Source organism: Bacillus sp. R86525 (genome assembly GCF_042466195.1).
Classification (GTDB): Bacteria; Bacillota; Bacilli; order Bacillales; family Bacillaceae_G; genus Bacillus_A; species Bacillus_A nitratireducens.
The window spans coordinates 55,001-112,671 of the sequence record NZ_JAXHPX010000007.1; the positions used below are offsets into that span (position 1 = coordinate 55,001).

A 57,671-nucleotide genomic window follows, 5' to 3' on the forward strand; every position below is an offset into this window, starting at 1 on the left:
TTTGCCATGTCTTTTTGCATCTTTTGCATTTGTTTCATCATGTTATTCATATTTCCCATTCCGCCACGCATCATAATTAATTCCTCCTAATTATTATTACTCTTTTATTTCGATAAGTTCTTGCCCTACTAATTTTACAGCTTCTTCTATAAGAGGGTCTTCTTTTTGTTCTGGGCTTTCTTCAGAATCCCCGCCTTCGCGTTGTAAAAAGTCTTCGCGAATTTTACCCCATTCACTTTTCGGGATAGCAATCATGTTTAACCTTTTACTTAGCAATTCAAAAAGAGTCTGTTCCAATGTATCCATCGCTTCTCGATTTTCACTTGCCATTTTACAATGGATTTCATATTGAAATGCTAACACATAGGTATCATCTGAAGCTGCTACTGGCTCACTATTTTCTAATAAAACAGCAAATGCTACTTTGTTATATGACTTGAGTCTTCCTAACAACTCACCCCATACAGCTTTTAACCGTTCTAAATCTTGACGCTTTGCTTGCTTTAACACTTCATTCACGCGTCCGACAGGAATTTTCATACTTCCTGTTCGTACTGGTTTTGGTGTCGCACGCGTCTCTCTTACTTCCTGCTGTACACCAGCTGGCACACCATTCTTTTTAACTTGCTCTAACTCTTTCTCCAATTGCTGCATCCTGTTCATAATTGCTTGCAAACGATCTGTACCATTTGCCTGCATCATAAACTGCTGACACAATTGCACCATGACAACTTCTAAGAAAATCCGTGGATGATTTGTCCACTTCATCTCCTGCTGTCCCTTACTAAGGGTATGAATAATTTCATAGATTACTTCCGGTTGCATTTCTTCACTTAATGTACGGAATTGATCATCTACAATTACCCGTTCCAACATATGTTCTAATTGTGGTGAAGTTTGATATAAAAGCATATCACGATAGTAGTAAATGAAATCCTCCATAAAGCGAACTGGATCTTTCCCCTTACTCATCATTTCATCTATAATACGTAACGCTCTTGATACATCATTTTCACGTATACATTCTACTAAGTTACCTAAGTATTGTTGAGAAACAGAACCCGTTACAGCTAAAACATCTTCACTCGTCACAGTCTCATCACTATAAGAAATCGCTTGGTCAATCAGACTTAATGCATCACGCATACCACCTTCAGCAGCACGTGCGACGATTTGTAACGCTTCATCTTCTACTTGTGTACCTTCATTTGTCACAACCGTAGATAATCTCTCAACGATATCATTTACTGATATTTTTCGAAATTCAAAGCGTTGACAACGTGAAATGATTGTCGGTGGAATCTTATGTGGCTCTGTTGTCGCCAAAATAAAGATAACATGTCCTGGCGGCTCTTCTAACGTTTTTAAAAGCGCGTTAAAGGCACCCATAGAAAGCATGTGGACTTCATCGATAATGTATGCTTTATATTTCACAGCACTTGGAGCATATTTTACTTTATCTCTTATATCTCGAATTTCATCTACACCGTTATTTGAAGCCGCATCAATTTCTAATACATCTGAAATAGATCCTTGTGTAATCCCTAAACAAGAAGGACATTCATTACAAGGTTCAGCTACCGGAGCATGTTCACAGTTAATTGCTTTTGCAAATACTTTTGCAATTGTCGTTTTCCCTGTTCCCCTTGGACCAGAAAATATATAAGCATGTGAAACTTTCTCTTGAAGAAGGGCATTTTGCAACGTTTTTGTTACGTGCTTTTGACCGACTACATCTCCAAACTTTTGCGGTCTCCATGTTCGGTATAACGCTTGGTATGACACGAAAATACGGCCTCCCTCAAAGGTTATTATCTCATTTATTATAACCCATTCTGTTTATAGATTCCAAAAGTTATTTTCTATACAAAAAACCCACCTTTGTATTAAGGTGAGTTTTGTATACATATATAACTGCCGTGCACCTTCTGTCGATTACGTACCATAAGCGTTACTCAAGCAGTTAGCTCGGTTCAGGCACTCCTGCGGCACACGAGAAGACCCGCTTATTGCTGCTTCCTTCCGGACCTGACAAGGTTCACGGGGTCCCGTTGCGCAGGACCCAAACGTCAACACCACTTACTTAAGGCAGACCTTACAGCAACATAACCTCGAGAAGGGATTCGGCCTCGCTAGAGCGGATTGCGAGTATAGGGCACCGCTACCTCCCCGCTTAGCACGGCAAAGTTAAAACCAATATTCGGTTGCCTTCAATAAGGCATTATCAGTATAACTTGTTTTTTTACAAAATGCAAATACGTTAGTTCGTATTACTTTTCTCTAATTTTTTCGCTTCTTTTCTTTTCTTACGAAGCTCCCTAAAAAAATTCGTTAACAACGTACCACATTCTTCTTCTAGTACACCAGCCACCACTTCGCATTGATGATTAAAGCGCTCATCGGTTAACAGATTCATTAATGTACCAGCACATCCACCTTTCGGATCGCTCGCACCATATACAACCCTTTTTACGCGTGATAATACAATCCCACCTGCACACATTGGACAAGGTTCTAATGTTACATATAACGTTGCATCTTCTAAGCGCCATGTCCCTAATTTTTTACAAGCTTCATCTATAGCTAAAAGCTCGGCGTGAGCTATAGATCTCTGCTCAGTTTCTCTCAAGTTATGCGCGACACTAATCACTTTATCGTCTAGCACAATAACAGCACCGATTGGTACCTCTTGTATCGCCTCTGCCTTCTTCGCTTCCTCTATTGCTAATTGCATAAAATAAATATCTCGATCCATAATATAGTCCTTTCACAAAAAATAAAATACACTTTTTCATTTCTTACAGGTGGGATAACTTTTATAAATTCAATCCAACCTAAAGAAGAAAGAGAGGGAATTACATATGAAAAATACCGCCTTACTCATTATCGATATGATTAATGATTTTCAATTCTCCCACGGGCCCATCCTGGCACAAAAATGTGAAACCATAAAGAATCCTATTCTACAATTAAAAGAAACAATGAAGTCCTTAGGTTACCCCGTAATTTATGTCAATGACCATTATCAACTTTGGAGATCTGATATTGATCAACTTATTACTCATTGTACAAATGAGTATAGTAAAAATATTATTGAGGCCATCGCTCCGCATACTGACGATTACATTTTTATTAAACCACATTACTCTGCTTTTTATGAAACACCTTTAAATTCTTTATTAGGTTATTTAAAAATCGAAAATCTTATCTTAACAGGAATTGCCGGGAACATATGCATCCTTTTTACAGCTAATGACGCTCATATGAGAAATTATACACTTTATGTACCACAGGATTGCATTGCTTCTAACAATGAGCAAGATAATGAACATGCTTTAAAAATAATGGAGAACACATTAAAGGCAAATATTGTATCATCATCCCAAATAAAATTTAGTTAATACATATCTATTTTCTAACTTTTTATATCAAATTAGTCCGCTCGCTCCCCTCTTGTGCTACAATAATTCTGTTTTGTGTTTTTAGTAGTCACGGTAAATCACTGATTGAAAGGAGGAAACAGCGTGACCGGAGTACCATTTATCACGGTTGAAGGACCAATTGGTGTTGGAAAAACTTCACTTGCGAAGGAAATTTCAACTCACATGCAACTCCACTTACTAAAAGAGATTGTTGATGAAAATCCTTTTTTAGGAAAATTCTACGAAGACATCGACGAATGGAGTTTTCAAACAGAGATGTTCTTTCTTTGTAATAGATACAAACAACTCGAGGATATTAACATAAAGTATTTGGATCAAAGGAAGCCTGTAATAGCAGATTATCATATATTCAAAAATTTAATTTTTGCATCCCGTACATTAAAAGATTCTCAATATGATAAGTACATGCAAATTTATCGTATCCTTACTCAAGATATGCCTGTACCAAATGTCATCGTTTATTTAACAGCCAGCCTAGAAACATTACAAAAACGAATTGCGATGCGCGGAAGAGAATTCGAAAAAAATATGGATCCAAATTATTTACTACAGCTTACAAAAGATTACGAAACAGCAATGGATGCTTTCAAAAAGGACCATCCAGATATTCCAGTATTGAAGTTTAACGGAGACGATATGGATTTTGTGAAAAATCCTGATGATTTAAATGTCATCTTATCCGCTCTTCAAAATACTCTCTTGAAGGAGTCGAAATAATAATGAATTTAAGGCAAAAATATGATATACCAAATGATGCAGTTATCACTATTGCTGGAACAGTAGGTGTCGGTAAATCAACTATGACAACTGCATTAGCTAACGATTTAGGTTATCGTACATCTTTCGAAAAAGTAGATTCCAATCCATATTTGGACAAGTTCTATGCTGATTTCACACGCTGGAGCTTTCACCTACAAGTATATTTTTTAGCAGAACGATTTAAAGAACAAAAAAGAATTTTTGAATATGGTGGCGGTTTTGTCCAAGACCGTTCTATTTATGAGGACACTGGTATTTTTGCAAAGATGCATCACGAAAAGGGTACAATGACAGAAACTGATTATGAAACATACAAAGGTTTATTTGATGCTATGGTCATGACTCCTTACTTCCCACATCCAGACTTATTAATTTATTTAGAAGGTTCTTTCGATGATATTGTCGACCGTATCCAAGAACGAGGACGTCCAATGGAACAACAAACACCAATTGAGTATTGGAAAGAGATGCATGGACGTTACGAAAATTGGATTAATGACTTTAATTCATGCCCTGTTTTACGACTAAACATTAATGAATACGATATTTTAAAAGATGGCGATTCAATCGAACCAATCATTAAAAAAATCGGCCATTTTTTAAAGCAAACACGTAAACTTGTAAAATAAAAAACCCGTGCATATGCACGGGTTTTCCTATTAAATTACTTCTTCTTTGTTGGAGCAATAATTTCACTCTCAGGTTTTCCAGCGTTAATACGCTGACGAACAGTACTTGTACTAATATCGTATGTTTCAGCAATTTCTTTAACAGTCATTTCTTTTCCGTTAATCACCGCTGTTAACACTTTACCTGTACGTTTTGGAGCTGCTTCTTTCTTCACAGCTGGTTTTTCAACCTTTTTTGGTGCCTCTACTTTACTCGCAACTTGTTTTACATCACAAGTACAACCACAAAGTTTACGGAATGTATCATCGCTTATAATGCGTGACACGTTTGCACCACTGTTTAAAATTCTATTGTTCTTACAGACAGGACATTGTACATAATATAAAGTTTTTCCATCTAAAGGAAACGTTTGTATAATAAGATCCATGTTGACTCCTTTCATATCTATGAAGATAATCATCGGAATATGAGTGTGTAATAAGGATAAAATCGCCTTACACCATACTTTATGATTGATTTTAAAATAAAAACTCGTTACGTGTTGGTAACGAGTTCTCCAATCTCCACTTATATGCGCTGTTGTCAATTATATCTGGAGGAGGTAGAGGGATTCGAACCCCCGCGCGACTCTCGCCGCCTGTCGGTTTTCAAGACCGATCCCTTCAGCCAGACTTGGGTATACCTCCATATTGACATCAAATATAATATCAAAAGAAAAACAGTTAGTCAACCCTACTAAAATAAATTATGAGGAAAGGAAAATTTTACTTTCCCTCTCCTACATTATAGTAATGACAGCGCTCATAATTACCAATCACTCATACCGATGAATATTTAAATTTACTTAATAACTGTTTTTCCTCCCATATAAGGGCGAAGAACTTCTGGAATTATAATTGTACCATCTTCTTGCTGGTAGTTCTCTAAAATAGCTGCAACTGTACGTCCAATTGCAAGACCAGATCCATTTAATGTATGAACATGTTCTGGTTTTCCGTTTGGCTCACGACGGAAACGGATATTTGCACGTCTCGCTTGGAAAGCCTCGAAATTACTACAAGAAGAAATTTCACGATATGTGCCATAGCTTGGAATCCATACTTCAATATCGTATTTCTTCGCTGCTGTAAAGCCTAAATCACCTGTACACATGCTCATAACGCGATATGGCAACTCTAATAATTGTAACACGCGTTCTGCATCATTTGTTAATTTTTCTAACTCTTCGTAAGAATCTTCTGGTTTCACGAACTTTACAAGCTCAACTTTATTAAATTGATGTTGGCGAATTAAACCACGTGTATCGCGACCAGCAGAACCTGCTTCAGAACGGAAGCAAGAGCTAAATGCAGCATATCGTATCGGTAATTGCTCTTTACTTAAAATCTCATCACGATGCATATTCGTTACAGGTACTTCAGCTGTAGGGATTAAGAAATAATCTTCGCTTTCAATACGGAATGCATCTTCTTCAAACTTTGGAAGTTGCCCTGTTCCTGTCATACTTGCACGGTTTACCATATAAGGAGGTAATACTTCCTCATATCCATGCTCGTCAGTATGAAGATCAAGCATGAAACTAATTAAAGCACGCTCTAATCTTGCACCAGCACCTTTGTAAAATACAAATCGGCTTCCTGTTACTTTCCCAGCACGTTCAAAATCTAAAATCCCTAAATCTGTAGCAAGATCCCAATGTGGTTTTGGCTCAAAAGTAAATTCTTTTACTTCTCCCCAATTACGTGCTACTACGTTATCATCTTCTGTTTCACCTACTGGAGCAGACTCATGAGGGATATTTGGGATAGATAGCATTAATCTCTCTAAATCTTCCTCAACTGTACGAAGCTCATTATCAAAATCCTTTACTTTTTCCCCAACTTCACGCATTTCTAGAATTAGAGCTTCCGCATCTTTCTTTTCACGCTTTAATACTGAAATTTGTTGAGATACTTCGTTACGTTTACTTTTTAGTTCTTCTGTTTGAACAAGTAGCTCTCTTCTTCTCGTATCAAGTTCCTCAAAGCGACCAAAATCTGTTAAATCTTCGCCTCTATGCTGTAATTTTGCTTTTACTTCTTCAAAATTCGTACGTAAAAATTTAATATCAAGCATTATATACTCCTCCTTTTATTTTATAAAACACAAAAAACTCCCGTCCCTATACAAAGGGACGGGAGTTAACCCGCGTTGCCACCCTAGTTGAAAGCATTACCGCTTTCCTCTCAAGTAGAAATAACGGCTCTTCACCGGGAATGCTTACTAATCCAAAGATATTCCACATTCCATTCCAGGATGGATTCACAAACTGTTTCTATCGATTTCCACCAACCATCGACTCTCTATAAGAAACAACATCTGTTACTACTTCCTATCAACACGCTTATTTTATAAAATTGTTACCATCAATTTACTATAATCTTATACAAGTTGCAAGTTACTTATACAACTTTTTTCATTTTCGCTTCTTTTACCATTTCGACAAAGTATGCTGTTACACGATGATCGTCCGTTAATTCCGGATGGAAAGAAGCAGCTAAAAACGGCCCTTGCCTTACCGCTACCATTCGATCGCCATGCTTAGAAAGTACCTCCACATCATCAGCTACATTTACAACATACGGAGCACGGATAAATACACCAACAAAGTCTTCCCCCACACCTTTCATTGAAAGCGCGGCTTCAAAGCTATCTTTTTGACGTCCGAACGCATTGCGCTCGACTGTAATATCCATAGCACCAATATGTGCTTCTTCATAGCCAATCAGTGTTTTCGCAAGAAGAATCATTCCTGCACATGTACCAAACATTGGTTTACCAGACTTCGCAAATGTACGAAGAGGCTCCATGAAAGCATACTTATCAATAAGACGGCGCATTGTTGTACTTTCACCGCCTGGTAAAATAAGACCATCAATCTCTTCAAGTTGTTCTATACGCTTTACAACCACAGCTTCTGCACCACTTGCTTCAACTGATTTTACATGCTCACGAACTGCACCTTGAAGACCTAGTACACCGATTTTCACCATTTTAAAGAATCTCCTTTAATTACCATCCACGCTCTTGCATGCGTTGTTCTGGTAATAACGTTGAAATTTCGATACCCTTCATTGCATTACCTAATCCTTTAGAAAGGCTTGCAATTAGTTCGTAATCTTCATAATGAGTCGTTGCTTCAACGATTGCACGTGCAAATTTCTCTGGGTTCTCTGATTTGAAGATACCAGATCCAACGAATACACCATCAGCACCAAGTTGCATCATTAACGCTGCATCTGCTGGTGTTGCTACACCACCTGCTGCAAAGTTTACAACTGGTAAACGACCAAGGCGTTTAATTTCAAGTAGCACTTCATAAGGAGCACCAGTATTTTTTGCATATGTCATTAACTCATCTTCACGTAGACTTGCAACTTGACGGATTTCTGCATTGACTTGGCGCATATGACGCACTGCCTCCACAATGTTTCCTGTTCCCGGCTCACCTTTTGTACGAAGCATAGATGCACCTTCTGCAATGCGACGTGCAGCTTCTCCGATATCACGGCAACCACATACAAACGGAACTGTGTAATCACGTTTATTTAAATGGTATACTTCATCAGCAGGAGTTAATACTTCACTCTCATCGATATAGTCTACCCCTAATGATTCTAATACACGTGCTTCTACAAGGTGACCGATACGGCATTTTGCCATAACCGGAATTGACACAGCACCCATAACTTCTTCAACAATTGTTGGATCTGCCATACGAGAAACGCCACCTGCTGCACGAATATCTGCAGGTACACGCTCTAATGCCATAACAGCAACTGCGCCTGCCTCTTCTGCAATCCTTGCTTGCTCAGCGTTAATTACGTCCATAATAACGCCGCCTTTTTGCATTTCTGCCATTCCACGTTTTACACGTTCTGTCCCTGTTACATTTGTCATGTACAAAAACCCCCCTAGGTGAATTGCTTTCCCCGTTAAAGAAGAAAATTAAGAATACTCTTACATTCTACCACTAACTATCTGATGCTTGTCTACTACTTTTTCATAAAGTCGGTATGAAAAACAGGAATAAAAAAAAGCTCCTACAATGAGGAGCTTTTAAAACCAACCTTTTACTGTATCAACAGCACTATTCCACATACCACCAAAGAAAGCACCAATTCCGCGCATAGAACGTGTAAACCAGCCTGCTTCTTCTACTTCAGATTTTGTTACAAGGTCTACTTGTAATGATTTTCCTGTTAAAAATCCAGGGTCATTACTATCTTTAGACGTTATAACCATTTGGCCAAGTGCAACTCCCTTTTTCATAGGTGCTTCTTGTCCCTTATTTCCTTCTTTAAATTCCATTTTATAAACATCTTTACTTCCCTTTGGTACCGGAAGTGAAACAGCTTGCTTCGCTTGAACTGCTACATCTTTATCTTTCGCATTTTCAACTCTTACTGTTTCTTTTCCTTTGACTGAAGAACCTTTTTCATACATTTTCTTCATTTCAAAGTTAGCAAAGCCATAATCATATAATTTCTTCGTCTCATCAAATCTTGCCGTATGAGAATTTGTTTTAATAACTACAGAAATGAAACGCATACCATTTCTCTCGACCGTACCAGTGAAACAATCTCCTGCTTCTGGAGTTGATCCTGTTTTCAGGCCATCTACGCCTTCATATTCCTTAATTAAACCTTTTGACATCCAGTTCCAGTTCGACATTTTAAAATTCTCTTTTTCTGGACGGAAGAACTTTACCGGAATCTTTGCTGTATCTAATACTTTTGGATAATCTTTAAGTAGATGTTGTGCTAAAGTTGCAACATCCTTCGCAGACATTTTATTTTCTTCATCCGGCGTTGTACCTTCAGGGTGCATTCCTTTTAAATCTTTGTTCGTTAAACCCGTAGAATTAACAAATTTATAATTTTTCAATCCTAGTTCTTTCGCTTTATCATTCATCATTTTTACGAAATCTACTTCTTTACCAGCAACTGCTTCTGCTAATGCAATTGTTGCACCATTTGCAGAAAAGATTGCCATTGCCTCGTATAATTCTTTTACTGTATAAAGGCCACCATTTTCTAATGCAACATTTGATAATGAAGCATCTTGTGAAATCTTATATGCATATTCAGAAACCTTAATTTTCTGATCCCACTTAAGTTTTCCTTTATCCACTGCTTCATGAACTAAATATTCACTCATCATCTTTGTCATACTAGCAATTGATAATAATTCATCTGCATTCTTTTGATATACAATTTTCCCAGAATTCGCTTCAACTAAAATCGCTGCACCTGCTTCAATGTTTAAAGCAGCTCCTGTTTCTGCTGATGCATTGCTATATGGCAACAACATGCTACAAGCTAGTGTAAGCATTGTTACTAACGCAATGAATCTTTTGCAAAACATACCTTTCACTTTTGCTACCCCCAATATCTATGTACTCACATAACCGTTATTCTAACATAATCAAAAAAAAATAGACAGAGATATCAAATCTCCGTCTATTTACATATAAGACATTATAATGAGTAGTTTGGAGCCTCTTTTGTAATCTGCACATGGTGAGGATGGCTTTCACGTAAACCAGCACCCGACATACGAATGAATTGCGCATTCTCACGTAAGAATTCTAAATCTTGTGCTCCGCAGTATCCCATACCTGCACGTAATCCACCAACTAATTGATGAACTGTATCTGCTAAAGGTCCTTTATATGGTACTCGTCCTTCAATACCTTCTGGAACAAGTTTTTTGTTTCCTTCTTGGAAGTAACGATCTTTACTTCCTTTTTCCATTGCTCCAACAGAACCCATTCCACGGTATACTTTAAATTGGCGACCTTGGTAAATTTCAGTTTCTCCAGGGCTTTCAGCTACACCAGCAAACATACTACCTAACATAACAACGTGTGCTCCTGCCGCTAAAGCTTTAACCATATCACCAGAGTACTTAACACCGCCATCTGCAATAACCGGAATGCCGTGTTTACGAGCTTCAGTCGCACAATCATAAACTGCTGTTAATTGTGGTACACCAACGCCAGCTACAACGCGTGTTGTACAAATAGAACCTGGTCCGATACCAACTTTAACAACGTTTGCACCAGCTTCAATTAATGCTTTTGTTGCTTCAGCTGTAGCAACATTTCCAGCGATAATGTTTAATGATGGATATTTCGCACGAACTTCTTTTACTTTTTCAATAACACCGTGAGAGTGTCCATGAGCTGTATCAAGTACAATTGCATCTACGCTTGCTTTTACTAATGCGTCAATACGAAGCATAGCATCTGCTGTTACACCAACTGCTGCTCCAACTAATAAGCGTCCTTGCTTATCTTTTGCAGAGTTTGGAAATTCAATTACTTTTTCAATATCTTTTATTGTAATAAGCCCTTGTAATACACCGTTATTATCAACAAGAGGGAGCTTTTCAATTTTATACTTTTGTAGGATCTTTTCAGCTTCTTCCAGTGTAGTACCAACTGGAGCTGTAATTAACTGTTCTTTTGTCATTACGTCAGAAATTTTGATTGAGTAGTCTTGGATGAAACGCATATCACGGTTTGTAATAATACCAACTAATTTTCGCTCATCTAAATTATTTACAACTGGCACACCTGAGATACGATATTTTCCCATAAGATGTTCTGCATCGTATACTTGATGTTCTGGAGTTAAAAAGAAAGGATCTGAAATAACGCCGCTTTCAGAGCGTTTTACCTTATCAACCTGCTCTGCCTGTTGTTCAATAGACATATTCTTATGAATGATTCCTAAACCACCTTGGCGAGCCATTGCAATGGCCATATCAGCTTCTGTTACTGTATCCATTCCTGCACTAATTAACGGGATGTTTAGCTGTAAGCTTTCAGATAAAACTGTTTTAACACTTACTTCTCTTGGTAATATATCTGACCTTGCTGGTACAAGTAATACATCATCAAAAGTCAAACCTTCTTTAACAAATTTAGATTCCCACATAATTGTTCCCCCCATGATACCAGAAATTATTATTAGTAGCTTATCAATTGGTTAAAATACTGTCAAGGACGTATATATATGTTAGAATTTTTAGACAATAAAAGGAGCGTAATATATGCATCATACACCTTGTGCTTGGCAGCAATTAAGTTTCTTCTTTTCATCTCAAAATGTACAACATTATCTTGCCCGTTGTTATGAAAAATCCTCGATTCAAGATGCCGAAAAAAAAAGTTTTGAAAATTGTTATCCATTTATTTATTACTTAGAACACGGTAAAAATTATTATGAATTATATAAGACAGCTCCATTTTCCATTCAGCCAATGTTGTTATTTTATGGAATAGGTCAACTTTTTAAAGCCTGTTTATTAACCATTAATCCAAAATATCCAGAATCAACAACTGTTTTGGCACACGGGGTGACGACCCGTAAGCGAAAAAAACAGGGATATCAATTTTTAGAAGATGAAGTGAAAATACAGAAAAATGGACTATTTACTCATGCCGCAGAACAGCTGTTTCACATGAAACACTTGGAAACAGAAAAGTTTAACATGTTAGAGTTACTGGGGAAAATTCCTGAGTTACAACACTTATTTCGTTATAGTCAAAAAGGAACAACATTATACAAAATCAATTCAACAAATAAAAATGAGCTCTCCTTCCCAGTCAATATACTAGATCGACTACATATGACTAAAGAGAGATTTTCTCGTTATATCGAAACAACTTGTAAACACTTATCAATACAACACATACCTGAAAAAAATAATGAATCGAATATGTTTTTTTCAGCGCCTATTCAATCATGGAATCCTATGTATAGTACTCCTTTATACTATGAACAGCTTTCTAACACTTATTATTTACCACTTACGACTGACCCTAGAAATCCTAAACCCGTATTACCCGAACTTCTCGTTCATTATTTATTGCTCTATAATTTAAGCATGATTTCTAGGTATGAAACGGATTGGTGGTACGACTTACTTGGAAGCTATGGCTCTGAAGACTACCCATTTATTTATCAATTTCTTAATATTTCTGCTCAAAAAATCCCTTACTATATTTCAGCGTTTTTACTAGCAGAACCGGGCCTATTTCATGGGAAATAAAAAAAACACAAGTCAAAAGACTTGTGTTTTTAGTTGCTTGGCGACGTCCTACTCTCACAGGGACAAGGTCCCAACTACCATCGGCGCTAGAGAGCTTAACTTCCGTGTTCGGTATGGGAACGGGTGTGACCTCTCTGCCATCATCACCAAACTATGAAGGCATATTCCTTCAAAACTAGATAACATTGCTACATATTATATGGTTAAGTCCTCGATCTATTAGTATTCGTCAGCTCCACATGTCACCATGCTTCCACCTCGAACCTATCAACCTGATCATCTTTCAGGGATCTTACTAGCTTACGCTATGGGAAATCTCATCTTGAGGGGGGCTTCATGCTTAGATGCTTTCAGCACTTATCCCTTCCGCACATAGCTACCCAGCTATGCCCTTGGCAGAACAACTGGTACACCAGCGGTGCGTCCATCCCGGTCCTCTCGTACTAAGGACAGCTCCTCTCAAATTTCCTACGCCCACGACGGATAGGGACCGAACTGTCTCACGACGTTCTGAACCCAGCTCGCGTACCGCTTTAATGGGCGAACAGCCCAACCCTTGGGACCGACTACAGCCCCAGGATGCGATGAGCCGACATCGAGGTGCCAAACCTCCCCGTCGATGTGGACTCTTGGGGGAGATAAGCCTGTTATCCCCGGGGTAGCTTTTATCCGTTGAGCGATGGCCCTTCCATGCGGAACCACCGGATCACTAAGCCCGACTTTCGTCCCTGCTCGACTTGTAGGTCTCGCAGTCAAGCTCCCTTATGCCTTTGCACTCTACGAATGATTTCCAACCATTCTGAGGGAACCTTTGGGCGCCTCCGTTACACTTTAGGAGGCGACCGCCCCAGTCAAACTGCCCACCTGACACTGTCTCCCGGGTCGATAAGACCCGTAGGTTAGAATTTCAATACAGTCAGGGCGGTATCCCACCAGCGCCTCCACCGAAGCTAGCGCTCCGGTTTCAATGGCTCCCGCCTATCCTGTACAAACTGTACCAAAATTCAATATCAGGCTACAGTAAAGCTCCACGGGGTCTTTCCGTCCTGTCGCGGGTAACCTGCATCTTCACAGGTACTATAATTTCACCGAGTCTCTGGTTGAGACAGTGCCCAAATCGTTACACCTTTCGTGCGGGTCGGAACTTACCCGACAAGGAATTTCGCTACCTTAGGACCGTTATAGTTACGGCCGCCGTTTACTGGGGCTTCAGTTCAGAGCTTCGCTTACGCTAACCCCTCTCCTTAACCTTCCAGCACCGGGCAGGTGTCAGCCCCTATACTTCGCCTTACGGCTTCGCAGAGACCTGTGTTTTTGCTAAACAGTCGCTTGGGCCTATTCACTGCGGCTTTCCGTTAAGAAAGCACCCCTTCTCCCGAAGTTACGGGGTCATTTTGCCGAGTTCCTTAACCAGAGTTCTCTCGCACACCTTAGGATTCTCTCCTCGCCTACCTGTGTCGGTTTGCGGTACAGGCACCTTTTATCTCGCTAGAAGCTTTTCTTGGCAGCGGGGAATCAAAGACTTCGCTCCATAAGGAGCTTCCCCATCACAGCTCAGCCTTCACGATAAGCGGATTTGCCTACTTATCAGCCTAACTGCTTGGACGTGCACAACCAATCGCACGCTTCTTCTATCCTTCTGCGTCCCTCCATTGCTCAAACGATAAAGAGGTGGTACAGGAATATCAACCTGTTGTCCATCGCCTACGCCTGTCGGCCTCGGCTTAGGTCCTGACTAACCCTGAGCGGACGAGCCTTCCTCAGGAAACCTTAGGCATTCGGTGGACGGGATTCTCACCCGTCTTTCGCTACTCATACCGGCATTCTCACTTCTAAGCGCTCCACCAGTCCTTCCGGTCTGACTTCACTGCACTTAGAACGCTCCCCTACCACTGATACCATTGGTATCAATTCGCAGCTTCGGTGGTGTATTTAGCCCCGGTACATTTTCGGCGCAGAGTCACTCGACTAGTGAGCTATTACGCACTCTTTAAATGGTGGCTGCTTCTAAGCCAACATCCTAGTTGTCTAAGCAACTCCACATCCTTTTCCACTTAATACACACTTTGGGACCTTAGCTGGCGATCTGGGCTGTTTCCCTCTTGACTACGGATCTTATCACTCGCAGTCTGACTCCTAAGGATAAGTCATTGGCATTCGGAGTTTGACTGAATTCGGTAATCCGATGAGGACCCCTAGTTCAATCAGTGCTCTACCTCCAAGACTCTTACACTTAAGGCTAGCCCTAAAGCTATTTCGGGGAGAACCAGCTATCTCCAGGTTCGATTGGAATTTCTCCGCTACCCACACCTCATCCCCGCACTTTTCAACGTGCGTGGGTTCGGGCCTCCATTCAGTGTTACCTGAACTTCACCCTGGACATGGGTAGATCACCTGGTTTCGGGTCTACGACCACGTACTAAACGCCCTATTCAGACTCGCTTTCGCTGCGGCTCCGTCTCTTCAACTTAACCTCGCACGGGATCGTAACTCGCCGGTTCATTCTACAAAAGGCACGCCATCACCCATTAACGGGCTCTGACTATTTGTAGGCACACGGTTTCAGGATCTCTTTCACTCCCCTTCCGGGGTGCTTTTCACCTTTCCCTCACGGTACTGGTTCACTATCGATCACTAGGGAGTATTTAGCCTTGGGAGATGGTCCTCCCAGATTCCGACGGAATTTCACGTGTTCCGCCGTACTCAGGATACATTCAAGAGAGAACGAAGTTTCGACTACGGGGTTGTTACCCTCTACGACGGACCTTTCCAGGTCGCTTCGTCTACCTCGTTCCTTTGTAACTCCGTATAGAATGTCCTACAACCCCAAGAGGCAAGCCTCTTGGTTTGGGCTAGATTCCGTTTCGCTCGCCGCTACTCAGGAAATCGCATTTGCTTTCTCTTCCTCCAGGTACTTAGATGTTTCAGTTCCCTGGGTCTGTCTTCCATACCCTATGTATTCAGGTAAGGATACCATACCATTACGTATAGTGGGTTTCCCCATTCGGAAATCTTCGGATCAAAGCTTACTTACAGCTCCCCGAAGCATATCGGCGTTAGTCCCGTCCTTCATCGACTCCTAGTGTCAAGGCATCCACCGTGCGCCCTTTCTAACTTAACCAAACTAAAATTAAAAAATATGAGCTACACTGTTATCTAGTTTTCAAAGAACATACCATTTGCTATATAAAATAGCTTTTTGGTGGAGCCTAGCGGGATCGAACCGCTGACCTCCTGCGTGCAAGGCAGGCGCTCTCCCAGCTGAGCTAAGGCCCCAAAAGTTGTATGGTGGGCCTAAATGGACTCGAACCATCGACCTCACGCTTATCAGGCGTGCGCTCTAACCAGCTGAGCTATAGGCCCATACAAATTGCAGGATTTATTTATATCATATCCTCATTTAAGAGTCAATACTTAATTGAACTCTCAAAACTAAACGAAAACGAAACACGGAAACTTATATTGATGAACAGTGTTCATCAATTCTCCATAGAAAGGAGGTGATCCAGCCGCACCTTCCGATACGGCTACCTTGTTACGACTTCACCCCAATCATCTGTCCCACCTTAGGCGGCTGGCTCCATAAAGGTTACCCCACCGACTTCGGGTGTTACAAACTCTCGTGGTGTGACGGGCGGTGTGTACAAGGCCCGGGAACGTATTCACCGCGGCATGCTGATCCGCGATTACTAGCGATTCCAGCTTCATGTAGGCGAGTTGCAGCCTACAATCCGAACTGAGAACGGTTTTATGAGATTAGCTCCACCTCGCGGTCTTGCAGCTCTTTGTACCGTCCATTGTAGCACGTGTGTAGCCCAGGTCATAAGGGGCATGATGATTTGACGTCATCCCCACCTTCCTCCGGTTTGTCACCGGCAGTCACCTTAGAGTGCCCAACTTAATGATGGCAACTAAGATCAAGGGTTGCGCTCGTTGCGGGACTTAACCCAACATCTCACGACACGAGCTGACGACAACCATGCACCACCTGTCACTCTGCTCCCGAAGGAGAAGCCCTATCTCTAGGGTTTTCAGAGGATGTCAAGACCTGGTAAGGTTCTTCGCGTTGCTTCGAATTAAACCACATGCTCCACCGCTTGTGCGGGCCCCCGTCAATTCCTTTGAGTTTCAGCCTTGCGGCCGTACTCCCCAGGCGGAGTGCTTAATGCGTTAACTTCAGCACTAAAGGGCGGAAACCCTCTAACACTTAGCACTCATCGTTTACGGCGTGGACTACCAGGGTATCTAATCCTGTTTGCTCCCCACGCTTTCGCGCCTCAGTGTCAGTTACAGACCAGAAAGTCGCCTTCGCCACTGGTGTTCCTCCATATCTCTACGCATTTCACCGCTACACATGGAATTCCACTTTCCTCTTCTGCACTCAAGTCTCCCAGTTTCCAATGACCCTCCACGGTTGAGCCGTGGGCTTTCACATCAGACTTAAGAAACCACCTGCGCGCGCTTTACGCCCAATAATTCCGGATAACGCTTGCCACCTACGTATTACCGCGGCTGCTGGCACGTAGTTAGCCGTGGCTTTCTGGTTAGGTACCGTCAAGGTGCCAGCTTATTCAACTGGCACTTGTTCTTCCCTAACAACAGAGTTTTACGACCCGAAAGCCTTCATCACTCACGCGGCGTTGCTCCGTCAGACTTTCGTCCATTGCGGAAGATTCCCTACTGCTGCCTCCCGTAGGAGTCTGGGCCGTGTCTCAGTCCCAGTGTGGCCGATCACCCTCTCAGGTCGGCTACGCATCGTTGCCTTGGTGAGCCGTTACCTCACCAACTAGCTAATGCGACGCGGGTCCATCCATAAGTGACAGCCGAAGCCGCCTTTCAATTTCGAACCATGCAGTTCAAAATATTATCCGGTATTAGCCCCGGTTTCCCGGAGTTATCCCAGTCTTATGGGCAGGTTACCCACGTGTTACTCACCCGTCCGCCGCTAACTTCTTGAGAGCAAGCTCTCAATCCATTCGCTCGACTTGCATGTATTAGGCACGCCGCCAGCGTTCATCCTGAGCCAGGATCAAACTCTCCAATAAAGTTAGTTTGTCTAGCATCTAAAAATAAAAATTGACGTTTCACGTTGTTTGTTTCGTTTAGTTTTCAAAGTTCAACATCGCGTTTCAGCGACTTTCATAATATATCATAGTATATTATTTTCGTCAACAAGTTTTTTAAGATAATTTGTATCTCTCATTTGCTGACTCTGCCTATTATATAGACTTCTCTATCACTATGCAAGTATTATTATAAAAAAATAAGAGGGGGAAAAATCCCCCTCTTATTCTTCATAAGAAACCTCTTCATTAGATTCCTCTTCTTCATCTTTTTGTGCTTTTGCTACTGTCGCTACCTCTTGTTCATCCTCTAAACGAATTAGACGGACACCTTGTGTATTACGTCCCATTTGAGAGATTTGATCAACTGGCATACGAATAATAATGCCTGCCGCTGTAATTAGCATGATGTCTTCTTCACCTGTTACAGACTTAACTGCTACTAATTTACCGTTCTTATCTGTAATGTTACAAGTCTTCAGACCTTTACCACCACGACTTTGCAGACGGTATTCATCAATCGGTGTACGCTTTCCGTAACCATTTTTCGTTACAATTAGAACATTTACATCCTCTTCGACAATTTCCATGCCTACAACTTGATCTTCATCACCTAATGTAATTGCTTTTACACCAGCCGCATTACGTCCCATGGAACGCACATCTTGCTCATTGAAACGAATTAACATACCGTTGCTTGTTCCAACGATAATATCCTTATCACCAGATGTTAAGCGTACAGAGATTAATTCATCCTCTTCACGAAGAGAAATCGCAATTAAGCCATTCGTACGTATATTTGCAAATGATGAAAGTGGTGTTCTTTTAGAGATACCTTGTTTTGTTGTAAAGAATAAGAACTGATCATCACCAAATTCACGAATTGGAATAATGGCGTTAATCCACTCCCCTTTATCTACACCTAATAGGTTAATAATCGGTATACCTTTTGCTGTACGGCTATACTCTGGGATTTCATATCCTTTCGTACGGTATACTTTACCCTTATTAGTGAAGAATAAAATATGATCATGTGTAGAAGTAGTCAATAGATGCTCTACGAAATCATCATCATTCGTTCCCATTCCTTGTACACCACGCCCACCACGGTTCTGCGTTTTGTACGTAGAAGCTGGTAACCTCTTAATATAACCGTTATGAGTTAACGTAATTGCAATGTTTTGCTCTGGAATCAAATCTTCATCTTCAATAAATTCCATACCGCCAATTGTAATTTCCGTTCGTCTCTTATCATTGAAGCGCTCTTTTACTTCCGTTAATTCTTCACGAATAATCTCAAGAACTTTCTCTTCATCTGCTAAGATCGCTTGTAATTCAGCGATTAACTTCATTAACTCTTGATATTCTTGCTCAATTTTTTCACGCTCTAATCCTGTTAAACGTTGCAGACGCATATCTAAAATTGCTTGTGCTTGTTTCTCACTTAAACCGAAACGTTCCATTAAGCCTTGCTTTGCAATATCTGCTGTTTTCGAACCACGGATTAACGTAATAACTTCATCAAGATGATCTAGAGCAATTCGTAATCCTTCTAAAATATGAGCACGCGCCTCTGCTTTTTCTAATTCATAAGCAGTACGTCGACGAATTACTACCTTCTGATGCTCCAAGTAATGATATAAATTTTGTTTTAAATTCAATACTTGTGGCTCTCCATTTACAAGAGACAACATATTAATACCGAAACTTGTTTGAAGTGCTGTATGTTTATATAGATTATTTAATAGTACATTGGCATTGGCATCACGACGTACTTCCATAACAATACGCATACCGTTTCGATCTGACTCATCACGCAAATCCGTAATACCTTCAATTTTCTTATCACGAACTAATTCTGCAATTTTTTCAATTAATCTCGCCTTATTAACTTGATAAGGTAGTTCAGTTACGAGAATAGATTGTTTACCATTTGACTTCTCTTCAATTTCAACTTTAGCTCGAAGCATAATAGAGCCTCTACCTGTTTCATACGCTCTTCGAATCCCGCTTCGGCCCAAAATTAAACCTGCTGTTGGAAAATCTGGTCCCGGAATAAACTCCATTAATTCCGCAATAGTAATTTCAGGATTATGGCTTAGTGCCAATACGCCATCAATTACTTCACCAAGTTGATGCGGCGGAATGTTTGTTGCCATACCAACTGCAATACCCGTCGTACCATTCACTAATAAATTAGGGAAACGCGCTGGCAATACAATTGGCTCTCTTTCAGAACCATCATAGTTATCTTGATAATCAATCGTATTTTTTGAAATATCACGTATTAATTCCATAGAAATCTTAGACATTCTTGCTTCTGTATAACGCATCGCTGCTGCCGAATCACCATCAACAGAACCAAAGTTACCATGCCCATCAACAAGCATATAACGTTGACTAAAATCTTGCGCCATACGTACCATCGTCTCGTAAACAGCTGAATCACCATGAGGGTGATACTTACCAATTACTTCACCGACAATACGTGCTGATTTCTTATACGCTTTATCAGCTGTAATTCCTAAATCATTCATCGCATATAAAACCCTACGATGCACAGGTTTTAATCCATCACGAACATCTGGTAATGCACGAGATACGATAACACTCATTGCGTAATCTAAAAATGAGGTACGCATTTCATGACTAATATTAATTTCTCGAATTCGTGCTTGTTGTTGATTGTCTGACATCAACGAGCACCTCCTCTTACATTTCCGTTACACATACATTGATTTATATGTAGAAGACAGGAATACTTAGATTCCTGTCATTACTCATTTAAATATCAAGGTTTTTCACGTATTTTGCATTTTCTTGGATAAAGTTACGACGTGGCTCTACTTTATCTCCCATTAAAATTTCAAATGTTTCATCTGCTTCAATTGCATCTTGAAGAGAAACTTGAAGTAATGAACGTACTTCCGGGTCCATTGTCGTCTCCCATAACTGAGTTGGATTCATTTCCCCTAGACCTTTATAACGCTGAATCCCTGGCTTAGGTTGGGCTGGTAATTCCGCTAAGATTTTTTCAAGTTCCTTATCGTTATAAGCATATTGAATTTTCTTACCTTGTTGTACTTTAAACAAAGGTGGCTGTGCGATATATATATATCCACACTCAATTATTTGACGCATATAACGATAGAAGAACGTTAATAATAGGGTACGAATATGTGCACCATCAACATCGGCATCGGTCATAATAATAACTTTATGATAGCGTGCTTTTTCAATAGAGAAGTCCCCGCCGATATTTGTACCGATCGCCGTAATAATTGTACGAACTTCATCATTTGATAAAATCTTATCTAAGCGTGCCTTTTCAACATTAATAATTTTACCCTTCAGCGGTAAAATTGCTTGGAAATGACGATCGCGCCCTTGTTTTGCAGATCCACCCGCAGAGTCACCCTCTACGATATAAATTTCACTAATTGCTGGATCTTTAGAAGAACAGTCTGCCAATTTCCCTGGTAAACTTGAAACTTCTAAAGCACTCTTTCGGCGAGTTAACTCACGAGCCTTTTTAGCTGCTACACGTGCACGCGCTGCCATCGTCCCTTTATCTACAATTTTACGTGCAACATTGGGATTTTCCAGTAAGAACTTTTCAAATGCCTCTGAGAATACTGACTCTGTAATTGTTCTTGCTTCACTATTTCCAAGTTTCGTCTTCGTTTGTCCTTCGAATTGTGGATTCGGATGTTTAATTGACACAATTGCTGTTAAACCTTCACGAACATCTTCACCAGTTAAATTACTATCCGCATCTTTTAAAATATTATTTTTACGACCATAATCGTTGATCACACGTGTTAGGGCAGTTTTAAATCCTACCTCATGTGTACCACCTTCATACGTATGAATATTATTTGTAAATGAGTAAATATGATTTGTATATCCTTCGTTATATTGAAGCGCAACTTCAACCTGAATACCATCTTTTGAACCTTCTACATATACAGGTTCCTCATGAATTGGTTGTTTTGAACGATTTAAATGTTCAACATATGATTTAATTCCACCTTCATAGTGAAACTCTTTCTTTTGCTTATGTTCACGCTTATCTTCAATTGTTAATTTAATATTACGATTTAAAAACGCCAACTCACGCATACGAGTCGCTAACGTATCAAATTCATATTCTGTCGTCTCTTTAAAAATCTCTGGGTCCGGCTTAAAGCGAGTTATTGTTCCAGTTTTATCTGTATCACCGATGACTTTTAAATCCGCAACTGGAATACCTCTTTCATACTTTTGGTAATGGATTTTCCCATCACGATGTACAAATACTTCTAGTTCTGTTGATAAGGCATTTACAACAGATGCACCAACACCATGCAAACCACCAGAAACCTTATAACCGCCACCGCCGAATTTACCTCCAGCGTGAAGGACAGTCATGATAACTTCTACTGCAGGACGTCCCATTTTTTCTTGTATACCAACTGGAATACCACGTCCATTATCCGTTACAAGAATACTATTATCTTCTTCAATACTAACGTTGATTTCATCGCAATACCCCGCTAAGGCTTCATCGATACTATTATCGACAATCTCCCATACAAGGTGGTGAAGTCCTTTTCCACTTGTAGTACCAATGTACATACCCGGACGTTTCCGAACTGCCTCTAGTCCTTCAAGTACCTGTATCTGACTTTCATCATATGCATTTTCTTGCATCTGCTTTTGTTCCATTGACACAAAGATCACCTACTTTTCCATTTAAACAGGGATTATGCCCTGTCCATTTCACAATCTACCGTGCCGTTCATTACATGAATTGTTTTCGCTTCTTTTAATGTTTCGTGTTCAATTCCGTCGACACTCGTCGTTGTCACAAATGTTTGCACTTTTCCTTGAATTGTATTTAACAGATGTGATTGACGATAATCATCTAATTCTGATAATACATCATCCAATAAAAGAATAGGATATTCCTTAACTTCTGAGTAAATCAATTCAATTTCAGCTAATTTTAGGGACAGTGCGGTCGTTCGTTGTTGTCCTTGCGAACCAAAGACTTGAACATTTTTACTATTAACGAAGAATTGTAAATCGTCACGATGAGGACCAATTAAAGTTGTACCACGGAAAATTTCACGTTGTTTCACAGATTGAAAACTTTCATAGTATACTTCTTTTATTTTCGACAAATCCATTGATTCTGATACATCTAGGCTTGGTTTATAGACGATTTCTAATTCCTCTAATCCCCTGCTGATCCCGCGATGTATCGGCGCAGCCCATTCTTGTAGTAAATGCAAAAACTCAAAACGTTTTCGCAATATTTTTGCACCATGCTCAATGAGTTGAAGTGTAAATACATCCAACATCGTTTCCTCATTTTTACTATTCCCTTGCATCTTTTTAAGCAAGTGATTTCGTTGCGTGAGCACTTTTTGATATTGGCTTAGTTCATACAAATAAACGGGCGCTATTTGTCCTAGTTCCATATCTAAAAAGCGTCTTCTTACTTGAGGGCTTCCTTTTACAAGATTTAAATCTTCTGGGGCAAACATCACAACGTTCATTTCACCAATGTATTGGCTTAACTTTTGTTGTTCAAGTTGATTTAGCTTTGCCTTTTTACCTTTTTTGGAAATATTTAATTCTAAAGACAAAGAACTATTTCTTTTTTGTAATCTACCTTTGATTTGACCGTAATCCTCATCCCATCGAATAAGTTCACGATCATTAGAGGTTCTATGAGATTTCGCCATCGCTAATACGTAAATGGCCTCCATCAAATTTGTTTTCCCTTGTGCATTTTCACCAATAATTACATTGACCTTGTCCTCAAAGGAAAGCTCTAACTTTTCATAATTACGATAGTTTTTTAATTGTATTTCTGTAATAAACAAAGGGATCCCCCTTTATGCCTGAACTTGGAAAGTTCCACTTCCCGGAATTTCAATAATATCATTCGCATATAACTTGCGACCTCTTCTATTCTCAAGCTCTTGATTCACGTACACTTCATATTCTTGTAAGAACCATTTCACAGCCCCGCCCGTATCAATTACATCGGCTAGCTTTAAAAATTGTCCTAGTGTAATGTATTCTGTTGAAATTTTAATACTTTTCATAAAAATCTCTCACTTTCTGAAAGTGTTCATTCTTTCATTGTACTAAATAAACTAGCATTAGGAAAGCAATACCCTAAAATCAAATAAGGGTCACTAGTACCTTTAAACTAGCAACCCTCAACCCTTACTTAGTAAGTACGTACCGGTAAAATTAATTGGATGATGGAATCATCATTTACTGTACGAATCAAAAACGGCCTCATCGCCCCAGTAAAGCTAATTTTAATTTCTGTACTATCTAAAGCTTTTAATGCGTCCATCATATATTTTGCACTAAAAGATATTTTTAATTCTTCTCCATCTACGTTTTCACATTGAACTTCTTCTACTACTTTTCCGATTTCTGGTGAATTTGAAGAAATCTCAAGCATTTGTTGTTCTAATGTCGATAATTTAACAACATTGTTACGACCATCTCTTGCTAATAGCGAAGCACGATCAATTGCTTGTAAAAATTCTTTTGTATTCACAAAAATATCTGTCTTACTCTCGGCTGGAATTAAACGTGTTGTATCTGGATAGTTACCTTCTAACAATCTCGAGAAGAATAATAAATGTTTTGTACGGAATAATACTTGATACTCCGTAATAACGATATCTACCATTTCTTCAGATTCATCTAGGATTTTACTTAATTCATTTAAGCTCTTACCAGGAATAACGACATTGGCTTGAAATTCATCAGCAATATTATACCCTTCAATTTTCGCTTTACGAAGTGCTAGTCTGTGACTATCTGTTGCAATACAAGTTAACTCGCTGTTATATACTTTCCAGTTTACACCTGTCAAGATCGGTCTTGTTTCAGAAGTTGAAACTGCAAATACCGTTTGCCTAATCATATGTTTAAGTAAATCTGTTGGAATCTTAAATACATGATGTTCTTCAATCTGAGGTAGTAACGGATATTCAGCTGAATCTAAACCATTTAAATTAAACTCTGATTTTCCAGATTTTATTTTTGTCATAAAATGATTTTCCACAGAAATTTCAACAATTTCTTTAGGTAATTTTTTTACGATCTCACTAAAATATTTTGCTTGTAAAACAATACTTCCTGATTGTTCAATTTCAACAACCTCTTTTCCAGCATCTTCGACTGGGATAAATGATTCGATAGAGATATCTGCATCGCTACCTGTTAAAGTAACCCCTTCTTCAGTTGCTACAACTTTAATTCCTGTAAGAATTGGAATTGTTGTACGAGAAGAAACTGCCTTCATTACATCTTGTACACCTCTTACAAGATAGTCTTTTTGTATTGTAAAACGCATAACGAAAAACCTCCGGTAAGTATAAGATTTTATTTATTTAATAAAGATAAAAAAGTAGTAGTAATAGTAATAGGGCTTGTGGATATGTGGATAACCCCGTTTAAAGATGTAAAAACAGTCTATCTACATGTGGATAGACTGTGCGTAAAACAAGGTAAGTTATTCACACTATTCAGCTACTACTACTTTAAAATATCATTAATTTCTTCGACATGTTTTTGTAATTGAGTATCCGTTTTTAATAGCTTCGAAATTTTTTCGTGAGCATGGATTACTGTTGTATGATCGCGGCCACCAAATTCTTCACCTATTTTTGGTAAAGATGAGTCCGTAAGTTCACGTGATAAGTACATTGCAATTTGACGAGGGAATGCAACGGATTTTGTACGTTTTTTTGCTTTGAAATCTTCTAATTTTACTTGATAGACGCCCCCAACGGCCTTTTGAATATCAGAGATAGAAATAATTCTAGGTATAGAGTTTGGAATAATACCTTTAAGTGCTTCAGCTGCTAAATCAGCATTAATATCTTTATTAATTAAAGATGAATAAGCTACAACTCGAATAAGTGCACCTTCTAACTCACGAATGTTAGAATCAATTTGATTTGCAATATAAAGCATAACCTCATTTGGTATATCAAGGCCTTCTGCTTTTGCTTTTTTACGTAAAATTGCAATTCTAGTTTCTAAATCTGGTGGCGTAATATCCGTAATTAAACCCCATTCAAAGCGAGAACGAAGGCGATCTTCTAAAGTTGGGATTTCTTTTGGTGGTCTATCACTTGAAATCACAATTTGTTTACTTTCTTCATGTAACGCATTAAATGTATGGAAGAACTCTTCCTGTGTTTGTTCTTTTCCAGCAAGAAATTGAATATCATCTATCAATAAGACATCTACATTACGATATTTATTACGAAAATCGACAGCTTTATTATCACGAATTGAGTTAATGAATTCATTTGTGAATTTTTCAGATGATAAATATACAACTTTTGCATTCGGGTTGTGTTCAATTACATAATGCCCAATTGCGTGCATTAAATGTGTTTTTCCAAGTCCAACGCCCCCATAAATAAAGAGCGGATTATAAGCTTTAGCTGGAGCTTCAGCTACAGCTAAAGAAGCAGCATGTGCAAAACGATTACCAGAGCCAATAACAAATGTATCAAATGTATATTTTGGATTTAACATGCTCTGTGGTAAATGAGTGGAATCATCTTGTGCTCGATTTTTTTTAATAGGAGGAAGATCTATATCCTCTTCCGCCTGACTTTGGGGAATAATAAAACGAATAGCTAGTTTTGCCCCTGTTAAATCATAAAGTGTTTCCGAAATGAGTTCTGAATAATGGGATTCTAGCCAGTCACGAGCAAATTCATTTGGAGCTGTGATAGTTAATACATCTTTTTTCAAGTTATGAGCGGTTGTTGATTTTAACCATGTTTCATAACTTGGCTTACTTACCTTTTTTTCTAAGTCTTTCAAGGCGCTATTCCATAAATCAGAGATATTTTCCAAAGGTGTCCCTCCTTTACAAAGATGGTAAAAGAATAAGGTTGCGCAACAATTGTACAACCCGTAAATATTTTAAATGCATATTTATACGAAACGTATTTTAAAATATAAAAACGTTGTTTGTATCCGAGATAGAGTTTTCGACAAAAAAACAAATGTGGACAACTATTTACCCACATGTGATTCAAACTGTCCACATGTTATACACAAATTGTGGATAAAATAAAGATGTGGAAAACTTATTCAAAGTGAAAACACAACTATAATATCAAAAAACAGTAGCTATAGCAATGAATTTAAGAAAGTTATCCACAAAATCAATACCTTGTGGAATAAACTTGTCCACAACACGATATACTGTGTAAAAGTAAAAAAAGAGTTTGTGGATACAAAAAAAGAGAAAAGATATTTATCCACAAGGAAATATAGGGGCTGTGAAAAAGTCTGTGAATAGGTTCAAAATGAATATTTGATGAAAATTTCAAGAACCATTGACATTTTCCTAGTTGATTAACTATAATTTATTAGACTGTCTTTAACAGATATTCCTCAGGGAGGTGTCATATAATGAAAAGAACTTACCAACCAAATAAACGTAAGCGCAGCAAAGTACATGGTTTCCGCAGCCGTATGAGCACAGCGAACGGACGTAAAGTGCTAGCAGCTCGTCGTCGTAAAGGAAGAAAAGTATTATCTGCGTAGACCACTGATCGTTCAGTGGTCTTTTTTTCTAATAATAATGAATTTCCGCTGATGAAATACAGGAGTGTCAATTGATATGAAGAAAAAAAATCGTATAAAAAAGAATGATGAATTTCAGGCTGTTTTCCAAAAAGGACAGTCGAATGCTAATCGTCAGTTTGTTGTATACCAATTAAATAAAGAAAAGCAGCTATACTTTCGCATCGGCCTTTCTGTTAGTAAGAAAATAGGAAATGCAGTAGTTCGTAATCGAATCAAGCGTATGATTCGCCAAGCGATTATGGAATTAAAAGATGAGATAGATTCTGGAAAAGATTTTGTTATAATAGCAAGGAAGCCTTGTGCAGAGATGACATATGAAGAGTTAAAGAAAAGCTTAATTCATGTCTTTAAACGCTCTGGTATGAAAAGAATAAAAAAGTAGCGTAAGGAAATGAATTACACTATATACATACCGAAACAAGGAGGAGCAGGCTTTGAAAAAGAAAATAGGTTTATTAGCCATGGTTATTATGCTAATGGCAATTGCTACCGGCTGTAGTGAAACAAATCAACCGATTACACCGAAAAGCACTGGGATTTGGAATGAATATTTCGTATACCCGCTTTCTCAGTTAATCACGTATTTTGCAGAATTATTTGGTAGTAATTACGGTTTAGCAATCGTGGTTACAACTCTTATCATTCGTTTTGCATTATTACCATTAATGATTAAACAAACGAAGAGTACGAAAGCAATGCAGGCGTTACAACCAGAAATGGTGAAATTAAAAGAGAAATATAGTTCTAAAGATCAAGCAACACAGCAAAAACTACAACAAGAAATGATGCAGTTATATCAAAAGAATGGTGTAAACCCATTAGCAGGATGTTTACCAATATTTGTTCAGATGCCTATTTTATTCGCGTTTTATCATGCGATTATGAGAACAACAGCAATTAGTGAACATACATTTTTATGGTTCGATTTAGGACAGGCGGATCCGTTCTATATCCTTCCAATTGTTGCAGCTATTACGACGTTTATTCAGCAAAAGCTTGCAATGGCAGGAACGGCTGGACAAAACCCGCAAATGGCAATGATGATTTGGCTTATGCCAATCATGATTTTAGTCTTTGCAATTAACTTCCCAGCAGCATTATCACTATACTGGGTAGTTGGTAACATCTTTGGTATTGCTCAAATGTATTTGATCAAAGGGCCTGAAATTAAGGCTAGTAAGGCAGGAGGATCAAGCAAGTGAGTATAATTACTGCTAAAGGCCAAACAGTCGAGCTGGCAGTACAAGATGCTTTAAGACAATTAAATGTTTCGAAAGATCGAGTAGATGTAAAGATTATTGATGAGGGTAAGAGGGGATTCCTAGGTTTATTTGGGAATCGCCCCGCTATAGTAGAAGTTGTAGTGAAGAAAGATCCCATCCAAGAGTGTGAAGAATATTTAAAAAATGTTATTCGCAATGTGGGTGTGGAAGTTGAGATTAGAAAAGTTGTAAAAGGCCGTGAAGTGGAATTTACAATTTCTGGTGAAAATGTAGGTGTTTTGATTGGTAAAAGAGGGAACACCTTAAATTCTTTACAGTATTTAACAAAACTTGTAGCAAATCGTAATACGAAGCAATATATTGGCATAACGCTAGATGCTGAAAATTATCGTAGTAAAAGAAAAATTACGTTAGAATTGCTTTCTTATCGATTAGCAAAACAAGCAGTAAGTACGAAAAAAAGAGTTATGTTGGAACCTATGCCATCTTTTGAACGAAAGATTATTCATCAAGCATTATCTAATCATCAAAATATCATTACAACTTCTGAAGGAAAAGAACCACATCGATATGTTGTAATATCTTCCAAGTGACCGGTTACTCAATTGAGTGCCGGTTTTTTTGAGGCGAAAATAAATGTGGATAACTAAAAAACACTAAACTTATCCACTGTTAATAAGTTTAGTGTTTTTTACATGAGGACATAATAAAATGAGTTATTATTCTTTTGCAGATAGGTTCGTTATGGTATCCTAATAATTTAGTGACGTAAAAAAATCATGTTGAAATAGAGATAAATAAGCAAGTGAGGTGAAAGGACATGGAATTTGATACAATTGCCGCAATTTCCACAGCTCTTGGGGAAGGTGCAATTGCCATTGTTCGAGTAAGTGGGGATGATGCGATTGAGAAAGTCGATCGTATTTTTAAAGGGAAAGATTTAACACAGGTTGATTCTCATACAATTCATTATGGTCATATTGTCGATTTAGATACAAATCAAGTAATTGAAGAAGTTATGGTATCGATTATGCGTGCACCTAGGACTTTTACGCGTGAAAATATAGTAGAAATCAACTGTCATGGTGGACTTGTTTCGGTAAATAAAGTATTACAGCTTATTTTAGCACAAGGAGTACGTTTGGCAGAGCCTGGTGAATTTACGAAACGTGCTTTTTTAAATGGGCGTATTGATTTATCACAAGCGGAAGCTGTTATGGATTTAATCCGTGCAAAAACAGATCGTGCTATGAACGTGGCAATCAACCAAATGGAAGGGCGATTATCTAAATTAATTGGTCGCCTGCGTCAAGACATATTGGAAACGTTAGCCCATATTGAGGTAAATATAGATTACCCAGAATATGATGATGTAGAAGAGATGACGCATAATATTTTAATTGAGAAAGCTACACATGTTCGCGCTGAAATTGCAAAAATATTAGAGACATCGAAGCAAGGAAAGATTTTACGTGAAGGTATTGCTACTGCGATTATTGGTAGACCTAACGTTGGAAAATCATCGCTATTAAATAGTCTCGTTCAGGAGAAAAAGGCAATCGTAACTGATATTGCAGGAACAACGAGAGATGTTATTGAAGAGTACGTTAATGTGCGTGGTGTACCACTTAAACTTATAGATACAGCTGGTATTCGTGAAACGGAAGATGTTGTTGAACGAATTGGTGTAGAGCGTTCAAAAGAAATGATGAGCCAAGCCGATTTAGTGTTAGTTGTAGTCAATTATAGTGAAGCTTTAACGAATGAAGATGAAGAACTATTCCGTGCCGTACAAGGAAAAGACTTCATTATTATTGTCAATAAGACAGATTTACCGCAAGAAATTGATATGGAACGTGTTACAGAGCTAGCTGCAGGAAATCGTGTTATTACGACGTCTTTAATTGAGGAGCAGGGAATTGATGAGCTTGAAAAGGCGATAGCTGATTTATTCTTTGAAGGAGCAATTGATTCTGCAGATATGACATATGTTTCTAACACGAGACATATTGGATTATTAACACAAGCAGGAACGACAATTGGAGATGCAATTGAAGCGATAGAAAATGGTGTTCCAATCGATATGGTACAAATTGATTTAACAAGAACGTGGGAAATACTTGGTGAAATTACTGGTGATACCGTCCATGAAAGCCTAATTGACCAGTTATTCTCTCAGTTTTGTTTAGGAAAATAATAAAGCGAAGCAACGTTTTAGAAAGATAGAGATTATTAGGAGGAATAAACAATGGGATACAATGCCGGTTCATACGATGTCATAGTAATCGGTGCAGGTCATGCAGGATGTGAAGCTGGTCTTGCGGCAGCACGAATGGGCTCAAAAACCTTAATGTTAACAATTAACTTAGATATGGTAGCATTCATGCCATGTAACCCTTCTGTTGGTGGACCAGCAAAAGGGATTGTTGTTCGTGAAATTGATGCATTAGGCGGAGAAATGGGACGCAATATCGATAAGACACATATTCAAATGCGTATGTTAAATACGGGTAAAGGACCAGCTGTACGTGCGCTTCGTGCACAAGCTGATAAATTCTCTTACCAACATGAATTAAAGAAAACAATTGAAGAAACACCAAACTTAACGTTGTTCCAAGGTCTGGTAGAGCGTTTAATTGTTGAAGATGGTGTATGTAAAGGGGTAATTACACAAGCTGGTGCTGAATACACAGCAAAAACAGTTGTAATTACAACTGGAACATTTTTACGCGGTGAGATTATTATGGGAGATTTAAAATATTCAAGCGGTCCAAATAATCAGCAACCATCTATTACTTTATCTGAACATTTAGAGGAACTTGGTTTTGACCTTGTTAGATTTAAAACAGGTACGCCTCCGCGTGTAAATAGTAATACGATTGATTACAGTAAAACAGAAATCCAACCGGGTGATGACAAGCCAAGAGCTTTCTCTTTTGAAACGACAAAATTTATTACGGATCAAATTCCATGTTGGTTGACGTATACAAGTACAGAAACACATCGTTTAATAGATGAAAACTTACATCGCTCAGCTATGTATTCTGGTATGATTAAAGGAACAGGGCCTAGATATTGCCCTTCAATTGAAGATAAGGTAGTTAGATTTAATGATAAACCACGTCATCAAATTTTCTTAGAGCCAGAAGGACGTAATACACAAGAGGTATATGTTCAAGGGTTATCGACAAGTTTACCAGAAGATGTGCAACGTGACATGCTTAGAACAATCCCTGGTCTAGAAAATGTTGAAATGATGCGTACAGGTTATGCAATTGAATATGATGCAATTGTACCAACTCAATTATGGCCGACACTTGAAACGAAAAAAATTAAAAATTTATATACAGCAGGACAAATTAACGGAACTTCTGGTTACGAAGAAGCAGCAGGACAAGGGCTTATGGCTGGGATTAATGCAGCGTGTCGTTCTTTAGGTAAAAAAGAAGTTATTTTAGGACGTGCTGATGCTTATATCGGTGTCTTAATTGATGACCTTGTAACGAAAGGTACAAATGAACCATATCGTTTATTAACGTCTCGTGCAGAATATCGCCTATTATTACGCCACGATAATGCTGATCTTCGTTTAACTGAAGTTGGTCGTGAAATTGGCTTAATTAAAGAAGATCGCTATGAGAGATTTACAAATAAAAAGTTACAAATTGAACAGGAAAAGGAACGTTTAGGGAGCATTATTATTAAACCACGTCCTGAAGTTCAAGAATTAATTCGTAGTATTGGCGGAAGTGAATTGAAAGATGGAATACGTGCAAGTGACTTATTACGTCGTCCAGAGGTGACATATGAGCATATTCATCTTTTAGTACCAAGTGAAGTAGCATTAAGTGATGAAATTACGGAACAAGTTGAAATTCAGACTAAGTACGAAGGATACATTGAAAAATCTTTACAGCAAGTAGATCGTATGAAGAAAATGGAAAACAAAAAAATCCCTGTGGATATTGATTATGATGCGATTTCTAGCCTTGCCTCAGAAGCGAGACAGAAATTGAAAGATGTTCGTCCACTTTCAATGGGGCAGGCTTCACGTATTTCTGGCGTAAATCCAGCTGATGTTTCCATTTTGCTTGTGTATATTGAACAAGGAAAAATTGCACGAGTATCGAACCAATAAATAGTAAGGAGATATTGCTAGATGAACATAGAACAATTTCAATCTATGCTAGAAGAGAAGGGTATCACCCTCTCTTCTAGACAATTAGAGCAGTTCAAAATCTACTTTGAAACGTTAGTAGAGTGGAATGAAAAAATGAATTTAACAGCTATTACGGAGAAGGAAGAAGTATACTTAAAACACTTTTTTGATTCTATTACAGCTGCTTTTTATTATGATTTTTCGAAACCATTCTCTATTTGTGATGTTGGCGCAGGAGCTGGATTCCCAAGTATCCCGCTGAAAATCTGTTTCCCACATTTAAAAGTAACAATTGTAGATTCATTACAAAAACGTATTAATTTCTTAAATCACTTAGCGCAAAAATTAGAGTTAAGTGATGTTGCATTTTGTCATGATCGTGCTGAAACATTTGGGAAAAAAGAAGGTGTACGTGAATCATACGATATTGTGATGGCACGTGCAGTTGCGCGTCTTTCTGTATTGAGTGAGCTATGTTTACCACTTGTAAAAGTTGGAGGAACATTTATTGCAATGAAAGGTGCTGCAGCAAACGAAGAAATTGAAAATGGCAAGTATGCTTTAGAGGTACTAGGCGGGGAATTAAAAGAAATGTCTACGTTCCAATTACCCTTTGAGGAAAGTGAACGTAATATTTTATTAATCGAGAAAAAGCGCAAGACACCAAAGAAATATCCACGCAAACCGGGAACACCCAATAAATTACCTATTGAAAAATAAATCTTATTAGACGTAAGATTGAATTATATAAATGAAAACGTAAATGTTTCATAGGAAACATTTTATGGAGAATAGTCAATAGGCCTAAAAGGTGGTGGAATATGTATGAAAAATACGTTTTCTCGTTTATTTGGCTTTGGAGATAAAGAGAGCGAATTCGAATTACAAGAGGAAAGCCATGAAGAAATAGATAAAAAGGTATATGAGGAAATACAAGAAATCCCGATAGTAAATATTACCCCTAACCGTTATCAACCACGAACAGTTTTCGATGATGCACGAATCGATGAACTAGCATTAACGATTCGTACTCATGGGCTTATCCAGCCGATTGTCGTGAGGCAATATGAGGATGATAAGTATGAGATTATTGCTGGAGAAAGACGTTTCCGCGCAGCAACGAAGCTAGGGTGGGAAAAGGTTCCTGCGATTATAAAGAACTTAAATGATACAGAGACAGCTTCTGTAGCGCTAATTGAAAATTTGCAACGTGAGGAATTAACAGCAATCGAGGAAGCTGTGGCATATCAAAAGCTGATTGAGTTACATAATTTAACACAAGAAGCACTGGCACAACGACTTGGAAAAGGGCAATCCACAATCGCAAATAAGTTGCGATTGTTAAAGTTGCCTGAAGAAATAAAAAGTTCGTTATTAGAAAAAAGTATTACAGAGCGTCACGCTCGTGCTCTCATTCCTTTAAAAAATGAGGAATTACAACTGAAGGTTTTACAAGAAATTGTGGAAAAACAACTGAATGTAAAGCAAACAGAAGAACGAATTGCAAAATTACTAGAGGAAGCAAAACCGAAGCGTAAAGCAAAGCAAAAAGCAGTAAGTAGAGATACGAGAATTGCTATGAATACAATTAGGCAGTCATTAGAAATGGTTGCTAATAGTGGTTTAAATGTTAATTCTGAGGAAGAAGAATTTGATGAGTACTATCAAATTACGATTAAAATTCCGAAGAAAAAATAATAATGGCGTGTTAGAGACCTTATCCTAGTGGAGAGGTCTCTTTTACTATATTTTCTTGTTAATGAAGGAGGAGTTTAGAAATAAATTTTGAAGTTTAATAAGGACGTAAAAGAAAAGCTTTTATTTCATGTTACAATAAACGTAATTGTTACTAGAATAAGATAGAAAGGTTGAAAGTAGGTGACATCATGGGAAAAATCATTGCTATTGCTAATCAAAAAGGCGGTGTTGGAAAAACAACAACATCTGTTAATTTAGGGGCTGGATTGGCGCAAGTAGGTAAAAAAGTCCTTCTCGTAGACATTGATGCTCAAGGAAATGCCACGACTGGTGTGGGAATTGAAAAATCCGAATTAGATCAATGTATTTATAATGTTCTGGTGGAAGATGCAGATGTTCAAGGAGTTATACGTAAAACCGCAACTGAAAACTTAGATGTTCTACCCGCTACAATTCAATTGGCCGGTGCTGAAATTGAATTGGTACCGACTATTTCCCGGGAAGTACGTTTGCAAAGGGCATTACAGCCAGTTCGTGATGAATATGAGTATATTATTATCGACTGTCCCCCATCCTTAGGGTTATTAACGATTAATGCATTAACAGCAGCAGATTCAGTTATTATTCCTGTTCAGTGTGAATATTACGCACTAGAAGGATTAAGTCAGCTATTAAATACAGTTCGACTTGTGCAAAAACATTTAAATAAAAATTTAGCAATCCAAGGTGTATTGTTAACGATGTTGGATGCCCGTACAAATTTAGGGATTCAAGTTATAGATGAAGTGAAAAAATACTTTAGGGATAAAGTATACCGTTCGATTATTCCTCGAAATGTGCGCTTAAGTGAAGCGCCAAGTCATGGGAAACCGATTATGCAGTATGACGCTAAATCAAGAGGAGCAGAAGTATATATAGATTTAGCAGAGGAAGTGATTGCAGGTGGCTAAAGGATTAGGAAGAGGAATTAATGTGTTTTTTCCTGATTTGGATGTGAAGGAAGAAGAAACAATTCAGGAGATTATAGTAACTGAATTAAGGCCGAATCCATATCAACCACGTAAGCATTTCAATAAAGAAGCAATTCAGGAATTAGCGGCTTCTATTAAAGAACATGGCATATTGCAACCATTAATCGCTAGAAAGAGTATTAAGGGATATGAGATTGTTGCAGGTGAAAGAAGATATCGTGCTGCTAAAGAGGCTGGACTTGAAAAGGTACCTGCCGTCGTAAGACAATTAAACGAGCAGCAAATGATGGAATTTGCTTTGCTTGAAAACTTACAACGAGAAGATTTAAATCCTATGGAAGAGGCAATGGCATATCAGATGTTAATGAGTGAGCTAAATGTAACGCAAGAACAATTAGCGAAACGTCTTGGTAAAAGCAGACCTTACATTGCAAATTATACTCGGTTATTAAGCCTCCCTTCGTTCGTACAAGATATGATTGCAAATGGTCAACTTTCAATGGCTCACGGTAGAACCTTACTTACGATAAAAGATGAAGAACAACTGAAGTCTTTATTAAAACGAATCGAAAAAGAAGGATTAAATGTTCGCCAATTAGAAAAAATTGTCCAGGAGATTAATCAAAGCGTTTCACGTGAAACAAAACAGATAAAAAAAGATCGAAATATATTCTTCGTAGAGCGTGAAACGTTCTTAAGAGAAAAGTTTGGTACAGATGTAAAAATTAAAGAAACAAAAAAAGAAAAAGGTAAAATTGAAATTGAATTTTTCAATAAAGAAGATTTAAATCGTATTTTAGAATTATTATCACAGAAAAACTAAAAAGCAAACCATCTTATTATTTATAGATGGTTTGCTTTTTTTAACGCAGATAATTTTTGATCCGTTTCTTTTATACTTTGTGCAATTACATCAGCCATTTTCATGACTAAACTTAATCTTGTATTTTGAAGAACGAAAAACTCCATAAAACCATTTAGATTGACGATGCCGTGTATATGCAAATCACCAACTGCAGGTAATTTCTTATTCATCGCAGCCCCAGGTTTACTAGGTCCCTTTCCGGTAGTGATTGAACCGATACTTTGAGATTTTCCTAAGCATGCATCAACAGCAATTATAAAAGAAGCAGGATTTTCTTTCTGTATATTCTGAATTTTCTCTTCTAAATTTAACGCATGTATTGGTTCATCTAGTGTGCCGAATACTTGGAAGTTTTTAATTTCTACTTGTTCTAGTTTAGTGCCAACTAATGGGCCGAGTGCATCACCGGTGGAACGATCTGTTCCGATACAAACGAGAATGAGTGGTATGTTAGTTTTAATGGGAATATGGGAAAGTAAAAAGTTACTGATTGTCTCGGAGGCTTCTAAGTCTTGGTGCATAACATTTTGAGTTTCTTTTTCGAAAAAAGGTAAGCGAAAACTTCCAATATTCATGAAGCACCCATCCTTTTAATAAATTTTCAAAATATGTTATACGTTGAGTAAAATGGAAAACTATAAGTGCGTACTTTTTGCAAAATGTGAGTGAAAACGGAAATAATAGTACTAGTATATATATATTCGCTCCATTTTATACCTGGATAGAAGTTAACAAATGGAATTAAAGTCATAAATTTTTTTCAGAAATCAGAGAGACTTCTGATACAATGAGAAGGATAACTAAAAAGAAATTTTAGCTGGAGAGGTAGAGGTACATGGATTTAGCGTTGAAATGGTTTGAGTCCATTGATTGGACGAATATAGGGGTAAAATCACTACAAATAGTCGTTATTTTAATACTTGGTGCAATTATTGTGCGAGTTGCAAGGGCAATTGTACGAAATGCGTTTCGTATGGGAAGTCGCTCGCCAATTCAAATTTCAGAACGTCGTACAGTTACAGTGGCGAAGTTACTTGAAAATATTGTGGCATACGTTGTTATGTTTATTATGTTAATTGCGATTTTAGGCGTGTTCAATATTAATGCATCAGGTCTATTAGCTGGTGCCGGGGTCATTGGTTTAGCAGTCGGATTTGGTGCTCAAAGTTTAGTGAAAGATGTCATTACAGGACTATTTATTTTGTTAGAAGATCAGTTTTCAGTAGGTGATTATGTAAGAATTGGTCAGTTTGAAGGAGTCGTTTTAGAAATTGGACTTCGTACGACAAAAGTAAAGAGTTGGACAGGTGAAATTCATACTTTACCAAACGGAAGTATTATTCAAGTTACTAATTTTTCAGTCAGTAATAGTGTGGCATTCGTTGATGTATCTATTTCGTATGAGGCTGACATAGCAAAAGCAGAGCAAGTAATTGAAGAGTTATTAGTAGAATTACCTGCAAAGTACGAGAAGATGGTAACAACACCTCAATTGTTAGGTGTACAAACATTAGCTGCATCAGAAGTTATATTACGTGTTATTGTTGAAGTGGAGCCAATGCAACATGCAGTTATTGCAAGAGCCCTTCGTAAGGAAATTAAAAATCGTCTAGATTTACATGGAATTGAAATTCCATATCCACGTATGGTTTTATATAATCGTGAAGAATTGGTTAGTGAAAAAGCAATTTAGTATAGAGAGGGGTTTGGAGAGTGGAGCAAAAGCAATATAACTTGTACGATGTTGTGGAAATGAAGAAGGCCCATCCATGCGGTGTAAATCGCTGGAAGATTATTCGTATGGGAATGGATATCCGCATTAAGTGCGAGGGATGTGACCATTCGGTAATGATCCCTCGAAGAGAGTTTGATCGTAAGGTAAAAAAAATACTTGTGAAGCATGAAGAATAGAGAGAAAGTAACAGTTGCAGTGGGTAGCTGTTACTTTTTTTCGTTTGGAGGAAACTTGTCATTTTTTTCGTTACTATCTATAATGATGAAAGATTGAGACATAGGAGTGAAAAATATGGGATTAACGGCTGGGATTGTTGGATTACCTAACGTAGGAAAGTCCACTTTATTTAATGCAATTACACAAGCAGGAGCAGAATCTGCGAACTATCCATTCTGTACAATTGACCCAAACGTAGGGATCGTAGAAGTACCAGATGAGCGTTTAAATAAATTAACGGAATTAGTAGAACCGAAAAAAACTGTTCCGACTGTATTCGAATTTACTGATATTGCAGGTATCGTAAAAGGTGCAAGTAAAGGTGAAGGATTAGGAAATAAATTCTTATCTCACATTCGCCAAGTAGATGCAATTTGCCAAGTTGTTCGTTGTTTTGAAGATGAAAATATTACACACGTTTCAGGGAAAGTAGATCCAATTGATGATATTGAAACAATCAACTTAGAACTAATCTTAGCGGATTTAGAATCAGTTGATAAACGTATCGAGCGTGTTGCGAAATTAGCAAGACAAAAAGATAAAGAAGCAGTATATGAGCATGAAATTTTAGTGCGTTTAAAAGAAGCTTTCGAAGAGGGAAAACCAGCTCGTACTGTTGAATTTACAGAAGAGCAAATGAAGATTGTTAAAGGCCTTCATTTACTTACAACGAAAGAAATGCTATACGTAGCAAACGTAAGTGAAGATGATATTATGGATCCTTCTGAAAATAAATATGTACAAATGGTAAAAGAATTTGCTGCAACTGAAAATTCTCAAGTAATCGTTGTATGTGCAAAAATCGAAGAAGAAATCGCTGAGCTAGACGAGGAAGAGAAAAAAGTATTCCTTGAAGAACTAGGCATTGAAGAATCTGGTTTAGATCAATTAATTCGTGCTGCATATGATTTATTAGGACTTGCTACTTACTTCACAGCTGGTGTGCAAGAAGTGCGTGCATGGACGTTTAAACAAGGTATGAAAGCACCACAATGTGCTGGCGTAATTCATACAGACTTTGAGCGTGGATTTATTCGCGCAGAAACAGTTTCTTATGATGATTTAATGACAAACGGTTCTATGACAGCTGCAAAAGAAGCTGGAAAAGTACGTTTAGAAGGAAAAGAGTATATCGTAAAAGACGGAGATGTTATGCACTTCCGCTTTAACGTTTAATTTAATATTTCCTAGGAAAAATAAAGATATGAACTTGGCAAATATATTATGTGTTTGCCAAGTTTTTTACGTATTGGTGAGTTGATTCATATAACTTACTATGATATAATCTAAACTCGTGAGTAATTACTATAAATTAATTGCTCCTTGCCCATTATGGGCCGTTTAGACCAAAAGGAGGTGAAAGTGTAATGAGAAAGTACGAAATTATGTACATCATTCGTCCTGGCGTTGAAGAAGAAGCTCAAAAAGCTTTAGTTGAACGTTTTGCAGGTGTTTTAACAAACAATGGTGCAGAAATCATTAACACGAAAGAGTGGGGTAAGCGTCGTTTAGCTTACGAAATCAACGACTTACGTGAAGGTTTCTACATGATCTTAAACGTGAACTCTAACTCAGAGGCGATTAACGAATTCGATCGTTTAGCTAAGATCAACGAAGATATCCTTCGTCATATCGTTGTTAAAGAAGAAGAAAAATAATTGATATATAAGGGAGAGTGGTTCGATTGATGAATCGTGTTATCCTCGTTGGTCGTTTAACTAAGGACCCTGACTTACGTTACACGCCCAATGGTGTTGCAGTAGCTACTTTTACGTTAGCTGTGAATCGCGCATTTGCGAATCAACAAGGTGAGCGTGAAGCTGACTTTATTAATTGTGTAATATGGCGTAAACAAGCAGAAAACGTGGCAAATTATTTGAAAAAAGGTAGCTTAGCAGGCGTAGACGGACGTCTTCAAACTCGTAATTACGATGGACAAGATGGTAAACGTGTATATGTAACAGAAGTTCTTGCGGAGAGCGTACAATTTTTAGAGCCGCGTAATGGCGGTGGGGAGCAACGTGGTTCATTCAATCAGCAACCATCAGGAGCTGGTTTCGGTAACCAAAGCTCTAACCCATTTGGTCAATCTAGTAATTCAGGTAACCAAGGTAATCAAGGTAACTCTGGATTTACGAAGAATGACGATCCATTTTCGAATGTTGGTCAACCGATTGACATTTCGGACGACGATTTACCATTTTAATGGTATGAATCGGCTATTTTTAACAAAGAATGGAGGGAATAGACATGGCAGGACGCAAAGGTGGACGTGCGAAGCGTCGTAAGGTGTGTTTCTTCACATCTAACGGCATCACTCGCATTGACTATAAAGATGTTGATTTATTAAAACGTTTCGTTTCTGAGCGTGGTAAAATTTTACCTCGTCGTGTAACAGGAACAAGCGCAAAATACCAACGCAAACTTACAGTTGCAATTAAACGTGCTCGTCAAATGGCACTTTTACCATATGTTGGTGAATAATAGCGTATGAAATGCACAGTAGAGTCGGACTCTACTGTGCATTTTGCTATGCTTTTCTTTTTGAAAGAGAGGTTAGATGATGAAAAGCACGAAATTTATTACTGAGGGTGCAGCGTTATTGGCAATATATGCAATTTTATTGCTTATATCTATGTATGTTCCGATTTTAGGTACAGTTGCAATATTTGCGTTGCCCCTACCGTTTATATTATTAACAGTGAGACATAAACTATCTAATGTGCTCGTAATTTTTGTAGCGGCGCTTTTTGTTACAGTTATCGTGAGTCAACCGATTAGTCTCATAAAGACTGTGATGTTTGGGCTAATAGGTGTTGTATTAGGATATATGTATAAAAAAGGGAAAAAACCAGTTGAGATATTAATAGCTGGAACACTTGCATATTTAATTGGTATGATGCTCATTTATGTAGGAAGTATAAAGTTTTTTAACATAGATTTAATGAAGCAAATGCAAAATATGTTTAGTGAAAGCATGGTGCAAAGTGAAAAAATAGCAAATGCGGCTGGTATGCCAGTTAGTAAAGAACAAAAAGAGTTATTTGCACAAATGAATGATATATTACAAACGTTATTTCCAAGTATACTTGTGCTAGTTTCTGTATGTTTTTCTTGGATTACAGTGATAATATCAGGTAGTGTTTTGAGAAAGTTAAAGTACGACGCGACACCTTGGCCTAAATTTAAAGATATACAATTGCCAAAGAGTATTGTCTGGTATTACGTCATATTTATTTTGCTATCAACTTTCATGAAAGTTGAACCAACATCATATTTACATATGGTATTTTCTAATCTATATGTAATCTTTGCCTTGCTACTTGTATTGCAAGGATTAACGTTTATCACTTTTTTAGCACACAAAAAGGGTTTTACGAAAGGCGTTCCTATTATTAGTTTTATCGTATGTATGTTTATTCCAATGCTGTTTCCTCTTGTGACAATCTTAGGTATAATTGATTTAGGGATTTCATTGCGTTCTAAAATGCAGTGAAAAACAAAGGGATAAAATAGCATTTTTATGCTATTTTAAGGTGTTTAATCTGTTTAACTAACTAGAAATTAAGTTGGTTTTACGTTATAGGAGTTGTATACATGCCTGAATTTTATAAGAAACAGTGGTTTTTATATCCTGTTTACGTATTGGCATTTTTTGTGTTGGTGCTAATCTCGATTCTTTGTTATTTTCACTTAATTATGGGGATAGCCGCCTTTTTTATTTTTAGCATCGTTTTCTTTTTAGTTATACGATTTGAACTTAACTTTCAAAGGAATTTTGAAAAGTATACGACAGATATGATTACTAGGGTAAAAAAAGTGAGTAACGAAGCATTCAACCAGATGCCAATCGGTATATTGTTATACAATAAGGAGTATGGGATTGATTGGGCAAATCCTTACTTGTCTTCATGTTTGGGGCAACACGCATTAGCTGGGTGGCATCTGTACGATGTATCAGAAACATTACTCCTTTTTATTAAAGGAGAGACTTCGGACGATATAGTATCTTTAAATAGTCGAAAGTTCCGTGTTTTTGTAAGGAAAGAAGAAAAACTAATTTATTTTTTTGATGTAACTGAGCAAACAGAGATTGAAAAAATGTATGAGGATCAGCGTACGGTTTTAGCCGTTATTTATTTAGATAATTATGATGAAGTTACACAAGGATTAGATGATCAATTACGTACGAATATAACAAGCCTTGTCACGTCACGTCTAAATGAATGGGCTGTTAAGTATGGTGCTTATTTAAAACGTGCATCTTCAGAGAGGTTCTTCGTTGTACTAAATGAAAGTATTTTAGCGCAAATGGAGAAAGGTAAGTTTAGCATTTTAGATCAAGTGCGTGAAGAAACATCCAAAAGGAATATACCACTTACATTAAGTGTAGGTGTCGGATCAGGTGATATGCCTTTATCAGAGCTTGGAGCAATGGCTCAATCTGGTTTAGACCTTGCGCTTGGACGTGGTGGAGATCAAGTAGCTATCAAACAAGCGACAGGTAAAGTTAAATTTTACGGCGGTAAAACGAATCCAGTCGAAAAGCGTACTCGTGTACGTGCTAGAGTTATTTCGCATGCGTTAAAGGATTTAGTATTAGAAAGCAGTAATGTCATTATAATGGGGCATAGAGCACCTGATATGGATGCGATTGGTGCAGCGATTGGTATTTTAAAGGTAGCGCAATTAAATGAGCGCAAAGGATATATTGTATTAGACGAAAATGATTCGGATAAAGGAATCAAACGTTTGATGGATAAAGTGAAACAAAATGAAGAGTTATGGTCACACTTTATTACACCAGGGCAAGCGATGGAATTTGCAAATGATGATTCATTACTTGTTGTTGTTGACACGCATAAACCTTCGATGGTGATGGAGGAAAAACTGTTACATAAGATTGAAAATGTAGTGGTTATTGACCATCATCGCCGCGGGGAAGATTTCATTGAAGATCCATTGCTTGTTTATATGGAACCATATGCTTCTTCAACAGCAGAGCTTGTTACAGAATTACTTGAGTATCAACCGAAAAATTTAAAGATGACAATGTTAGAAGCAACGGCATTGTTAGCTGGTATTATTGTTGATACGAAAAGTTTTACATTCCGTACAGGCGCTCGCACATTTGATGCAGCTTCTTATTTACGCTCGCATGGTGCAGACACTGTACTTGTACAAGAGCTTTTAAAAGAAGACATGAATCAGTATTTACGAGTTGCAAAAGCCATTAAAAATGCGTACATTTATAAAAATGGAATTGCGATTGCTAAGGTTGATAGTGATGATTATTATGATCAGGTGCTTATTGCGCAATCAGCGGATACGTTATTGACGATGACAGGTATCATTGCATCATTTGTTATTGCGAAACGTGGAGAGAATTTCATTGGAATTAGCGGTAGATCTTTAGGTGAACTGAATGTACAGCTAATCATGGAGAATTTAGGAGGTGGCGGGCATTTGACAAATGCAGCCACACAAATGAAAAATGTTACAGTAGATGAAGCTGAGGAGAAGCTTCAATTTGTAATTGATGACTATTTACAGGGAGGCACACAATCATGAAAGTAATTTTTCTAAAAGACGTAAAAGGTAAAGGGAAAAAAGGAGAAATAAAAAACGTACCAGACGGTTATGCAAATAATTTCTTATTAAAACAAGGATTAGCTGCCGAGGCAACAAACAGCAGTATGAAAACTTTAGAAGCTCAAAAGCGTAAAGAAGAAAAAGATGCAGCAGCAGAGCTTGAGAATGCAAAAGAGCTGAAAGAAACTTTAGAGAAATTAACTGTGGAACTGAAGGCAAAATCTGGAGAAGGTGGCCGTTTATTTGGTTCTATCACAAGCAAACAAATCGTAGACGTAATGCAAAAATCACACAAAATCAAACTTGATAAACGTAAATTTGAAATGGATGATGCAATCCGTGCATTAGGTTATACAAATGTGACTGTGAAATTGCATCCGCAAGTAACAGCAAAAGTAAAAGTTCATGTTAGTGAACAATAAAAATAAATTAAATAAGGAGGATTGCGCATGAGTGATGTAATGGCTGATCGTACCCCTCCGCATAATATAGAAGCTGAGCAGGCAGTCTTAGGTGCCATATTAATTGATCAGGATGCGTTAACGTCAGCATCGGAACTATTGGTACCTGACTCATTTTATCGAACGAAACATCAAAAGATTTTTGAAGTCATGCTTGGGTTGTCTGATAAGGGAGAACCAATTGACTTAGTAATAATGACATCAGCGATGGCTGATCAAGGATTACTAGAAGAAGTTGGTGGGGTTTCTTATCTAGCAGAGTTAGCAGAAGTTGTTCCAACAGCTGCTAACGTAGAATATTATGCACGCATCATCGCTGAAAAGGCGCTTTTACGTCGTTTAATTCGAACGGCGACTCATATTGTATCGGATGGATACGAGAGAGAAGATGATGTGGACGGCCTTTTAAATGAGGCTGAGAAAAAAATATTAGAAGTATCTCATCAAACAAATGCAAAAGCATTTCAAAACATTAAAGATGTTCTTGTAGATGCTTATGATAAAATTGAACTTTTGCATAATCAAAAAGGTGAAGTTACGGGAATACCAACTGGATTTACTGAATTAGATAAGATGACCGCAGGTTTCCAGCGAAATGATTTAATCATCGTGGCGGCACGTCCATCGGTAGGAAAAACTGCATTTTCATTAAATATCGCACAAAACGTAGCGACAAAAACGGATGAAAATGTAGCGATCTTCAGTCTAGAGATGGGCTCTGATCAGCTTGTTATGCGTATGCTTTGTGCAGAAGGAAATATTGATGCACAAAGACTTCGTACCGGTTCATTAACTTCTGATGATTGGGCAAAATTAACAATGGCGATGGGTAGCCTTTCTAATGCTGGTATATATATTGATGATACACCAGGGATTAAAGTAAATGAGATTCGAGCAAAATGTCGTAGGTTAAAGCAAGAACAAGGTCTTGGTATGGTCTTAATTGACTATTTGCAGCTTATTCAAGGTAGCGGGAAATCAGGAGAAAACCGTCAGCAGGAAGTATCTGAGATTTCTCGTACATTAAAAGGGATTGCACGTGAATTGCAAGTGCCTGTTATTGCCTTATCGCAGTTATCTCGTGGTGTAGAATCTCGTCAAGATAAACGTCCAATGATGTCTGATATTCGTGAATCGGGAAGTATCGAGCAGGATGCTGATATTGTAGCTTTCCTATATCGTGAAGATTACTATGACCGAGAAACGGAAAATAAAAATACGATTGAAATTATTATTGCAAAGCAGCGTAATGGTCCCGTAGGTTCAGTAGAGCTTGCGTTTGTTAAGGAATTTAATAAATTCGTCAACTTAGAACGACGCTTTGAAGATGGGGCATAAAGGCAGTATAAAAAAGAAACACATTTCTTATAATAAGATGTGTTTCTTTTTTTATATAGGAAAGATAAGGCTTTCATAATGTGAAAATATAATTCTTACGAACGAAAATGAATTTTATTAAAAAAATGTTCGCTTTTTGGTTGACTTCTTTTTCGGTTTTGGTACAATTATATTGTTTGAATAGATCGTTTGAAAATCGCGGAGGTGCTTTAATAATGTCTTCAGTAGTAGTTGTAGGAACACAATGGGGCGACGAAGGAAAAGGTAAAATCACTGATTTTCTTTCTGAGCATGCGGAAGTAGTTGCAAGATATCAAGGTGGAAATAACGCGGGACATACAATTGTTTTCGGCGGAGTTAAATATAAATTACACTTAATTCCATCTGGTATTTTCTATAAAGAGAAAATTTGTGTAATCGGAAACGGCTTAGTAGTCGATCCGAAAGCATTACTTGAAGAGTTAAAATACTTACACGATCGTGGTGTAAGTACTGATAATTTACGTGTAAGTAACCGTGCGCACGTTATTTTACCTTATCACTTAAAACAGGATGAGTTAGAAGAAGCTAGTAAAGGTGATAACAAAATCGGTACAACGAAAAAAGGTATCGGTCCTGCATATATGGATAAAGCTGCTCGTATTGGTATCCGTATGGCTGATCTTTTAGACCGTGAAGCATTTAAAGAGAAGCTTGAGCGCAATTTAGTAGAGAAAAATCGTTTATTTGAAAAAATGTACGACACAGAAGGTTTCAGCGTAGAAGAAATCTTTGAAGAGTACTTCGAATATGGACAACAAATCGCACAATATGTATGCGACACATCTGTTGTATTAAATGATGCACTAGATAACAATCACCGTGTATTATTTGAAGGTGCACAAGGTGTTATGCTTGATATTGACCACGGTACGTACCCATTCGTTACATCTTCTAACCCGATTGCTGGTGGTGTAACAGTTGGAACTGGAGTTGGTCCTGCGAAAGTTACTCGCGTTGTAGGTGTATGTAAAGCATATACAAGTCGTGTAGGTGATGGTCCATTCCCTACTGAGCTTCATGATGAAATTGGTCACCAAATTCGTGAAGTTGGTCGTGAGTATGGAACGACAACTGGTCGTCCACGCCGCGTAGGTTGGTTCGATAGCGTTGTTGTAAGACATGCACGTCGTGTTAGTGGTTTAACGGATTTATCATTAAATTCTATCGACGTTCTAACAGGTATTCCAACTCTTAAAATTTGTGTTGCTTACAAATACAATGGCGAAGTTATCGATGAAGTTCCAGCAAACTTAAACATCTTAGCGAAATGTGAGCCTGTATATGAAGAGCTTCCAGGTTGGGAAGAAGATATTACTGGTGTAAAATCATTAGACGAACTTCCTGAAAATGCAAGAAAATACGTAGAGCGTGTTTCTGAATTAACAGGAATCCAATTATCTATGTTCTCAGTTGGACCAGATCGTAATCAAACAAATATCGTTCGTAATGTATACGAAGCTTAATTGATATAAGAAATTGATTTTTGTAAGAAAAAACTCATGCTCTCATGAGTTTTTTCTTATCTTTTATAAAAAAATAAAAAAAGGTATTGCAAAAACAAAAGATAACATGTTATGATATGTCTTGTCGTCACGAAAATATGACGTTGGTGAGTATGAGCCATTAGCTCAGTTGGTAGAGCATCTGACTTTTAATCAGAGGGTCGAAGGTTCGAATCCTTCATGGCTCACCATTTTATTTTTCGTGGCCCGTTGGTCAAGTGGTTAAGACACCGCCCTTTCACGGCGGTAACACGGGTTCGAATCCCGTACGGGTCATGTTTTTTTATGTTCATTTTTGGTCCCGTGGTGTAGTGGTTAACATGCCTGCCTGTCACGCAGGAGATCGCCGGTTCGACCCCGGTCGGGACCGCCACTTTTGTTTATACCACCATTAGTGGTTTTATATATAGTTTTGGCTCGGTAGCTCAGTCGGTAGAGCAGAGGACTGAAAATCCTCGTGTCGGCGGTTCGATTCCGTCCCGAGCCACTCTCAGGATATTAAGTGGGCCCACTTAATATCCTTTTTATTTTGTCCAGTTTTACAAAAGTGGGTAGTTATTTTACAATAGAATGAGGAGCCTCTAGCAGTTGAAGCTAGAGGTTTTTCTATAGATCGTATAGGATTCCGTGTAAAAGTGGATGATACATGAGTCTATGAGAATAGAGGAGAAATACTTAGACTAAGATTGTTGTCATATAGGAACATACTATAGAAACACCAATATGTTTGAGGATTATTGATCATATTTTTATAAGGAGGAAATAGACGATGATGGGAAAGAAAATTTTAGTAGTTGATGATGAAAAGCCGATTGCGGATATTTTGAAGTTCAACCTAGAAAAAGAAGGTTTTGAAATTGTAATGGCGCATGATGGTGATGAGGCGATTGAAAAAGCAAATGAAGAACAGCCAGATATGGTTTTATTAGATATTATGTTACCGGGAAAAGACGGTTTAGAGGTATGTCGTGAAATACGTAAAAGCTCAGAAATGCCAATTATTATGCTTACAGCAAAAGACTCCGAAATTGATAAAGTATTAGGGCTTGAGCTTGGGGCAGATGATTATGTAACGAAGCCATTTAGTACGAGGGAGTTGCTTGCTCGTGTGAAAGCGAATTTACGTCGCCATCAGCAGGGTGGTGCTGCAGAGAAAGAAGAAAATACTGAAATGGTTATTGGACCAATCGTTATCAATTCGAATGCTTATAGTGTAACGAAGCGTGAAGAAAGCATTGAGCTTACACATCGTGAATTTGAATTACTGCATTATTTAGCGAAGCATTTAGGTCAAGTTATGACTCGTGAACATTTATTACAAACAGTTTGGGGTTATGATTATTTTGGAGATGTACGTACAGTAGACGTAACAGTACGTCGTTTACGCGAAAAAATTGAAGATAATCCAAGTCATCCTACTTTAATTGTAACTAGACGTGGGGTAGGGTATTACTTGCGTGACCCAGAACAGGAATAGTATATGAAGAAAGTTGGTTTTTTTCAATCTATTCATTTAAAATTTGTGCTCATATATATGCTGTTAATATTAATAGCAATGCAAGTAATTGGTGTATATTTCGTTAGGGAATTAGAAAAAAGCCTTGTAAAAGGTTTTCAAGATTCCTTAACGCAGCAAACAAATTTACTTTCTTATAACTTGAAGCAAGAGTTTGTAAAAGAGCGTCCTAAAGCAGATTCAGTAGATAAAGCTATTAATGATTCGATTCAAAAATTGGCATCGGATCGTAAGAAAGATATTCAAGAAATAAGTGTAATTGATTCTACTAAAAAATTAATGGCAATTTCAGACGCGTCTAAGCAAAATAAAGTAGGACGAACGTCAGCAGACACAGCTGTACAACGGGTAATGGTACAAAAAAAACCAGAGTCAAAGGTTGAGAAAGACGTGAAAACAGGTCATCGGGTTCAAGTGATGATTACTCCTATTCTAAAAGAGCAAGAAGGAGAGGTACTTGGCGTCATTCGTATTGTTGCATCTATGGAAGATGTGTATAAACAAATGAAAGATATAAACCAAATTTTCGCGACGGGGACAGTAATTGCTTTACTAGTAACAGCTGTACTTGGGATTTTGTTGGCTCAAACAATTACAAGACCAATTTCAGATATGCGGAGACAAGCAATTGAAATGGCAAAAGGAAACTATTCGAGAAAAGTAAAAGTGCATAGCCATGATGAAATTGGACAACTAGCATTATCCTTCAATAATTTATCGAAAAAATTACAACAAGCCCGCTCTTCAACAGAGAGTGAAAGGCGCAAACTATCATCTGTTTTATCACATATGACAGATGGGGTAATTGCTACTGATCGAAAAGGTGACATCATTTTATTAAATGATCCTGCGGAAAAAATGTTAAATGTTTCGCGTGAAACGGCATTAGATCAGTCTGTCTTAGAAGTGTTAGGGATACAAGAAGAATTTACGCTGGATCATTTATATGAAGAACCTGATTCAGTTTTATTAGATTTTAGTACAAGGAATGAACCATATATTTTACGTGCCAGTTTCTCTGTCATTCAAAAAGAAACAGGGAAGGCAAATGGTTTAATTGCTGTATTATATGATGTAACAGAGCAGGAGCGTATAGAGCGAGAGCGTCGTGAGTTTGTTGCGAACGTATCTCATGAGCTAAGAACACCGTTAACAACAATGCGCAGTTACTTAGAAGCACTTACGGATGGTGCATGGCAAGATCCGAATATCGCACCGCAATTTTTAACGGTTACACAAGAAGAAACAGAAAGAATGATTAGACTTGTAAATGCGTTGTTACAACTATCTAAACTAGATAGTACAGAACATCGCTTAATGAAGGAATGGGTCGACTTTACTGATTTCTTTAATAACGTTATCGATCGCTTTGAAATGTCTAAAGAGCAAAATGTAAGCTTCAAACGATCTTTCTCTAAAAAATCTCGATTTATTGATATGGATACAGACAAAATTACACAGGTTTTATATAACATTATTTCCAATGCATTAAAATATTCGCCAGAAGGTGGCACAGTAACATATCGCCTGCGCGACCGTGGTGAGTTATTAGAAATTAGTGTGAGTGATCAAGGAATGGGTATCCCGAAGGAAAATGTAGATAAAATATTTGAACGTTTTTACCGTGTAGATAAAGCTCGCTCAAGACAAATGGGTGGTACAGGTCTTGGATTAGCCATTGCGAAAGAAATGATTGAGGCACACGGCGGCTCAATTTGGGCGAAAAGTGAGGAAGGAAAAGGAACAACTATTTATTTCACACTGCCAATGGCAACTGATGAAGAGGACGATTGGGAATGAGTATGGAAAACTTTAAAACAATAGTTTTAATTAATTTAGTTGTTATTAGCCTATTTCTTACTTTTAACTTATGGACATATGTTCCTGATTCTACCTCGATACAAAATGCAAAATTTGTTCAAGGTAATGAAGAGATAAATCCAATAAAACTTTCAGAGGTTGTTCGCCCATCCTCTGTAATCGTCCATAAAGAGAAAAATCATTATGTGAGTGAAAACAAGAGTAATGTGGATTTAATTTATAGAATTCTTGAAAATGGAGAGTTACATGATTTAAAGGAAATAACAGGGACAGTTCCTAAAGGTGATTTTCTTTCGTATGTACATGGAGAAGAAAAAATTGAATTTGTTTTTCCTACAAACATTCCACTGGGTACGATTAAAAGTATGTTTAATTTTAAAGATAAAAACATAGAAGGTAATAGGAGTTTCAATCGTATTATAATTGACCCTTCTCGAAGTAAGGACCAAGAAATTAAAATTAGTTTTGTTTCTTATGATACGTATCCTTATCGTAAAATATATGAAGCAAAATTGAGCGGTGTTTATGTAAAGGATGTTATAAATGCTCAAAATCAACTTATAACAGTAGCGAGACCGTATTTTGAATATCAAATAAGTGATAGAAAAAAACTTTACTTACCAGATGGAATTACGGAATTAAGTGAGGTAGAGTATTTTGGAGCTAGGTTAGATGAGGATACATTTAAAAATGCATTATTTAGTGATCCACGTTATTTAAGCCCTATTTCTGAGAAATCAAAGAAAACATTTACAGATGGTATACGTTCTATGGAAATTGATCAGTCAAATGCAATGTTGAAATACAAAAACTCCGCTGTACATAGTGATGAATCTATGGATAATGCAGCACTTTTACAAAAAAGTTTTGACTTTGTAAGTGGGCATAGTGGTGCATTAAAACTCTATCGTTTTGATTATATTAATAAGGGGAAAGCGTCCTTCCGTTTTTATGAGGATGGGTTGCCTGTATTTAATAGCGATGGAATGGCGGAATTAAAGCAAGCATGGGGTTCAGGTGAAATCATGCAGTATGAAAGATCCTTTTTTGATCCAAGTTTCAAATTACCTAGTAAACAACTAACAACTTCTCTCGCATCGGGTCGTACAGTGATGACATCATTAGAGAATAATCCGCAAATTGATAAAAATTCAATTCAGGATGTTGGAATTGGTTATAAGTTATCATTGGAAGATTCCATCAACGAAGGAAAAAACATTATTTTAAAGCCAATATGGTATGTAAAATGTGAGGAAAATGATAAGCAAAAAATATTTGAATGGAGTGAGGGGGGACTAAATGGATTGGGATCGAATTAAAACCATATTTATTGTGACCTTTTTTGTTTTAGATCTCTTTCTTATCTTTCAGTTCATTCAAAAGCAAGATAGTAATCAATTGGAACTTGTGACAGAAACAAAAATTGATCAACAATTAAAAGAGTCTAAAATTACTATGGGGAGTTTTCCTAAAGAGCCGAAAAAAGAGTCGTTTATTATGGCGAAAAATAAAAGCTTTAAGGAAGAAGATGTGCAGTCTTTAAAAAATCAAACAGTGCATCTGCAAGAAGAATATAAGATAGAAAGTAAGTTGAAAGAACCATTTTTAAATGCAAAATCGTTATCAAAGGACAAGTATAATGATTTCTTAAAAAATTACGTGCTTGATGGGCAGAAATACGAGTTTGGGGCAATGAAAGATTCAAAAATTTATTTCTTTCAAAAGTATAAGGATAAGCCGATTTTCTACAACAATCATGCAATGATTGTTGTAGATTTGAATGAAAAAAATGAGCTTGTTTCGTATACACAAACAATGTTAACGGATTTGAAGGAAATGGGCGAAAGTGAAAAAACGAAAGAACAAGAAATTATCACTGCTCAAACAGCTTTAGAAAATATATATGTAAAAAATAAAATTGCAGAAAATACGCACGTGAAAGAGGCGCAGATTGGATATGCGACTCTAGCTGAATCTTCTTCTAATATACAAGTGCTTGCTCCAACGTGGAACTTAAAGACAGAGCAAAAAAAGGACTATTTTGTGAATGCAATTGAAGGACAAGTTATGGAATTAGGGGAAACTCAAGTGCCGGAAGAACATAATGGAGTGAGAAAGAATGAGTATGCACTTTAGTGTACTTGCAAGTGGGAGTACAGGGAATATGCTATATGTGGGAACAGATGAAAAAAAATTGCTTGTTGATGCAGGTTTAAGTGGTAAAGCTACAGAGGCCTTATTTAAGCAAGCTGAACTGAATATAAATGACATATCAGGTATTCTTGTAACACATGAGCATAGTGACCATATTAAAGGATTAGGTGTATTGGCACGTAAATATGATTTACCTGTTTATGCGAACGAGAAAACATGGAATGCAATGGAACATTTAATAGGTAATATCCCAACTGATCAAAAATTCATTTTCTCAGTAGGGGACGTGAAAACATTTGGGGATATTGAAGTTGAATCATTTGGTGTTTCTCATGATGCGGCAGAACCGATGTTTTATGCTTTTCATAACAATAATAGAAAGTTAGCTCTTATTACAGATACGGGCTACGTAAGTGACCGTATGAAAGGTGTTATTAAGGGAGCGAACGCTTTCGTATTTGAAAGCAATCATGATGTGGAAATGCTTCGTATGGGACGTTATCCATGGAGCATTAAACGACGCATATTAAGTGATGTAGGTCACGTTTGTAATGAGGATGCTGCATTAGCGATGGCGGATGTTATTACAGACGATACAAAACACATTTATTTAGCGCATTTAAGCTTAGATAATAACATGAAAGAATTAGCGCGTATGTCTGTATCACAAGTATTAGAAGAAAAAGGTTTTGGGGTTGGAGAATCCTTTAAAATACATGATACAGATCCAAAAATGCCTACGAAAATTCAATACGTATAATTCTTCATTTTAGTAAACAATAAAGGTGAATATAGTTGTTTTCAGGAAGATAGGTGAACAAATATGTCCTTTATTGATGAAGAAAAGTATCGTATTAAACGTGCAGGGAAAAAGAAACATAAAGGTATTGTTATTTCTAGTATAGCGGGAACAATTGTAGGGGCTTCATTATTTGCATTTGGAGCGCCTTTATTTTCAAATCATGAAGGTAAGCTTCCACAAGTTGAAGCGAGTGAAAAAAATATGGCTGAAGCTCAAAGCGGAAATGTGTCTGTTAAACAGGTTAGCTTTGTAGACGCTGTTGATCGTGCTTCAGAGGCTGTTGTTGGTGTTATTAATATTCAACGAGACGATTTTTCAGAGGCTGATTCGGAAGCTGGTACAGGCTCTGGTGTGATTTATAAGAAAACAGATGGACATGCGTATATTGTAACGAATAACCACGTTGTTGCTGGGGCGAATCGTATTGAAGTGAGCTTAAGCGACGGTAAGAAAATTCCAGGTAAAGTATTAGGAACCGATGTAGTCACAGACTTGGCGGTACTAGAAATAGATGCGAAGCATGTGAAGAAAGTGATTGAAATTGGTGATTCTAATACCGTTCGTAGAGGAGAACCAGTTATTGCAATTGGAAATCCACTGGGGTTACAATTTTCGGGAACTGTCACACAAGGTATTATTTCGGCTAATGAGCGCATTGTTCCTGTAGATTTAAATCAAGATGGACATTACGATTGGCAAGTAGAAGTATTACAAACAGATGCGGCAATTAATCCAGGTAATAGTGGTGGAGCGCTTGTAAATGTATCTGGACAATTAATAGGTATTAACTCAATGAAAATTGCAGCAAAAGAAGTAGAGGGAATTGGACTAGCTATTCCAGTTACGAGAGCTGTTCCTGTTATGAATGAGCTTGAAAAGTACGGTAAAGTAAAAAGACCTTACGTTGGGATTGAACTAAGATCATTAAATGAGATTCCAAATTACTATTGGTCAAAAACATTACACTTACCAGGTAACGTAACAGAAGGAGTTTGTGTTTTAGATGTGAAAAGTCCTTCGCCAGGTACAGAAGCTGGTCTAAGAGAACATGATGTTATTGTGGCGGTAGATGGAAAACCGGTGCGCGATATTATTGGGTTCCGCACGGCCTTATATAATAAAAAAATTAATGATAAAATGACTCTTACGTTTTATCGTGGTACAAAACGAGCGACAACAACGGTGAAATTAGGCATTCAAAAGTATTAAAAACAGGAGGGCCTACCTCCTGTTTTCTATTGTAGAAAAGTGAGGTGAAGAATATGAATTTACCTTGTTGTTTAGAACATGTTGAATTAGCATTAGATATCATTGTGGATGAGTGTGAAGTTGCACCGGTTATTAACAATGTGGATAACTCTAAAGGAGAGAAAAAAACATGTGAATTTTGTCAAAATGAGGCGACATATGTTGTATCGAACACAGATTCTCACACAATATGTGGGTAACATTTGTGGATATGTGGATAAGTCCTGTGGATAACGTGTTTGTAAGGTGGGGAATAGATGTGAATATCTCGATTATTTCAATCGGAAAATTAAAAGAAAAATACTTAAAACAAGGTATAGCAGAATACTTAAAACGATTATCTTCGTACGCAAAAGTAGAAGTAATTGAATTGCCAGATGAAAAGGCGCCAGAAAATTTAAGTGAAGCAGAAATGTTAATTGTAAAAGAAAAAGAAGGCATACGTATACTGGATAAAATTTCTGATGATACGCACGTCATTGCATTAGCAATAGAAGGAAAGCAAAAATCATCAGAAGAATTTGCAGCAAGTATAGATCGCCTTGCTACATATGGAAAGAGTAAAGTAACGTTTGTAATTGGTGGATCACTTGGACTCAGCTCAGGAGTAATGAAGCGTTCAAACGAATCTCTGTCTTTCTCAAAGATGACATTACCACATCAATTAATGCGTCTAGTATTGCTTGAGCAAGTATATAGAGCGTTTCGTATTAATCGCGGGGAACCGTATCATAAGTAAGTGCGGTTTATTATAATTAATTTAGTATGAAAATATATTGTGGAAGGGGAGAAAATACATGGATAAATTTAAAAAATCATTAGATGAATGTATAACTGCTTTTACACATTTGAGTGAAGAGTGGGAAAAGATAGAAAGAGAACATTCGGATCAGTTATCAGAGAAATATCCATTCCATAAAGATTTTAGTGAACTTATTATTGATATGATGGAATGGAAAGAATCGATTAATAAATAATTAAATAGTATAAGAAGATAAAAAAGCTAGTTTGGACTAGCTTTTTTATCTTCTAGGAATTACAATATTAAACTCATTTTGCAACTTATCAAGTATGTGGTTATGGTTTAATCTATCTGGTTCTACAACCACAAATTCACCTAGTGCTACTAATTGTTGAGTAGTTGTAACTTCAGTAATTGAGCTAAGAGGATGGAATGGTTTAAAAGCAGTATAGACATTTTTACCTCTATTGGATCGCTCAGTCATAGGGTTGATAGGTCGACAAGCAATCATGAACTCGCCAGCAGCTTCTTGAATTGTTTCATAATTAATTGGACGTAAATTATTTATTAACTCCTCAATAGAAGTGGGGGGAGTATTACTAATATACATACAGTTTGCGGTAGCATCTGTTTCTGGTCCATATCCTCGGACTACGGATATTATATCTTGTGGAGAGAAGATATTTAAGAATGGAATAGCTGTATTACCACTTCTTCTACCGAAACAAATACTTACTCCAACAAAAGGAGAAGCGGCTGAATTAGTAATCCACGTATTTGCCCAATCAGTAATTTCATAGCTTAATCTATCAAATGTGTTTCTCCCAAACTCTTCTAAAAATCTTTGATGACCATACCAATTCCCAAAATAGTCTGCTGAAGATAGTTTGGCTGATATTTTTAAATCGGTAGACCCGTTTAGCCTAATAAGTATGTCCGTTTTATTATTACGGTCTCGAGAACCTATTCTTTCTGATGAAAGAATTTCTAAATTAGGCTGTATACCTAATTCACACATCCAGTTAGGAATACTTGATGGCAATTGAGTGGCGGTACTAGCACAATCCGCAATTTGTTGTTCAAATAAATCTGTCCTTTGGGACATGGAAAATTCCCCCTTTGTTTCATTTATAAATATATTATAAATGAGATGAAAAATTATGTATATATTTGTAATGTAATATACAGAGAAATATGATTTGACAGTTGAATTTAAGGCAAATAAAGATAGAAAATTGCTTATTTTTCTTAAAACAATGATAAAATAATAAAAACTGAATGGATTAGGAGGGTACATTATGAAAGAGGAACAAAATAAAAAGGTTAAGAAGTTGGACCTTCCAATAGAAGATAAAGAAATTATGGACGCAAATATAACATTAGAAGAAAATATTAAAAGTAATAGAAGAGGACGAGGACGAGGAAAATTTAAACCTGCTCCTGATTTAAATAAAGAAGAAGTAAAAAGGGTTCTCTTAGATAAGATAGCAGAGGAAACGGCGTTAATTATTGAAAATGAAGAGGACGAGAAAATAATTAAATCGGTTGATTATAAGCCAGAAAAATATAATGTAGTAGGGCTATTTTCAGGATGTGGTGGACTAGATTTAGGGTTTGAATTGGCTGGTTTAGCAGCAGTTATAGGTGAAGATGCTGCTATGGAGGTCTTTAAAGATAAGAAAAAGTATGAAAAAGAACGTTCTAAAAGTATTTTCCATACAATTTATACTAACGATATGTTTAAGGAAGCTAATCAAACCTATAAAATAAATTTTCCTGAACACGTAATTCAACATGAAAAAGACATACGTAAGGTAGCACATTTCCCACTCTGTAACGTTATGTTGGGGGGGTTCCCCTGTCCAGGGTTTTCAGAAGCAGGTCCTAGGTTAGTGGATGACGAAAGAAACTTCTTATATATTCACTATATTAGGGCTTTGTTACAGACACAACCG

52 protein-coding genes, 7 tRNA genes, 3 rRNA genes, 1 other RNA gene and 1 other annotated feature (2 of these 64 running past the window's edge) are annotated in these 57,671 nt (G+C 37.5%); of the genes, 39 read left to right on the plus strand and 24 right to left on the minus strand.

The window, feature by feature from the left end:
* The 4 genes from SJY24_RS02710 to tadA all read right to left on the minus strand — a co-directional run.
* A protein-coding gene (locus SJY24_RS02710) for a YbaB/EbfC family nucleoid-associated protein (RefSeq protein ID WP_170957726.1) crosses the window boundary here: on the minus strand, nt 1-71 show its start. The gene continues 256 nt to the left of window position 1, outside the view; 71 of the gene's 327 nt are visible here — the first part of the coding sequence; it begins with the start codon at nt 69-71; its stop codon lies beyond the left edge, outside the window.
* A 25-nt stretch (nt 72-96) separates the two neighbouring features.
* The gene (dnaX, locus tag SJY24_RS02715; RefSeq protein WP_377863665.1) at nt 97-1,785 is read right to left on the minus strand and encodes a DNA polymerase III subunit gamma/tau; all 1,689 of its coding nucleotides are present in this window, start codon (nt 1,783-1,785) and stop codon (nt 97-99) included.
* A gap of 132 nt (nt 1,786-1,917) precedes the next feature.
* Nucleotides 1,918-2,182, minus strand: an RNA gene (gene ffs, locus SJY24_RS02720) — signal recognition particle sRNA large type.
* Between the two features lie 78 nt (nt 2,183-2,260).
* Nucleotides 2,261-2,755: a tRNA adenosine(34) deaminase TadA gene (gene tadA / locus SJY24_RS02725; RefSeq protein WP_377863667.1), complete on the minus strand. Its 495-nt coding sequence runs from the start codon at nt 2,753-2,755 to the stop codon at nt 2,261-2,263.
* Between the two features lie 106 nt (nt 2,756-2,861).
* Between tadA and SJY24_RS02730 the strand changes: the two genes are divergently transcribed.
* The 3 genes from SJY24_RS02730 to SJY24_RS02740 all read left to right on the plus strand — a co-directional run bounded on the left by SJY24_RS02730 (nt 2,862) and on the right by SJY24_RS02740 (nt 4,831).
* Nucleotides 2,862-3,401 carry a cysteine hydrolase family protein gene (locus SJY24_RS02730; RefSeq protein ID WP_098498043.1) on the plus strand — a complete coding sequence of 180 codons (540 nt, stop codon included), beginning with the start codon at nt 2,862-2,864 and terminating at the stop codon, nt 3,399-3,401.
* Nucleotides 3,402-3,524: 123 nt separating this feature from the next.
* A complete protein-coding gene (locus SJY24_RS02735; RefSeq protein WP_377863668.1) occupies nt 3,525-4,160 on the plus strand; it encodes a deoxynucleoside kinase in 636 nt (211 codons plus the stop codon).
* Between the two features lie 2 nt (nt 4,161-4,162).
* Nucleotides 4,163-4,831: a deoxynucleoside kinase gene (locus tag SJY24_RS02740; RefSeq protein WP_377863669.1), complete on the plus strand. Its 669-nt coding sequence runs from the start codon at nt 4,163-4,165 to the stop codon at nt 4,829-4,831.
* A gap of 35 nt (nt 4,832-4,866) precedes the next feature.
* On the opposite strand, the gene SJY24_RS02745 is transcribed toward SJY24_RS02740, so the two are convergent.
* The 7 genes from SJY24_RS02745 to guaB form a co-directional block, all read right to left on the minus strand.
* Nucleotides 4,867-5,259: a sigma factor-like helix-turn-helix DNA-binding protein gene (locus SJY24_RS02745; RefSeq protein ID WP_377863670.1), complete on the minus strand. Its 393-nt coding sequence runs from the start codon at nt 5,257-5,259 to the stop codon at nt 4,867-4,869.
* Between the two features lie 166 nt (nt 5,260-5,425).
* A tRNA-Ser gene (locus tag SJY24_RS02750) sits at nt 5,426-5,518 on the minus strand.
* A 154-nt stretch (nt 5,519-5,672) separates the two neighbouring features.
* Nucleotides 5,673-6,947: a serine--tRNA ligase gene (gene serS, locus SJY24_RS02755; RefSeq protein WP_377863671.1), complete on the minus strand. Its 1,275-nt coding sequence runs from the start codon at nt 6,945-6,947 to the stop codon at nt 5,673-5,675.
* A gap of 51 nt (nt 6,948-6,998) precedes the next feature.
* Nucleotides 6,999-7,219, minus strand: a binding site (T-box leader).
* A gap of 54 nt (nt 7,220-7,273) precedes the next feature.
* Nucleotides 7,274-7,864: a pyridoxal 5'-phosphate synthase glutaminase subunit PdxT gene (gene pdxT, locus SJY24_RS02760; RefSeq protein WP_377863672.1), complete on the minus strand. Its 591-nt coding sequence runs from the start codon at nt 7,862-7,864 to the stop codon at nt 7,274-7,276.
* A gap of 19 nt (nt 7,865-7,883) precedes the next feature.
* A complete protein-coding gene (gene pdxS / locus SJY24_RS02765; RefSeq protein WP_000186161.1) occupies nt 7,884-8,771 on the minus strand; it encodes a pyridoxal 5'-phosphate synthase lyase subunit PdxS in 888 nt (295 codons plus the stop codon).
* Between the two features lie 159 nt (nt 8,772-8,930).
* Nucleotides 8,931-10,238, minus strand: coding sequence for a D-alanyl-D-alanine carboxypeptidase family protein (locus tag SJY24_RS02770; RefSeq protein WP_377867205.1), 1,308 nt, complete (start codon nt 10,236-10,238; stop codon nt 8,931-8,933).
* A 113-nt stretch (nt 10,239-10,351) separates the two neighbouring features.
* Nucleotides 10,352-11,815, minus strand: a complete 1,464-nt coding sequence (guaB, locus tag SJY24_RS02775; RefSeq protein ID WP_000264087.1) for an IMP dehydrogenase — start codon at nt 11,813-11,815, stop codon at nt 10,352-10,354.
* Nucleotides 11,816-11,930: 115 nt separating this feature from the next.
* Here guaB and SJY24_RS02780 point away from each other — a divergent pair, with 115 nt between their 5' ends.
* The gene (locus tag SJY24_RS02780; protein ID WP_377863673.1) at nt 11,931-12,932 is read left to right on the plus strand and encodes a YaaC family protein; all 1,002 of its coding nucleotides are present in this window, start codon (nt 11,931-11,933) and stop codon (nt 12,930-12,932) included.
* Nucleotides 12,933-12,967: 35 nt separating this feature from the next.
* Here the strand turns inward: SJY24_RS02780 and rrf are convergent.
* From rrf to dnaA, 11 genes are all read right to left on the minus strand, one after another.
* Nucleotides 12,968-13,083 (minus strand): 5S ribosomal RNA (gene rrf / locus SJY24_RS02785).
* Between the two features lie 48 nt (nt 13,084-13,131).
* Nucleotides 13,132-16,053: ribosomal RNA gene (locus SJY24_RS02790) — 23S ribosomal RNA — on the minus strand.
* 79 nt (nt 16,054-16,132) lie between these two features.
* A tRNA-Ala gene (locus tag SJY24_RS02795) sits at nt 16,133-16,208 on the minus strand.
* 10 nt (nt 16,209-16,218) lie between these two features.
* Nucleotides 16,219-16,295 (minus strand) — tRNA-Ile (locus SJY24_RS02800).
* A gap of 130 nt (nt 16,296-16,425) precedes the next feature.
* A 16S ribosomal RNA gene (locus tag SJY24_RS02805) occupies nt 16,426-17,977 on the minus strand.
* The 16S, 23S and 5S rRNA genes sit together here with 2 tRNA genes alongside, the layout of an rRNA operon.
* Nucleotides 17,978-18,219: 242 nt before the next feature.
* On the minus strand, nt 18,220-20,691 hold the full coding sequence (gene gyrA / locus SJY24_RS02810; protein ID WP_377863674.1) for a DNA gyrase subunit A: 2,472 nt from the start codon (nt 20,689-20,691) through the stop codon (nt 18,220-18,222).
* Nucleotides 20,692-20,779: 88 nt separating this feature from the next.
* Nucleotides 20,780-22,702, minus strand: coding sequence for a DNA topoisomerase (ATP-hydrolyzing) subunit B (gene gyrB / locus SJY24_RS02815; RefSeq protein WP_377863675.1), 1,923 nt, complete (start codon nt 22,700-22,702; stop codon nt 20,780-20,782).
* Nucleotides 22,703-22,740: 38 nt separating this feature from the next.
* Entirely contained in the window at nt 22,741-23,868 is a 1,128-nt protein-coding gene (gene recF, locus SJY24_RS02820; protein ID WP_000470960.1) for a DNA replication/repair protein RecF, read from the minus strand.
* 12 nt (nt 23,869-23,880) lie between these two features.
* On the minus strand, nt 23,881-24,093 hold the full coding sequence (yaaA, locus tag SJY24_RS02825) for a S4 domain-containing protein YaaA (protein WP_000835828.1): 213 nt from the start codon (nt 24,091-24,093) through the stop codon (nt 23,881-23,883).
* A gap of 128 nt (nt 24,094-24,221) precedes the next feature.
* A complete protein-coding gene (dnaN, locus tag SJY24_RS02830) occupies nt 24,222-25,367 on the minus strand; it encodes a DNA polymerase III subunit beta (RefSeq protein ID WP_001212881.1) in 1,146 nt (381 codons plus the stop codon).
* A 182-nt stretch (nt 25,368-25,549) separates the two neighbouring features.
* Entirely contained in the window at nt 25,550-26,890 is a 1,341-nt protein-coding gene (gene dnaA, locus SJY24_RS02835; RefSeq protein ID WP_128853192.1) for a chromosomal replication initiator protein DnaA, read from the minus strand.
* Nucleotides 26,891-27,454: 564 nt separating this feature from the next.
* Here dnaA and rpmH point away from each other — a divergent pair.
* From rpmH to spo0J, 10 genes are all read left to right on the plus strand, one after another.
* Nucleotides 27,455-27,589: a 50S ribosomal protein L34 gene (rpmH, locus tag SJY24_RS02840; RefSeq protein ID WP_000831901.1), complete on the plus strand. Its 135-nt coding sequence runs from the start codon at nt 27,455-27,457 to the stop codon at nt 27,587-27,589.
* A gap of 76 nt (nt 27,590-27,665) precedes the next feature.
* Nucleotides 27,666-28,013 carry a ribonuclease P protein component gene (gene rnpA, locus SJY24_RS02845; protein WP_377863676.1) on the plus strand — a complete coding sequence of 116 codons (348 nt, stop codon included), beginning with the start codon at nt 27,666-27,668 and terminating at the stop codon, nt 28,011-28,013.
* Between the two features lie 52 nt (nt 28,014-28,065).
* On the plus strand, nt 28,066-28,833 hold the full coding sequence (gene spoIIIJ, locus SJY24_RS02850) for a YidC family membrane integrase SpoIIIJ (protein ID WP_377863677.1): 768 nt from the start codon (nt 28,066-28,068) through the stop codon (nt 28,831-28,833).
* Nucleotides 28,830-29,447, plus strand: coding sequence for an RNA-binding cell elongation regulator Jag/EloR (gene jag / locus SJY24_RS02855; RefSeq protein WP_377863678.1), 618 nt, complete (start codon nt 28,830-28,832; stop codon nt 29,445-29,447). The genes spoIIIJ and jag overlap by 4 nt, the downstream gene beginning before the upstream one ends.
* Nucleotides 29,448-29,674: 227 nt before the next feature.
* A complete protein-coding gene (mnmE, locus tag SJY24_RS02860; RefSeq protein WP_097810518.1) occupies nt 29,675-31,051 on the plus strand; it encodes a tRNA uridine-5-carboxymethylaminomethyl(34) synthesis GTPase MnmE in 1,377 nt (458 codons plus the stop codon).
* Nucleotides 31,052-31,102: 51 nt separating this feature from the next.
* A complete protein-coding gene (gene mnmG, locus SJY24_RS02865) occupies nt 31,103-32,992 on the plus strand; it encodes a tRNA uridine-5-carboxymethylaminomethyl(34) synthesis enzyme MnmG (protein WP_377863679.1) in 1,890 nt (629 codons plus the stop codon).
* Nucleotides 32,993-33,013: 21 nt separating this feature from the next.
* Entirely contained in the window at nt 33,014-33,733 is a 720-nt protein-coding gene (rsmG, locus tag SJY24_RS02870; RefSeq protein ID WP_001019628.1) for a 16S rRNA (guanine(527)-N(7))-methyltransferase RsmG, read from the plus strand.
* Nucleotides 33,734-33,838: 105 nt separating this feature from the next.
* On the plus strand, nt 33,839-34,711 hold the full coding sequence (gene noc / locus SJY24_RS02875) for a nucleoid occlusion protein (protein ID WP_377863680.1): 873 nt from the start codon (nt 33,839-33,841) through the stop codon (nt 34,709-34,711).
* 188 nt (nt 34,712-34,899) lie between these two features.
* The gene (gene soj / locus SJY24_RS02880; RefSeq protein WP_377863681.1) at nt 34,900-35,661 is read left to right on the plus strand and encodes a sporulation initiation inhibitor protein Soj; all 762 of its coding nucleotides are present in this window, start codon (nt 34,900-34,902) and stop codon (nt 35,659-35,661) included.
* Nucleotides 35,654-36,505 carry a stage 0 sporulation protein Spo0J gene (gene spo0J / locus SJY24_RS02885; RefSeq protein WP_001051821.1) on the plus strand — a complete coding sequence of 284 codons (852 nt, stop codon included), beginning with the start codon at nt 35,654-35,656 and terminating at the stop codon, nt 36,503-36,505. The genes soj and spo0J overlap by 8 nt, the downstream gene beginning before the upstream one ends.
* Nucleotides 36,506-36,525: 20 nt before the next feature.
* Here the strand turns inward: spo0J and yyaC are convergent, their stop codons facing one another.
* Nucleotides 36,526-37,122, minus strand: coding sequence for a spore protease YyaC (yyaC, locus tag SJY24_RS02890; protein WP_001020733.1), 597 nt, complete (start codon nt 37,120-37,122; stop codon nt 36,526-36,528).
* A gap of 260 nt (nt 37,123-37,382) precedes the next feature.
* On the opposite strand from yyaC, the gene SJY24_RS02895 reads away from it, so the two are divergent.
* From SJY24_RS02895 to SJY24_RS03010, 24 genes are all read left to right on the plus strand, one after another.
* Nucleotides 37,383-38,240 (plus strand): mechanosensitive ion channel family protein, encoded by an 858-nt coding sequence (locus SJY24_RS02895; protein ID WP_377863682.1) that lies wholly within the window; start codon nt 37,383-37,385, stop codon nt 38,238-38,240.
* A 20-nt stretch (nt 38,241-38,260) separates the two neighbouring features.
* On the plus strand, nt 38,261-38,458 hold the full coding sequence (locus SJY24_RS02900; RefSeq protein ID WP_000436055.1) for a DUF951 domain-containing protein: 198 nt from the start codon (nt 38,261-38,263) through the stop codon (nt 38,456-38,458).
* Between the two features lie 115 nt (nt 38,459-38,573).
* The gene (gene ychF / locus SJY24_RS02905; protein WP_377863683.1) at nt 38,574-39,674 is read left to right on the plus strand and encodes a redox-regulated ATPase YchF; all 1,101 of its coding nucleotides are present in this window, start codon (nt 38,574-38,576) and stop codon (nt 39,672-39,674) included.
* 191 nt (nt 39,675-39,865) lie between these two features.
* Entirely contained in the window at nt 39,866-40,156 is a 291-nt protein-coding gene (gene rpsF / locus SJY24_RS02910; RefSeq protein WP_001233782.1) for a 30S ribosomal protein S6, read from the plus strand.
* Between the two features lie 26 nt (nt 40,157-40,182).
* Nucleotides 40,183-40,704: a single-stranded DNA-binding protein gene (gene ssb / locus SJY24_RS02915; protein WP_000981963.1), complete on the plus strand. Its 522-nt coding sequence runs from the start codon at nt 40,183-40,185 to the stop codon at nt 40,702-40,704.
* Between the two features lie 44 nt (nt 40,705-40,748).
* The gene (rpsR, locus tag SJY24_RS02920) at nt 40,749-40,982 is read left to right on the plus strand and encodes a 30S ribosomal protein S18 (protein WP_000918874.1); all 234 of its coding nucleotides are present in this window, start codon (nt 40,749-40,751) and stop codon (nt 40,980-40,982) included.
* A 76-nt stretch (nt 40,983-41,058) separates the two neighbouring features.
* Nucleotides 41,059-41,994 carry a YybS family protein gene (locus SJY24_RS02925; RefSeq protein WP_000978260.1) on the plus strand — a complete coding sequence of 312 codons (936 nt, stop codon included), beginning with the start codon at nt 41,059-41,061 and terminating at the stop codon, nt 41,992-41,994.
* A gap of 101 nt (nt 41,995-42,095) precedes the next feature.
* Entirely contained in the window at nt 42,096-44,069 is a 1,974-nt protein-coding gene (locus SJY24_RS02930; RefSeq protein ID WP_071744216.1) for a DHH family phosphoesterase, read from the plus strand.
* Nucleotides 44,066-44,512 (plus strand): 50S ribosomal protein L9, encoded by a 447-nt coding sequence (gene rplI / locus SJY24_RS02935; protein WP_000864224.1) that lies wholly within the window; start codon nt 44,066-44,068, stop codon nt 44,510-44,512. Before SJY24_RS02930 ends, rplI begins: the two co-directional genes overlap by 4 nt.
* Before the next feature lie 27 nt (nt 44,513-44,539).
* Nucleotides 44,540-45,889: a replicative DNA helicase gene (gene dnaB / locus SJY24_RS02940; RefSeq protein ID WP_001286241.1), complete on the plus strand. Its 1,350-nt coding sequence runs from the start codon at nt 44,540-44,542 to the stop codon at nt 45,887-45,889.
* Between the two features lie 215 nt (nt 45,890-46,104).
* On the plus strand, nt 46,105-47,394 hold the full coding sequence (locus tag SJY24_RS02945) for an adenylosuccinate synthase (protein ID WP_000100227.1): 1,290 nt from the start codon (nt 46,105-46,107) through the stop codon (nt 47,392-47,394).
* Between the two features lie 154 nt (nt 47,395-47,548).
* Nucleotides 47,549-47,624: transfer RNA gene (locus tag SJY24_RS02950), tRNA-Lys, on the plus strand.
* A 13-nt stretch (nt 47,625-47,637) separates the two neighbouring features.
* Nucleotides 47,638-47,709, plus strand: a tRNA-Glu gene (locus tag SJY24_RS02955).
* Nucleotides 47,710-47,730: 21 nt separating this feature from the next.
* Nucleotides 47,731-47,806: transfer RNA gene (locus SJY24_RS02960), tRNA-Asp, on the plus strand.
* Nucleotides 47,807-47,847: 41 nt separating this feature from the next.
* Nucleotides 47,848-47,920 (plus strand) — tRNA-Phe (locus SJY24_RS02965).
* A 282-nt stretch (nt 47,921-48,202) separates the two neighbouring features.
* A complete protein-coding gene (gene walR, locus SJY24_RS02970; RefSeq protein ID WP_000971867.1) occupies nt 48,203-48,910 on the plus strand; it encodes a cell wall metabolism DNA-binding response regulator WalR in 708 nt (235 codons plus the stop codon).
* 3 nt (nt 48,911-48,913) lie between these two features.
* Nucleotides 48,914-50,749 (plus strand): cell wall metabolism sensor histidine kinase WalK, encoded by a 1,836-nt coding sequence (gene walK, locus SJY24_RS02975; protein WP_377863684.1) that lies wholly within the window; start codon nt 48,914-48,916, stop codon nt 50,747-50,749.
* Nucleotides 50,746-52,089 carry a YycH family regulatory protein gene (locus SJY24_RS02980; RefSeq protein ID WP_377863685.1) on the plus strand — a complete coding sequence of 448 codons (1,344 nt, stop codon included), beginning with the start codon at nt 50,746-50,748 and terminating at the stop codon, nt 52,087-52,089. The genes walK and SJY24_RS02980 overlap by 4 nt, the downstream gene beginning before the upstream one ends.
* Nucleotides 52,070-52,906: a two-component system regulatory protein YycI gene (locus tag SJY24_RS02985; RefSeq protein WP_000383744.1), complete on the plus strand. Its 837-nt coding sequence runs from the start codon at nt 52,070-52,072 to the stop codon at nt 52,904-52,906. The genes SJY24_RS02980 and SJY24_RS02985 overlap by 20 nt, the downstream gene beginning before the upstream one ends.
* Nucleotides 52,890-53,684, plus strand: a complete 795-nt coding sequence (locus SJY24_RS02990) for an MBL fold metallo-hydrolase (RefSeq protein ID WP_377863686.1) — start codon at nt 52,890-52,892, stop codon at nt 53,682-53,684. Before SJY24_RS02985 ends, SJY24_RS02990 begins: the two co-directional genes overlap by 17 nt.
* 63 nt (nt 53,685-53,747) lie before the next feature.
* Nucleotides 53,748-54,935, plus strand: a complete 1,188-nt coding sequence (locus tag SJY24_RS02995; protein WP_377863687.1) for a S1C family serine protease — start codon at nt 53,748-53,750, stop codon at nt 54,933-54,935.
* A 53-nt stretch (nt 54,936-54,988) separates the two neighbouring features.
* The gene (locus SJY24_RS03000; protein ID WP_044438334.1) at nt 54,989-55,174 is read left to right on the plus strand and encodes a CxxH/CxxC protein; all 186 of its coding nucleotides are present in this window, start codon (nt 54,989-54,991) and stop codon (nt 55,172-55,174) included.
* Between the two features lie 59 nt (nt 55,175-55,233).
* Nucleotides 55,234-55,713, plus strand: a complete 480-nt coding sequence (gene rlmH / locus SJY24_RS03005) for a 23S rRNA (pseudouridine(1915)-N(3))-methyltransferase RlmH (protein ID WP_377863688.1) — start codon at nt 55,234-55,236, stop codon at nt 55,711-55,713.
* Between the two features lie 58 nt (nt 55,714-55,771).
* Nucleotides 55,772-55,951 carry a hypothetical protein gene (locus SJY24_RS03010; RefSeq protein WP_103945642.1) on the plus strand — a complete coding sequence of 60 codons (180 nt, stop codon included), beginning with the start codon at nt 55,772-55,774 and terminating at the stop codon, nt 55,949-55,951.
* Between the two features lie 45 nt (nt 55,952-55,996).
* Here the strand turns inward: SJY24_RS03010 and SJY24_RS03015 are convergent, their stop codons facing one another.
* Nucleotides 55,997-56,821 carry a hypothetical protein gene (locus tag SJY24_RS03015; protein ID WP_377863689.1) on the minus strand — a complete coding sequence of 275 codons (825 nt, stop codon included), beginning with the start codon at nt 56,819-56,821 and terminating at the stop codon, nt 55,997-55,999.
* Nucleotides 56,822-57,014: 193 nt separating this feature from the next.
* Between SJY24_RS03015 and SJY24_RS03020 the strand changes: the two genes are divergently transcribed.
* A protein-coding gene (locus SJY24_RS03020; protein ID WP_377863690.1) for a DNA cytosine methyltransferase crosses the window boundary here: on the plus strand, nt 57,015-57,671 show its start. It continues 726 nt past the right edge of the window; 657 of the gene's 1,383 nt are visible here — the first part of the coding sequence; its start codon is at nt 57,015-57,017; the stop codon falls past the right edge of the window.

Coding starts and splice junctions, on each gene's coding strand:
- SJY24_RS02780 (WP_377863673.1), top strand. CDS start 11,931: ATGCATCATACACCTTGTGCTTGGCAGCAATTAAGTTTCTTCTTTTCA.
- rpsF (WP_001233782.1), top strand. CDS start 39,866: ATGAGAAAGTACGAAATTATGTACATCATTCGTCCTGGCGTTGAAGAA.
- rpsR (WP_000918874.1), top strand. CDS start 40,749: ATGGCAGGACGCAAAGGTGGACGTGCGAAGCGTCGTAAGGTGTGTTTC.
- dnaB (WP_001286241.1), top strand. CDS start 44,540: ATGAGTGATGTAATGGCTGATCGTACCCCTCCGCATAATATAGAAGCT.
- dnaN (WP_001212881.1), bottom strand. CDS start 25,367: ATGCGTTTTACAATACAAAAAGACTATCTTGTAAGAGGTGTACAAGAT.
- noc (WP_377863680.1), top strand. CDS start 33,839: ATGAAAAATACGTTTTCTCGTTTATTTGGCTTTGGAGATAAAGAGAGC.
- mnmE (WP_097810518.1), top strand. CDS start 29,675: ATGGAATTTGATACAATTGCCGCAATTTCCACAGCTCTTGGGGAAGGT.
- gyrA (WP_377863674.1), bottom strand. CDS start 20,691: ATGTCAGACAATCAACAACAAGCACGAATTCGAGAAATTAATATTAGT.
- rpmH (WP_000831901.1), top strand. CDS start 27,455: ATGAAAAGAACTTACCAACCAAATAAACGTAAGCGCAGCAAAGTACAT.
- SJY24_RS02895 (WP_377863682.1), top strand. CDS start 37,383: ATGGATTTAGCGTTGAAATGGTTTGAGTCCATTGATTGGACGAATATA.
- SJY24_RS02990 (WP_377863686.1), top strand. CDS start 52,890: ATGAGTATGCACTTTAGTGTACTTGCAAGTGGGAGTACAGGGAATATG.
- SJY24_RS02985 (WP_000383744.1), top strand. CDS start 52,070: ATGGATTGGGATCGAATTAAAACCATATTTATTGTGACCTTTTTTGTT.
- soj (WP_377863681.1), top strand. CDS start 34,900: ATGGGAAAAATCATTGCTATTGCTAATCAAAAAGGCGGTGTTGGAAAA.
- yaaA (WP_000835828.1), bottom strand. CDS start 24,093: ATGAAAAGTATTAAAATTTCAACAGAATACATTACACTAGGACAATTT.
- SJY24_RS03015 (WP_377863689.1), bottom strand. CDS start 56,821: ATGTCCCAAAGGACAGATTTATTTGAACAACAAATTGCGGATTGTGCT.
- guaB (WP_000264087.1), bottom strand. CDS start 11,815: ATGTGGGAATCTAAATTTGTTAAAGAAGGTTTGACTTTTGATGATGTA.
- pdxS (WP_000186161.1), bottom strand. CDS start 8,771: ATGACAAATGTAACAGGGACAGAACGTGTAAAACGTGGAATGGCAGAA.
- SJY24_RS02930 (WP_071744216.1), top strand. CDS start 42,096: ATGCCTGAATTTTATAAGAAACAGTGGTTTTTATATCCTGTTTACGTA.
- SJY24_RS02980 (WP_377863685.1), top strand. CDS start 50,746: ATGAGTATGGAAAACTTTAAAACAATAGTTTTAATTAATTTAGTTGTT.
- SJY24_RS02945 (WP_000100227.1), top strand. CDS start 46,105: ATGTCTTCAGTAGTAGTTGTAGGAACACAATGGGGCGACGAAGGAAAA.
- SJY24_RS02740 (WP_377863669.1), top strand. CDS start 4,163: ATGAATTTAAGGCAAAAATATGATATACCAAATGATGCAGTTATCACT.
- serS (WP_377863671.1), bottom strand. CDS start 6,947: ATGCTTGATATTAAATTTTTACGTACGAATTTTGAAGAAGTAAAAGCA.
- SJY24_RS02925 (WP_000978260.1), top strand. CDS start 41,059: ATGATGAAAAGCACGAAATTTATTACTGAGGGTGCAGCGTTATTGGCA.
- rsmG (WP_001019628.1), top strand. CDS start 33,014: ATGAACATAGAACAATTTCAATCTATGCTAGAAGAGAAGGGTATCACC.
- tadA (WP_377863667.1), bottom strand. CDS start 2,755: ATGGATCGAGATATTTATTTTATGCAATTAGCAATAGAGGAAGCGAAG.
- gyrB (WP_377863675.1), bottom strand. CDS start 22,702: ATGGAACAAAAGCAGATGCAAGAAAATGCATATGATGAAAGTCAGATA.
- SJY24_RS02745 (WP_377863670.1), bottom strand. CDS start 5,259: ATGGATCTTATTATACAAACGTTTCCTTTAGATGGAAAAACTTTATAT.
- yyaC (WP_001020733.1), bottom strand. CDS start 37,122: ATGAATATTGGAAGTTTTCGCTTACCTTTTTTCGAAAAAGAAACTCAA.
- SJY24_RS03010 (WP_103945642.1), top strand. CDS start 55,772: ATGGATAAATTTAAAAAATCATTAGATGAATGTATAACTGCTTTTACA.
- SJY24_RS03000 (WP_044438334.1), top strand. CDS start 54,989: ATGAATTTACCTTGTTGTTTAGAACATGTTGAATTAGCATTAGATATC.
- pdxT (WP_377863672.1), bottom strand. CDS start 7,864: ATGGTGAAAATCGGTGTACTAGGTCTTCAAGGTGCAGTTCGTGAGCAT.
- SJY24_RS02730 (WP_098498043.1), top strand. CDS start 2,862: ATGAAAAATACCGCCTTACTCATTATCGATATGATTAATGATTTTCAA.
- rnpA (WP_377863676.1), top strand. CDS start 27,666: ATGAAGAAAAAAAATCGTATAAAAAAGAATGATGAATTTCAGGCTGTT.
- ychF (WP_377863683.1), top strand. CDS start 38,574: ATGGGATTAACGGCTGGGATTGTTGGATTACCTAACGTAGGAAAGTCC.
- walK (WP_377863684.1), top strand. CDS start 48,914: ATGAAGAAAGTTGGTTTTTTTCAATCTATTCATTTAAAATTTGTGCTC.
- walR (WP_000971867.1), top strand. CDS start 48,203: ATGATGGGAAAGAAAATTTTAGTAGTTGATGATGAAAAGCCGATTGCG.
- mnmG (WP_377863679.1), top strand. CDS start 31,103: ATGGGATACAATGCCGGTTCATACGATGTCATAGTAATCGGTGCAGGT.
- rplI (WP_000864224.1), top strand. CDS start 44,066: ATGAAAGTAATTTTTCTAAAAGACGTAAAAGGTAAAGGGAAAAAAGGA.
- SJY24_RS02995 (WP_377863687.1), top strand. CDS start 53,748: ATGTCCTTTATTGATGAAGAAAAGTATCGTATTAAACGTGCAGGGAAA.
- SJY24_RS02770 (WP_377867205.1), bottom strand. CDS start 10,238: ATGTTTTGCAAAAGATTCATTGCGTTAGTAACAATGCTTACACTAGCT.